Source organism: Pyxidicoccus fallax (genome assembly GCF_012933655.1).
Taxonomy (GTDB): Bacteria; Myxococcota; Myxococcia; order Myxococcales; family Myxococcaceae; genus Myxococcus; species Myxococcus fallax.
Window position 1 is genome coordinate 1 of the sequence record NZ_JABBJJ010000080.1, and the last position, 41,456, is coordinate 41,456.

Consider the following 41,456-nt stretch of genomic DNA (forward strand, 5'->3'; position numbering starts at 1 on the left):
CCCCGAGGGCACCCAGACGACCGGCGCCGCCTAGCCGCTCCGGCCGCCTGAAGAGGGCGCCTGACTGAAAAAAGCCGCCGTCCTGGCACTCCGCCGGGGCGGCGGTTTTCTTTTTCTCTCCGGGTTTTCGCGTTTTTTACCGTGGACGACTTGACGCTCATGGCGCGCTGCGTTAACTACTGGTCTCGTAGTCGACGCACCTGGTTACCGCCCGGCGTGAGCCGGGATAGGGGAGGACGGTAATGACGACCAAGAACGAGACGACCGAGACGAAGACGGCTGAGACGACCCCGGCGGCGACGGAGACCGCGAAGGTGGCGGCCCTGGCGCAGAACGTGGAGAGCTTCCTGAAGGCGCAGCTCGCGGTGGCGCAGAAGCGCATCGAGGAGCTGGAGACCGAGGCCCAGAAGGTCGTGAAGACGCTGGAGAGCCGCGGCCAGGAGGCGGCGAAGGAGGCCCAGGCGCTGTGGGGCAAGCTGCAGGCCGGTGAGCTGCTGGCGGACCCGCGCGTGCAGGAGCTGGGCAAGAAGGTGGAGTCCGCCCGGGCCGAGCTGGGCAAGCGCCTGGACGGTATCCAGACGAAGGTGGTGGAGGCCGTGGGCGTCGCCAGCCAGGCGCAGCTCAAGGACCTCAACAAGGAGCTGGCGAAGCTGTCGCGCAAGGTGGACGCGCTGCTGAAGCCCGTGCGCCGCGGCTCCAATGGCGCCGCCAAGTCGGCGAGCAGCCCCGCGTCCGCGCCGCGCGCCTGATTGCGGCGCCCGGTATATGACGGAGAGTGGCACCTCTCCTTTCCGCGGGTGGACCGACGGAAGGGGGAGGGCTCACCGTCGTTCCCTTCACGTCGGGGGTGTGCTTACTTGGAACGTCCCCCGACCTTTTCCGGGCCGCATGGCCCGGTGGACCCTCCCGGAGAGACTCCATGGACAACAAGCCCGAGGCCCCCCGAGAGAAGAACGCCGTCGCGGAGACCTTCGAGCGGCTCTGGAGCCAGGCCCTGCTCGCGGTGAACACGGCGGAGGAAGAGGCTTCCCGCGCCGTGCAGCGCGTGGCCCAGGTGGCCGGCTGGAGCCAGGAAGAGGTGAAGCGCCAGGCCCGTGAGTTCGCCGAGCGGCTGACGGGACACCGCAGGGATTTGGAGCACAACGTGGAGGAGCGGGTGCGCCTGGCGCTCACCCGGCTGAAGCTGCCCCGCCGTGAGGAGCTGGCGTCATTCGGCGCGCGGCTGGACCGGCTCGCCGAGCGCATCCAGGAACTGGAGCAGCGGAAGTGAAGGCCCCCGCCCAGACGGGCGGGAGGTCACTCGGCACGCGCTTCTTCGAACATCTCCACGCCCTGAGTTCCGGCTGCTCCCGGCTCCCGCTGCTGGCGGGGGTGGCGCTCGTCGTGTCCGCGCGGGTCGTCCCTCTGCTGGACCAGCGCCAGGTATTGCCGGTGGTGCCGGAGGCGGTGGCGGCGGAGCACTCGTCGCCCGAGGCGGCCCTCATCGACGCGGTGCTCGTACGGCGCTCCCCGGACCTGGGCCTCACCCTGCGCCGGCAGCTCGGGCAGGCCATCGCCGAGGAGGCCCGGCTCGCGGCGTATGACCCGCTGCTGATCCTGGCCATCATCGACGTGGAGTCCGACTTCGAGGAGGAGGCCATCTCCGAGAAGGGGGCTCGCGGGCTGATGCAGATCAAGCCCAGCACGCTGCACTTCCTGGCGGGGAAGGAGGGCCTGCGGCTGTCGCGCGAGGAGGTGACGGCGGACCCCGCACTCTGTGTGCGCCTGGGCATCCGCTACCTGCGCTCGCTGCAGAAGAGCTTCGGTGGCGATCTGGACCTGGCGCTGATGGCCTACAACGCCGGCCCCACCCGCATCCGCAACGCCATCAAGGCGGGGGAGCTGGAGCGCTTCAAGCGCTACCCCCGGGCCGTGCGCCGCGACTTCCGGCGCTTCCGCGAGGGCCACGGCCTGGGCGGTGACTGGGCCCTGGCGCAGCGCGAGGTGCCCCCGGAGCCCGTCCAGCCGGCCGCCCCCTGAGCGGGCGGCGGTTGAATCTCCGGGCGGCACGGCCGCTCCAACGAGGGCACGCGCGCCTTGTCCCGTCCCCCGGGGTGCGCTAAGCGTTTGCAAGTGCCCGGGACTGTTGGAGATTCCCAGGAGACCACCGCATGAACCGCTTGTTCAGGAGCACCGCTCTCGCCGCCGCGCTGGCCGTGGCTCCCACCGGGGCCCTCGCCGGGTCCGTCTACCTCAACGGTGTGAAGATCGACGGTGTCACCAACCAGAAGTTCGAGAAGGCCACCGTCCGCATCGACGAGGCCGGCAACGTCCACATCGACGCGCCCGGCTACGCGGCCCGCGTGACGACGGTGGCGCCGCCCGCGGCCCCCGCTCCGGCGGCGCAGGTGCCCTCGGCGGCCCAGGCCACGGCTCCCGCGACGCTCCCGGCCCCGGCGGCGCAGGCGGTGCCCGTGGCGGGCACGACGGCCCCCGCGAGCGCGACGGCTCCGGCGGTGGCCACGGCCCCGGCGGCGCCCGCGCGCATCACCCAGCGCTACTGGCTGGTGACGGAGCAGACGGTGCCGGGGATGACGGAGTACGACATCGACGTGTTCGTCAACTCCCAGTGGCTGCGCAAGCTGCGGAGCAACGAGGAGCAGGTCGTGGTGGACATCACCCGGCACCTCCAGCCCGGGGCGAACAGCATCACCCTCATCGCGAAGAAGGGCGTGGGGACGCGGCGCAGCAACTCGCCCGGGCACGTGTTCCGGGTCATCATTGGCGAGGGGAACGAGGGCGGCGGGAACGTGATGATCGACAATCCCCTCATCCGCTTCCACAAGACGGCGGCGGATACGCAGGACGCCACGCAGGAGTACACCCTCACCACGCGCTGACGGGTGGGGGCCGCAGGCCCAACGGGAGACCACCGTGTTCAACCTCGACGAGCGCTACCGCGGGCTGCCCGCCACCCGGGAGCAGATTCTCGCGCTGCACACCTCGCTCAACACGCCGCACGTGGCCATCCCCGGCAAGCAGGCCGGGCCGGCGCAGGCCTTCGTCGTGGGCATCCGCGGAGGGCAGGGCGCGGCCGTCTTCGTGTACCTCTATCTGGCGGAGGCCGCGGACTGCGCGGTGTACCTGTCCGGCCGCCGCAACACGACGGCGGACGAGTACCGCGAGGACGAGGGCGACGCGCTCGCCTTCGTGGAGTCGCTCGGGTTCATGATGGATGACGCCAACTGGCGCGCCGCGGCTCCGGCCCAGCAGGACGAGTGGCTGAAGACGCTGCCGGTGTTCTTCAAGGACCCGAAGCTCGTGCCCGCCGTGGTGGCGCGCGCCGAGGAGAAGAAGAACGTCACCACCACCCTGGGCCGCTTCCTGGCCGCATTCTGAAGTCGTACCTCGCACCCCCCACTCGCAGAGACTCCACCACCCCCATGTCCCGCCTCGCCCTCGCGTCCGCTTCGCTCGCGCTGCTGCTGGTGTCCGCCGGTTGTGCCCACACCCCCACGGAGAGGGAACGCCGGAGCGCGGAGATCCACTACGACCTGGCGCTCCAGGCGCAGCAGGCGGGAAACCTGCAGGACGCGCTTCGCGAGCTGAACGTCTCGCTGGAGAACGACCCGGACTACCCCGAGGCCCACAACGCGCTCGGCATCCTCCTGCACCTGTCGTTCCGCCGGCCGGAGGAGGCCATTGGCCACTACGAGCGCGCGCTGAAGGTGCGCCCCAACTTCTCCGAGGCGCGCACCAACCTGGCCAACGTGCACCTGGACCAGGGCCGTTACGAGGAGGCCATCAAGCTGTACGAGCAGGTCCTCAACGACATGCTCTACCCCACGCCGTACATCGCCCAGGGCAACATGGGCTGGGCCTACTACAAGAAGGGCGACACGGAGCGCGCGCTGGAGAGCATCAAGGCGGCCGTGACGACCAACCCCTCCTTCTGCCTGGGCTACAAGAACCTGGGAATCATCTACGACGAGACGGGGCGCACGGACGAGGCGTGCCGCCAGTTCACCCGCTACCGGGAGAACTGCACGGACGTGGCCGACGCGTACCTGCGCGAGGGCGTGTGTCAGGCGAAGCGGGGGCAGGTGGACGCGGCGAAGGAGGCCTTCACGCAGTGCGAGGCCAAAGCGAAGCCCGTTGAACATGCGCTGAAGGATGACTGCCGGAGGTTGCTGGAAAAGCTCTAGCCGGTTGGCTATCTGGGGCCCGTGGACCACGTCGAATTCGGCAAGTACCTCAGCCAGCAGCGGGAGCTCCGCGGGCTCTCGCGCGACGATGTCGCGCGGGAGACGAAGATTCCCCCCACGCTCATCGCGGCGTTGGAGGCGGGGCAGGTGGAGCGGCTGCCCTCGCGCATCTTCGTGGTGAACTACATCAAGGCGTACGCGCAGGTCATCGGCATGTCCCCCGAGGAGGCGGTGCTCCGCTACGAGGAGGTGGACAAGGCGGTGCCGGCGCCCGCGCCCGCGCAGCTCGAGCGGGAGCGGCGCAAGCGGGCATACGTGGGCCTGTCGGCGCTGCTGGTGGTCGTGGCGCTGGGCGTGTACCTGTTCCTCGTGCTGAGCGGGAAGCTTCCCTCACCCTTCGTGCGTTAGTTCATCCTCATGGAGCGTTTCGACGACGACGCGCTCGTGCTGTCCACCCTGGACTACGGGGAGACGGACCGGCTCGTCACCCTGCTGACGCGTGAGCACGGAAAGCTGACGGCCTTCGCCGCCGGAGCCCGCAAGAGCAAGCGGCGCTTCGCGGGCGCGCTGGAGCCGTTCATGCGCCTGCGCGTCCACCTCGTGGAGACGCGCGGCAGCACGGTGCGGCTGGACTCGGCGGACATCGTCGCGGGCTACTACTCGGCGCGCGAGGACCTGTCCCTCATCGCCCGCGCGCTGTACGCGGTGGAGCTGTGCCGCGAGCTGACGAGAGACCACGAGCCGCAGCCGGAGCTGTTCGCCCTGCTGGAGGACTACCTCGTCCGGCTGGACGCGAAGGAGGCGGGCCCCACGTCGCTCCTGGCCTTCGAGCTGTCCGCGCTGGCGCACGCGGGGCTGATGCCGCGCTTCGATACGTGCGCCCTGTGTGGCGGCGAGCCGGGAGAGCGGCCCCGCTTCGACCAGGCCCATGGCGGCGCGGTGTGCGAGCCCTGCGGCGGCCGCGCGCGGGAGGCGGTGGCGGTGCCGGTGGCGCTGCTGACGGGCCTGCGCGCCATCCAGGAGGGCCAGCGCCTGCCGCTGCCGCCGGACCTGCGAGCACGGGCGCGGGGGCTGCTCAACGTCTTCATCTCGCACCACCTGGGCCGGCGTCTCAAGAGCGTGGACTTCATGGCCCAGGTGGGCCTGGACTGACGGGCCACACGCCCGGGCCGTGGGAGGCGCGATGCGCGAGGGGACGGTACCGCCGCTGGACGTGGTGTGCTTCGGCGAGACGCTGGTGGACTTCCTCCCGTCGGAGCCGGGCAGGGCCGTGCGGGACGTGCCCCTGTGGCGCCCGTGCACGGGGGGCTCGCCGGCCAATGTCGCGGTGGGGCTGGCCCGGCTGGGGCTGCGCCCGGCGATGCTGGGCGTGGTGGGCGCGGACGAGTTCGGCCACTTCCTGCGCGAGCGGCTGGCCGCCGAGGGCGTGGACGTGAGCCACCTGCGGCAGACGCGGGAGGCGCGCACCGGGCTGGTGTTCATCTCGGTGGACGCGCGCGGGGAGCGCAGCTTCACGTACTTCCGCACGCGCTCGGCGGAGTTCCTGCTGGGCGCGGCGGACGTGGACGCGGACTTCCTGCTGCGCGCGAAGGCGGTGCACTGCGGCTCCAACTCGCTGCACCTGCCGGAGTCGCGCGAGGCCACGGTGCGGATGCTGGAAGTGGCGCGCGGCGCGGACCGCATCGTCAGCTGCGACCCCAACCTGCGCCTGCACGCGTGGGAGGACCCGAGCGAGCTGAAGGGCCTCCTGGGGCGCATGCTGCCCCTGTGCACGGTGGTGAAGCTCTCCGAGGAGGAGCTGGGCTTCGCCACCGGGACGGACGTGCCGGAGGAGGCGCTGGCGCGGCTGGCGGCCCTGGGCGTGCCGTTGCCGGTGGTGACGCTGGGCGAGCGGGGCGCGGTGCTGCTGTGGAAGGGCGAGCGCGTCCACGTGCCGGCGCCGCGCGCGCGGGTGGTGGACACCACGGGCGCCGGGGATGGCTTCGTGGCGGCACTGCTGCACGGGCTGGTGCGGTGGTACGGCGGCGCGCGGGCGCTGTCGGGCGCCACGCGCGAGGAATTGACGACGCTGGCCACGTTCGCCTGCGAGGTGGGCTCGCGGGTGGTGGAGCGGTTCGGCGCGGTGGATGGACTGCCCCGCGCCGAGGACGTGGCGGCGGTGATGCCTATTCGGGCGTGACGCGCGCGACGACGCTGTCCGTCCAGGAGTAGCCCGTCACCGGGCCCGCGCCGAAGTCCACGGTGCCCGACAGGCGGCTCCAGAGGATGGCGTCCCTCGGGCCCGCGGCGGCGACGCGGTACGCGGCCTGGTTGTTGGCGTCGCCGAAGCTCCGGCTCCAGCGCGTCTGGCCGGCGCGGTCCAGCTTCGCCACGAAGATGTCGTCACCGCCCGCGCTCACCCGCGCGGCGTCGCCGAAGTCGACGGTGCCCTGGAAGCCGCCGGTGATGAGGGCGTTGCCCGCGGCGTCGAGGCTCACGTCGTAGCCCCAGTCCGCGCCCGGACCGCCGATGCGTCGGCTCCAGCGGTGATGACCGGCCCCATCCAGCGACATGACGAACACGTCCAGGTTCTGGCTGGTGAGCGGGCCACCGCCGAAGTCCACCGTATCGGTGAAGGCGCCCGTCGCCACGAGGTTGCCCGTGGCATCCGCGGCGAGGCGCCACGCCGACATCCTCTCATGGGGGCCGAAGCTCTTCGCCCAGAGCGGCTCGCCGCGGCGGTCCAGCTTCAGCACGTAGGCGTTGTAGCCGTCGTCGGTGACGAGCGGGGTGCCGTTCCAGCTCACCGCGCCCATGAAGCCGCCGCTCACGAAGACGTTGCCCCGGCCGTCCACGGCGAGCGAGCCGAGCGTGCTGGTGCCCACGTCGTATTCCGTGTGCCACTCCGTCCGGCCCCGCGAGTCCAGTCGTGCCACGAACTGGTCCGACGAGCCCTCCGCCGCGACCGGGCCGCCGCCGAAGTCGATGACGTCGTTGAAGTAGCCCGTCACGAAGACGTCGCCACGCGGGCCCACCGCGAGGGCGCCAATCTGCTGCTGACCGCCGTCACCGAAGCAGCGGCTCCACACGTGCTCGCCGGCGGAGCTGAGCTTCGCCACGAAGGCGCGTGGATTGCCCGGCTGGCCGGGGCAGGGAAGGGCGCCACCGCCGAAGTCGAGCCCGCCCCAGAAGTCACCCGTGATGACGAGGTTGCCCGCGGCGTCCACCTCGATGGCGGAGGGCTGCTGGTAGAAGTCCCCGAAGCGCTTGCTCCACAAGAGCTGTCCGCGCGGGTCGAAGCGCGCGACGACGATGTCGCCGCTGGAGATGCCCACGAGGGCGGCGTGGCCGTCCGGCTGCACGGCGAGACCGGTGATGCCGTCGATGCCTCCGAATGGCGTGCTCCACGCTCGGGAGCCCGCGAGCTCGGAGGTCTGCTGCGAGGGAGTCTCCCGCGTCGCGTCGGCTTCAGGCGCTTCAGCAGCGGCACCACCGCAGCCAGTCATCGCGGCCGCGAGGAGGACCGCGGAACCCAGGAAACGAGAGGTCATTGTCATGGCCGGGAAGCTAGGAAAGCGCGAACGTCGCCTGCAAGGACTCGGCAGGGAGGCGTCATTGGGCGGCGACACCCCACCCAAGCTCCATGCGTGCCCCGCGTTCCGGGGGCGTGGAGTCACCGCGCGAGGCCTGGGTGCGTCGCCTCATGGCAGCCTCGGCGAACCGTCGCGTGGGGCGTGCCAGGGCGTGCGGGTCCGCTCCTGGTGGGACGTTCCGCGCCACTCGCTCATGTGTACTGGCGGACGGTATCGAGCTTCTTGCACAGCGCCTCGACTTCCTCCTTCGTCGCGCCGAGCCGCTTCATCATCATCCGCTCCGTCGCGAACTCGGGGGCGGGCGTGTCCCGGGGGAAGTACTTCGCGAGCACCTTCTCCGTTCCACCTCCGCTGCCCGCCGCGTTGTGCGACAGGACCGCGACGCGCTCGTAGGCCTCGCGATAGCGCTGGCGCACCGACTCGGGCGTGTCGGGGCTCGACAGGGCTTCGCGCAGGGCCTCCACCTCCACGGTGAGCCGGAGGAGGACGTGGATGATGGGCGCGACGGAGTCGTCCCTCATCAGCTTCTGGAGCAGCGCCATGGTGAGGGACTCGGAGGTCATCGCGTCTTCGTCATGGAAGGGGGCCATGGGCTGATTCTAGGGGAGCCGGGCAGGCAGGCGGGGCTCGTGCCGGGCCACGCGGAGTGGAAGAATCCGGGGGCTCATGGCCGCCCAGCCCGCCCACAGCCCCGCGCCCGAGGAGGAGGCCCCGACGCCGGCCTCCCTGTCGCTGCCGAGCATCCCCGGCGACACGCCCGAGGACGCGGACACGTCCTGGCTGCGCGAGGTGTACCAGGGCGACCGGCTGCCCCAGCTCACCGCGCGCGCCGTGTTGCTGGGCGGCGGCATCGGCGCCACCACCTGCGCCACCAACCTCTACGCGGGCCTGAAGCTGGCCGTCGTCTTCCCCGTCGCCATCACCGCCGCGCTGCTCGCGCACTCGGCGCACGGGGCCCTGCGCCGCCTCGCCCCGGGTGTCTCGGGGGCGCCGCTGTCGCCGCTGGAGACGTGCTCCGCGCAGGCGGTGGCGTCCTCGGCCGGCTATGCCACCGGCGGCGCGCTCATCTCCGTGCAGGGCGCGTGGCTGCTCACCACGGGCAGCCATCCGCCGGGCTGGGCGCTGTTCGCGTGGACCCTGCTCCTGTCCGCGCTGGGCGTCTTCTTCGCCGTGCCCCTCAAGCGGCGGCTCATCGACCACGAGCAGCTCCCCTTCGCCACCGGCACCGCCGCCGCCGCCACCATCCGCGCCCTGCACACGCCCGGCTCCGGGCCCCGGCTCGGGCCGCGCCTGCTCGGTGTCGGAGGTGTGGTGGCGGGGCTCGTCACCTTCGTTCGCGAGGGGCTCGGCCGCCTTCCGTACGTGATTCCATTCCCCGGCGCGCTCGCGGGCGTTCCCCTGGAGCGCCTGGGCTTCGGGCTGGAGACGACGCTCCTGACGGTGGGCGGGGGCGCGCTGCTCGGCCTGCGCCTCACCGCCTCGTGGCTGCTGGGCGCGGTGCTCGTGCATGGTGTCCTCGCGCCGCGCGTGCTCTCCGCGGGCCTCGTGCCGTCCGACGGGGACTTCCTCGCGTGGAGCCTCTGGCCCGGGACCGCCGCGCTGACCACCGCGTCGCTGCTGCACTTCGCGCTGGAGGGCCGCGTGCTGGGCCGCGCGCTGCGAGGGCTCCGCGCGGGTGGCGCAAGGACGCCACACCCCGTGGACGCGCTGCAGGTGCCGGGACGCTGGGTGCTGCTGGGCGTGGCCGTGCTGGGGCCCGCGATTCTCGCGGTGGCGCATGTCGGCTTCGGCGTGCCCGTGGCCCACGCGGCGCTCGCGGTGGCGCTTTCCTTCGTCCTCTGCCTCATCGCCTGCCGCGTCACCGGCGAGACGGATGCCACGCCCGTGGGGCCGCTCCAGCAGGTGACGCAGCTCACCTTCGGCGCGCTGCTGCCGCGCAACCTCGAGGCGAACCTCGCGACGGCCGGCATCACCGTCAACTCGGCTTCGTCCGCCGCGGACCTGCTCAGCGACCTCAAGACGGGCCACCTGCTGGGAGCGCACCCGCGACGGCTGTTCCTCGCGCAGCTGCTCGGCACCGTCGTCGGGGCCGTCGCCGTCGTCCCGCTCTTCTTCCTGCTCGTGCCGGACCGCTCGGTGCTGGGCAGCGAGCGCTTCCCCGCGCCCGCCGCCGCGATGACCGCGGGCATGGCGCAGGTGCTGTCCAACGGCCTCGGAAGCCTGCCGCCCTCCACCCGCGCCGCGGTGCTGTGGGCCGCGCTGCTCGCGGCCGTCCTCGCCCTGGCTGAGCGCCTGCTCCCCGAGCGCTGGCGCCGCTGGGTGCCTTCACCGCTGGGCATGGGCCTGGCCTGTCTCGTCCCGGCCTCCACCGCGCTGGGCTTCTTCCTGGGCGCGCTGGCCGCGGCGGTGACGCGGCGCGTGCGCCCGTTGACCGACGGCGGCGTGGTGACGCTGGCGGCGGGCCTCATCGCCGGGGAGGGGCTCGTGGGCGTCGCCATCGTGCTGACCCAGGCGCTCTGGTAACGTCCCCCATCTCCCATGCGCTGTCCGGTCTGCCACCGCCGCCTCGCCACCGGCGCGGCGTGTCCCGTGCATCGCCAGCGGCCCCCGACGGGCCCTTCCGTCGAGCCATGGGCGCCTCCGGACGTCCCTGGCTTGAGCCGCGCGGCCCTGCTGGGCACGGGGGGCTTCTCCCATGTCTTCACCGCGTACCGCGAGGAGGACGGGCGCGAGGTGGCCCTCAAGGTGGGCCTGGGCCCGCACCATGAGCGCTTCGCCCGCGAGGCCGCCGCGCTGCGCCGCGTGAAGCCTCCCACCGTGCCCGAGTTGCTGCGGCACGGCACCGTCCGGGGCCGCCCCTTCCTGGTGCTGGAGCGCCTGCATGGACAGACGCTCGCCGCGTGGATGGCGGCGCTCCCAGGCACCGGCGCCGCTTCCGTGCCGCGCGTGCGCGAGCTGCTCGCCGGCCTGTGCTCGGCCCTGGAGCGCGTCCACGCCGCGGGGCTGGCGCACCGCGACCTCAAGCCGGAGAACATCTTCTTGCGCGAGGGCGGCGCGCTCAGCCTCCTCGACTTCGGGCTCGCGCGCTTCCTCGACGAGCCCGGTGACAGCGCGAGCACGGACGAGGAGGCCCCGGGCTTCACCCCCCTGGGCCAGCGGCTGGGCACCACGCTCTACATGGCGCCCGAGCAGTGCCTCGATGCTCGTGGCGCCGACGCCGCCGCGGACGTGTATGCGCTCGGCATCCTGCTCTTCGAATTGCTCACCGGCGCGCCGCCCTTCACCGGAGGTCCGGAGGAGATACGCCACGCCCACGTGAGCCTGCGCCCGCCGCGCGTCTCCGAGCGCGCGGCCGTGCCTGTCGCGCTCGACGAGGTGCTGCGCCGGTGTCTGGCCAAGTCACCCGTGGACCGCTTCGCGCGGGCCGCCGACGTCCGCTTCGCCTTCGAGGCCGCGTGCCGCGAGGAGGTGACGGGTTCGCCATCCCTGCTGGCCGCCGGACTGACTCCGACCCCGACACCCTCGTCGCTGGGGGCGGGGAGGCGGCCCGTGGCGCTGCTCGGCGTCCGCGCGGACCTGGGCGTGGACGCGCTGCTCGCGGCCGTGGAGCCCCAGGGAGGAACGCTCGCGCGCGTGGGGGCGCGGGGCTACGTCATCGCCTTCTCCGAGTCCCTCTCCGCCGAGGCGAACCTGCGCGCGGGCGCGCTCGTCGCGCGGCGGCTGACGGAGGAGGGAAGGGCCGCCACCGTCCTCCACCTCGCCGAGCTGTACGTGTACCCGGGCACCACCCTCACGCGCGTGGCCGGTGCCGCGCTGGAGGCCGTCGGGGACTGGTGGCCCGGAGACCTCGCGGCGGGAGAGGCCCGCGTCACGCCCGCCGCGGCCAGGCGTCTGGGCGCGGGCTCCACGCGGTCCGAGGAGGGAGACTCGCGCCTGCGGCTCCATGATGGCGGCGCGTCCTCCTCCTCCGAGGCTCCGCCCGTGCTGGGACGCGAGGAGGTGCTGGCCGCGCTGGAGGCGGAGGCGGCCCGGAGCCTCGACGAGGGCGTGCCCGGACTCTGCGTCCTGACGGGCGACGTGGGGCTCGGCAAGTCGCGACTGCTGGAGCTGCTGGGCACGCGGCTGGAGTCGCGGGGACGCGCCCGCGTGGTGCGCCTGCGCGCGCCGCCTCCGGACTCCGTCGCCCGGGAGTCGCTGCACGACACCATGAAGGCCGCCTTCGCGGAGCCGGACGCCGCGCCCCTGGCGCGCGTGCCTCCGCGCAGACCCGTGCCGCTGGCGGACTCGCGCCATGCCGCCGCGAGAGACCTCGCCGACTCCCTCCGCCAGCGCGCCCGGGAGGCCCCGCGGGTGCTGCTGGTGGACGATGGCCACCTCGCGGACCCCACCAGCCTCGACGCGCTGGAGGTGGCCACGCTCGCCGGTGCGCGCGCGCCGCTCTGGGTCTGCATCGCCGCGCGTCCCGCGCTCCTCGGCCTGCGTCCCCACCTGGGAGAGCGCAGCGCGCTCGTCACCCGTCACGCGCTGCCTCCGCTGTCGCCCGAGGCCAGCCGCGCCCTCCTGCTGCGCCTGCTCCGGCCCGCGGAGCACATCCCCGAGCCGGTGCTCGCGCGCCTGGAGCGGCTCGCCCAGGGCGTGCCCCTGTCGCTCGTGGAGCTGGCCGGCGCGTTGCGGGCCGCGGGGGCGCTGCGCACGTCTCCCGGCGGGGGTTGGTACATCGCCCCGGACGCGCTGCTGGACGTCTCCGTCACCCCGCTGTTCGAGCGCCTCGCCGCGCGCGCCCTCGCGGGGCTGCCCGAGGCGCACCGGGAGCTCGCGCGGCTGTGCGCGGTGCTCGGCACCGAGGTGGAGGTCTCCCGCGTGGACGCGGTGCTGCGGCACCTCGACGCGCAGCTTCCTCCCGAGCGCGAGGCCCCGCTGGACGCGAGCGCGGGGCTTCAGCGGCTGGACGCGGGCGCGGGGCTCCAGCGGCTCGCCCGCTCGGGGCTCCTGCGCCCGGCGGGCCCGAGGCGCTTCGCCTTCCGGCATCCGCTGCTGCGCGAGGCACTGGAGGCGCTGCTGCCCCCGCCCGCGCGCCGGGCCCTGCACGCCGCCGCGCTGCTGGCCACGCCCGGGGACGGACTGGCCGAGCGCCTTCGCCGCGCGCACCACGCCGCCGCCTGTGGCGCCCACGACGAGGCCTCCGTCACCTTCCTCGCCCTGGCCGAGGAGGCCCGCCGCTCCCACCTCTCCGTGGAGGCGGAGCAGCACTACACGCGCGCCCTCGCGCTGCTGCCGGAGAGCGACGGTGAGCGCCGGGCCCTCGCGCTGGCCGGACGTGGCCGGGTGCGCCACCGCCTCCAGCGCTTCCGCGAGGGGCTGGCGGACCTGTCCGCCGCGCGCGCCCTGGCCGAGGCCCGGGGGGACGTGGCCATGCAGGTGGACCTGTTGCTGGAGGAGGCCACCGCGCGAGACTGGATGGAGGATGTGGACGGCTCCACGGCGTGCACGCGCGAGGCGCTGGAGCGCATCGAGCAGCTCGACGACCCGCGCCTGTCCCTGCGCTGCACCCTGGCCCGCGGCCGGCTGCACGTGCGCCAGGGCGAGTGGGGCGCGGCGGCGCGCGTGCTCACCTCCGCGGTGGAGGGCGCGGAGATTGCCCGGGACCACGAGACGGGGGTGGTGTCCGGCGCGCTGCTGGGCTCGGCGCTGACGTTCCTGGACCGGACGGAGGAAGCCGCCGCGCGCTTCGAGGAGGCGCTCGTGCGCTGCGAGGAGGCCGGCGACGTGCTGCACCTGGCCGCCACCCTCATCAACCGCGTGTTGCTGTGGCTGCGCCAGGGCGACGTGAGACGGATGGAGGACGACCTGCGCCGCGCCATGGCCCTGGGCCGCGAGCTGGGCCACGCGCAGGTGGAGCGCTGGTCCACCTTCAACCTCGCCGAGGTGCTCTACATGCAGGGCCGCCTGGAGGAAGCGCTGCCGCTGGCCCGCCGCGTCCACGAGCTGGGCGTCCGCTTCTTCCGCGAGCACCCCGTGCCCACGGACGCGCTGCTGCTGGCCCGCATCGGCGCGGAGCTGGGCGACCTGGCCGAGGCCTCCCGGCAGCTCCGCTGGATTGAGACGCACTGTCCTCCGGAGTCCCTGCCACCCACCGCCGTCATGCGGCGGCTCGTCGAGCTGCAGGTGCGCGAGGCCCAGGCGGACGGCGTGGCCGCGGACTCCGCGGCCTGGCACGCACTGGCGGAGGAGGCCGACACGTACGCGTCCGCCGACGAGAAGGCCGAGCTGTTCCTCCAGGCCGCCCGGAGCGCGCTCCGGGCCGGACGCGGCGAGGAGGCTCGGGCGTGGCTGGAGCGGGCCGAGCGCGCCGTGGAGGGGGCCCCGCTGTGGCGCCCGCGCATGGAGTCCCTGAGGGCCGCCCTGTGCGCCGTGTAGCGCGAAATGTCACAGGCCGCCGGGGTTGTGACGTCCCACGCTACAAACCCGGACCTGGGACGGAAGGCAGCGCTCTCCGTGAGCTACGGTTTTCCAGTAGCTGGCTCGGCACGTGCTTGCCCCGGGGGCATCCCCACAACTCCCGTTTCCACCGGAAGGAAAGCTCCATGGCCATCCGTTCGTGTCGTCCGCTGCCAGTTTCCCTGTCCCTGCTGGTGCTGGCCCTCTCGGGCTGTGGCACCGCCCTTCACGGAGAGGACGCCCCGGCGCTGGGCTCGCGGGAGTCGGAGATTCGCATCGCGAACTCGCTCACCACGGACGCGCTGGTCCTCAACGCCATCTCCGCCAACCCGGAGTCCAACGGCCTGCTGGCGACGTGGCCGCTGCAGGCCCTCTTCGACCCGGCGACGGGGCATGCCAACACCCGCCGGCGGCTGCATGACCCGGACGCGCAGCGCTTCATGAGCTACCTGGTGGGGTGCGCGCTGTCGGACACCCAGAGCCTCACCTGGTACGACCCGCGACCGCCCACCCCGGGCGTGCGGCAGTGGGTGGGACAGGCCGGACTGTGCCCGGAGTGGAAGAACTCGGCGCCCTCGCCGGGCTGCCTGCAGCGGGTGTCCGCGTGTCTCCTCGCGCGCAACAACGCCCTGGGCCACCGGGTGGAGCTGTCCATGCGCGGCGAGCACCCGCACAGCGTGACGGGGACCAACGTCTTCACGCTGGAGACGAAGACGCGCCCCGCCGACCACGACCCCGTCACCGCGCTGAAGTTCGACAGCTTCGAGACGTGCGGCCTGGGGGAGTCCGGCCCGCAGCGTGACTGCGGCTGGAAGCCGGACGGCATCGGCATCTGCGACGCGAGCGGCACGGCGCTGGTGGGCGCGGGCGCTCCGACGTCCTGCTCCGGCCCCGCGCCCGTGCTGGGCTCCAGCGGCGGGCAGGTGGTGCTCCGCGTCTGCGACGGCGTCCTCGGTTGTGACCATGCCAGCACCCGCAACCTGGGCGAGGCGACGGGGAGCTGCTCGGGGAGCGCCCCGGTGCCGGTGGTGTCCTTCAGCTGCACCCCGGGGCAGTACTTCAGCGTGATGACGGCGCCCTGGAGCAGCACGACGGCCCATCCGTCCGCCACCGTGGCGTCGTCGCCGGCCTCCGTCGTCCGCTACGCCCTGTCCGAGCGGCAGGTGTACGGCGTGCGCGAGGGCGCCTTCTACGGCAACCTGTTCGCCCCCATGAGCGGCACCGGGTACAACCCGGCGCTGGCCCAGGGCGTCAACGTCGACGTGGTGCAGGTGGACGGGCGGGGTGGCTACGAGGTGGAGGGGGACGACGTGCAGGTGCGCGGCTCCATCTACCGGAACATGTACTCCTGCTTCGACCCGGCGTGGTCGACCGGCGGGGCCTACGCCTCCAGCCGGCTGTGCGCGATGCCGAACACCAACCCCAGCCTGGGCGTCAACTGCGCCGCGACGGTGACGGGCGCGTGCTTCAACTCGCTCGCCCCGCCGTCGCCGGGCAGGTGCGCCGTCCTGGACGGGCCGCTCACCCCGGCGGACGGGGACTACGAGCAGTGCAAGGACCCCATGGGCGTCACCTGGATGTTCCCGGTGACAACCTTCCTCCACACCGCGTGCGACACGATGCCGAATGCGGACGGGAGCAAGCCCCCGTGCGCGCAGCGGTAATCGCGCGCGAAGCGAGAGCACATGGCGCCGGGTGGAGAAGAGTCCCTCTACGGTGAGGAGCTGGGAGCGGGGGCCCTGGTGGGCCGCTGGGTGGTGGAGCGCGTCCACTACCGGGGCCCCATGTCCACCCTCTACCGCGCGAAGGACCTCCACACCGGCGCGCCCGCGGCGCTGAAGGTGATGCACGCGCAGGTGGCCGCCACCCCCACCGCGCTGCGCCGCTTCCGCCGCGAGGCGGCCACGCTCCAGCGGCTGAGCCACCCGAACATCGTCGCGGTGCTCGGCCATGGGGAGCTGCCGGATGGCCGGCCCTTCATCTCCATGGAGTGGCTGGAGGGCAGGGACCTCGCCGCGGAGCTGGGCGCGCGGGGGCCCTTCACCGCGGACGAGGCGCTGGAGGTGGTGGAGCAGGTGGGCGCCGCGCTCCGGGTCGCTCACGGCGCGGGCGTGGTGCACCGGGACTTGAAGGCGCAGAACGTGGTGCGCCTGTCGGGGCCGGGCGAGGCGCTGCTCGTGAAGCTGGTGGACTTCGGCGTGGCCAAGGGGCTGACGCCGGAGGCGCCGGGGGCCTCCACGCTCACGCACACGGGCGTGGCGCTGGGCACGCCGCTGTCCATGGCGCCCGAGCAGATTCGCGGCGAGCCGCCCGACGCGCGCACGGACCTGTACGCGCTGGGCGTGCTCCTGTTCCAGCTCGTCACCGGGCAGCCACCATTCCTGGGTGCCACGCGGCACGAGGTGGAGGAGCAGCACCTGCACGCGCCCCCACCGCGCCCCGGCGAGCGCGCCCCCGTGCCCGCCGCGCTGGACGCCGTGGTGCTCCGCTGCCTGGGCAAGCGGCGCGAGGACCGCTACCCGGACGTGGACGCGCTGCTGGAGGAGCTGCGCGCCGCGGTGCGAGGCGGCCGCGCGCCGGCCCGGGCGGGACACGCGGTGGCGCTGTACGCGGAAGCCCGACTCACGGGCTCGCCGACCGCCGAGGCGATGCGGCGGATGGACGCGCTGCTGGAGCGCGCGGCGGTGGTGGCGCGCGAGGCGGGGCTGGAGGTGCGGGTGGAGGGCAGTGGCTGCCTTCTGGCCCTGGCCGCGCTGCCAGAGGACGTGGGCCACGAGCGGGCCCTGCGCGCGCGCGTGCTGACGGCCGCGCTGAAGCTGGTGGAGGGGGCCTCGGCCTCCCGGGACGTGCCCTCGGTGGCGCTGGCCATCACCGTCCACGTGGACCGGCTGCCGGCGGCAGAGGAGGCGGGCTCGCTGCTGCGCCTGCTGGAGTGGGTGTCCGAGTCTCCCGGCGGCGGGCTGGTGGCCACCGGCGCCGCGCTGAAGGAGCTGGACGCGGCCTTCCTCACGGAGCCGGGCGCGGGGCTGGGACTCTCCCGAGTCACCGGCCTCCGCTGACCCGCGCGCTCACGTCACGGCTTGATGCCGTGGCGGCGCAGCAGCCGGTACAGGTGGACGCGGTCCATGCCGGCGGTGACGGCGGCCTGGGCCACCTTGCCCTGGTGCTTCTCCAGCAGGGCGCGCAGGTAGCGCCGCTCGAAGTCGTCCACCACGCGGCGGCGCTGGTCGGCGTAGGGCTGGGACGGGTCCACCTCCGGCGGGGCGCCGGACAGCACCTCCTCCTCGGCGAGCTCCACGGCCTCCTCGAAGACGAGGCAGCGCTCCAGGTAGTTGCGCAGCTCGCGCACGTTGCCCGGCCAGGCCGCGTGCCGCAGCCGCGCGAGGAAGTCCGGCGTGCGCAGCGCGGCGGTCCGCTCGCGGTCCGCGCCCAGCGAGTCGAGGATGCCCTCCACCAGCATCGGCAAATCCTCCGGACGCTGGCGCAGCGGGGGCAGGGGAATGCGCAGCACCGCCAGCCGGAAGAACAGGTCCGAGCGGAAGCGGCCCGCGTTGACCTCCGCGCGCACGTCGCGGTGCGTGGCGGCGATGAGGCGCACGTCCACCGGCTGGTGCGTGTTGCTGCCCACGCGGCGAATCTCGCGGTTCTCCAGCACGCGCAACAGCTTGGGCTGCAGCTCCGCGGGCAGCTCGCCAATCTCGTCGAGGAAGACGGTGCCGCCCGTCGCCTCCTCGAAGGCGCCCACGCGGCGCTGGAGCGCGCCGGTGAAGGCGCCCTTCTCGTGGCCGAACAGCTCGCTCTCCAGGAGGTGCGCGGGGATGGCGCCGCAGTCCACGACGAGGAAGGGGGCGTCGCGCCGGCGGCTGGCCTGGTGGATGGCGAGCGCCGCCTGGCTCTTGCCGGTGCCCGTCTCGCCCTCCAGCAGCACCGTCACGTCACGCGAGGCCGCGCGCTCCATCATCGCGAAGCAGCCGCGCATGGCCACCGACGCGCCCACCAGCGTGCCGAAGCGCGTGTTCTCCGACAGGGGCAGCCGGTTGTTCTCCGCGCTGAAGTCGAAGCGCAGCACCACGCGCCCCAGCCGCAGGAGGCTGCCACTGCGCAGCACGCCCTCCAGCACCTGCACGCCGTCCACGATGACGCCGTTGAGGCTGTCCAGGTCCTTCACCTGCGGCCCCTTGGGGCCGATGCGCACCTCGCAGTGGAAGCGCGACACCGTGGAGTCGTCCACCGTGAAGTCATTGAGCGGGTGCGAGCCCACCGAGCACGTGTCCGCGGTGGACTCCCACTGCGTCCCCACCGCGGGGCCTTCCACCACGGTGAGCCGGAAGCGGCGCACCGTGGAGGCGTCATAGGGCTTGCGGCCATGCTCGTACGGCAGCGTCACGTGGAGTGCTTCTTCGTCCCCACCGGCCTCGGAGTCGCTCGTCCAGGGAGTCTCGCCCTTGTTGGCGTCGGGGGAGACGGGGGCCGCACGGGGCCGATCCAGTCCAGGCATGAAATTCAAGATATCACGGTCCCGTCCTCGGGGACCGTACCCCTGCCCGCGGGAACTGCTCGCGGAGCCCCCGGCACGGCCGCGTCGTACCGGCCGGGGCTCCGCGTACCCCCCTCGGGTAACTCGATGGTTCCTGTGCAACCCGTGACGGCAGAGCAGTGCAGCAGGCGTGCCGCGAGCGTCTCAGAGGGGAGGGCGCACCGAGCGTGACGGACAGCGCCACAACCCGGCCCGGGGTTGTGACGCCGGAGGTTACAGCCACGGGTTCGGAGCGACCGCGCGGGTGTCACCGGCAAGTGACTCGCTCGCGGGGGTTCGGGCGGTTCTGCTTCACTCCGCCTCCCCCCCTGACGCCCACCCCGATGAGGAAGACCGATGCGTTCCCAGTTCCTGAAGGCGTGTCTCGTGTCGATGCTGGCCCTGGCCACCGCTTGCGGCGGCGTTCCCGACGGTGACACATCGCCGGAGTCGCCCGTGGGCGAGAGCACCCGGGCGGTGCTCTACCCGCCGCCCGCGCCTGCCAGCGGCAACATCCTGGACAGCACCACGTACATGGGCCGGGTGAATGTGCCCGGCGCCATCCAGACGCAGTTCACCACCACGCCCCAGTACTTCTCCTTCAGCTTCCACGTGACGGGAGCCTCGACGGTGAAGCTGGAGGTGACGCACCTGGGCAGCAGCATGTACCTGGACACGGGGCTGTTCCTGTACGGCCCGCGCCGAGCGGACGGCAGCTTCGGCAACACGCTGCTCGCGGTGGATGACGACTCCGGCTACGGCCAGCTGAGCCGCATCAGCTCCGTGTCACTGCCCGCGCAGGGCGAGTACCTCGCCGTGGTGACGAGCGGCAGCGGCGCCGGCAAGAACTTCCGGCTCCAGGTGGACTGCCTGGGCGGCGCGTGCGTGACGCCGCAGCCGGCCCCGTCCGGGTACACGCTGCAGCTCGCCCAGCAGCCGCTGCCGCCGCACCTTGAGCAGACGATGACGAACGTCTACTGGGGCTGCGAGGGCGCCTGCAACGGTTGGCTGAGGGCCTACAGCTTCCCGTGGCCGTACACGGGCAACCCCACGCTGGCCATGGCCACGCGCGCCGTCCAGGCGATGCCGTTCTTCAGCCAGCGCGGCTACTACGCCACCGGCACCTTCCCGTTCGCCAACCTGGAGCCCCAGCTGCTGCCCATCTTCTCCACGTACAACGTGCCGCAGCAGGTGCTCTCCACCTACGGCAACGGCGTGGAGTCCGTGGTGGTGGCGTCCTACGCGAGCCCGCTGCAGGGCTCGGACTTCAACCTCTTCGTCATCCTGTTCCCGGAGTCACGCAAGGTGGTGACCATCGAGCAGGAGCACTTCTGGTGAGCCACGCCTGAGGCGTGGTGGGTGGACGGCGGCGGGCCCCCGGAACACGACGTCCGGCGGGCCCGTTCTCGTTTCCCACGCCATCACGGCACGGGTTCAGGGCCGCCTCTGTCCGGCCACCCAGGAGATGCTGGTGTGGAGCGCCCTGGAGCCGGCATCATGTGGACCGTGACGGTGGACCCTCGGAGGGGGCAGGAGACCATGTCGGAGCAGTCTTCGGACCGGATGGGCCTCCCTGCCTACAAGGGCTACGAGTATCAAATCCTCACCACGGTCTGGCTCGCGCTGGAGCTCATGCTCGCGCGTTCCGGTCCCTGCGCGGAGATTGAGGTCGAGCCGGCCTCCGAGGAGGACATCCGGGCCCGACTCGACGTCAGCCATGAGCAGGCGCTGTCCACGTTACGGCTGCCCGCGCGGGAAGAGCTTCAAATACAGATCAAGTACCGCTCACGCCCGTTGGGCAGTACCGCCTTCAAGGAGATTGTGAGCCCCTCCAGTGCGAGGCGCCCCCAGAAAGGGCCCACCCCGCGCCTCCGCCCCGTTGAATACCTGAGCAGGTCCGACGAGACGACCTACATCCTCGTCACCAGCGCGCAGGTGGAAGCAAAGCTGGCTGGCCATCGCATCCAGGACCTCGATGAGCGGCCATCCTCGACCACGGGCCTGCCCTTCCCGAGTCGCTTGCCGAAGGAGGAGCAGGCCCGTATCGCCCGGCGGCTGTGCATCCTCGACCAGCAAACCCGGGAGACCGTTCGGGGCCGTATCGAGAAGCATCTTCGTGAGCGCGCCCACATCCCTTCGACCCGGCTCACGGCCTGCACCAACGAGATGAAGAGTCGGGTTCGGGAACGGCTGCTCGGGAACGTGGGGCGGCACTGGCCGCGAGAGGAGTTGCTCGACGTCCTTCGTCAGTTCGGCGGTCTTCCAGAGCACCCGCATGAGAACTTCGTCCCGCCGAGCAACTTCGAACGTCTGGCGGACCAGCTCGAGCAGCGGTTCGCGCTCGTACTGTATGGCCCTCCTGGCGTAGGCAAGTCGACCGTCGCGGACATCCTCGCCTACAGACACAAGGTGGGTGCGGAGCCGTTCGAAGTCCTCCAGGAAAACCTCTCTCCGGGCAAGATCCGGCAAGCACTGCGCAGCCCGGGGCGAACCCTCTTCTACCTGGAGGACCCGTGGGGCTCCGGAACCCCTGCACCAGACGTGCATCGCTGGCGCACCGAGATGGCTTACCTGTTGACGGAGGCGGGCCCGGACAAGAGGTTCCTCATCACCTCCCGGACGGGGAACCTCAGGGGAGGGGGAGGAGACGCGAAGCTCTCCGATACGATTAGTGAGGTCGCCGAGGAGCTGCTTCCCGCGCACTACAGCCCGGAGGACCGCCTGCGAATCCTGGAGCAGGAGCTTCGGGGGACTCCCCAGGCCCAGGATTTCGTCGTCGCACACGAGGAGCAAATCGTCTCGAAGCTCGATGTCCCATTCTCCCTCCGACATTTCGGGCGCCGCCTCCGGAAGAAGCCCTCCCTCTCGCTGGAGGAACTCGAGGAGGCATTGAAGCGCTCGCTGATGGAAGTCATTGGCAACACGGTGGCAGGCGAGGTCCGTGAAGGCTCGATCGCCAGCGTCGTGCCGGGAGCCCTGGCGGGTTTCCTGTTGTTCCTTCGCAACCCCATCGACGCGGAGGAGGTGAAGGCATTCGCGGGCGTCCTCCGGGATTCGGGGCGGACCGGCATCGAGCTCGAAGCCATGTTCCATCGCCTTCACCTGGAGGGGTGGCTCGAACTCCGGGCGGAGGGGTACTGGGCCCACCCTCAGGTCATGGATGGGTTGCTCTCCCTGTTCGAGACTGCACCCGAGACCGTCACGGACGCCCTCGTCGAGTGGCTCTGCGCGCTCATCGCCGCGTCCATGCTGAGTGGCACCATTCGGCTCGTCTTCGCGCTCGAGCAGCGCAAGCGGCCTCTGCCCCCGGACGTGGCCCATGCACTGGACACCTTCCTGGGGGAGTACGTCACCCAGGAATCCGATGAGGGCTTCTCGGAAGCGCTCGAGCGGTTCAGCCTCTTCTCGCGAGGCGTCACGCCGGAAGCCCTGGTGGCCAGACGGTTGGTGGGACTCGTGGAAGGCTTCACCCGCTTCAATGACATCTGGATGCCCGCGGAGTGGACTCCCGCGGAGCGGCAGGCTGTCCAGACCAGTCCTGGAGCTCGCGCGTTGGCAGGCAGGTTCGTAAGGTTTGGCTGGTTGGCCTCTCGAAGGAAATATGGATGGGAGCGGTTTTCGAGCTGGAGCCGTGACCTGGGGTGGGACTTCACGGAAGACCTGCGCTTCGCCGCGCGCAATGCCTTGGCTGAGGCGGGAGCACGAGACCTTCCGGAGCCCACGTCCTCGGGGCTGAACGACGCATTCGACATCAACCTGCGCCAGATTCTGGAGGGAGCCCTGGAAGCACCCGACGCTCCCGCGGAGGAACTGCTGCTGCTCGCGCTGGATGCACTCGGCCGGACACGACAGTTGCTCGATTCCGAGACGAGGTCCCTGCGGGTGACAGCGGGATTCCAGACCCAGGAGATGTTCAGGGAGCGGCCCCTGAAGGCCAGATGCCTGGCTTACGAGCACGCGCTGGCAACAGTGGTCGATATCCGCAGATGTCGCGAGGGCCACGCCTGGGCGGTCGATCACCCGCGCCGCGCGGAAATCGTGCCGGCCTTCTTTCAATCAATATTCGCGGCAATCCTCCCCACCACGACGTTTCTGGGCAGAAGATGGTCTGTCGACCGTCAGAGTGCGAGCCTCGATGAGCTTGCCGCGCTACACGAGGCGGCGAGCCCGGATGACAGACGCTGGCTCTGGAACCTCATGGCCGTGATACGGGCGTCCGAACTCCTGCCGAAGCTGTTGGACGACCTTCGGGCATGTCCCCTGGAGCACCTGACCAGTGGCATCCACGCGCTCCACTCGCTGGCAGGGGAGGAGTTCCCGGGTGTTCTTGCCCGGCTGATGGAGTCGATCGAGTTCGCGCGCCGCGTGGCACTCGCCGAGGCACGACGAGGGAAGGACTCCTCGCGCCCGCTGGAAGGGCTTACTCCGAGCGAGCTGGAGGTCGTGACGCTCTGCACGGCTGCCATCGGGAAGGCGCCACCCGAGAGCGCGGTTCGCAAGCTCTCATCCGAACAGCAAACTTGGCTCCGGCAACTCGCCTCCCAGAATCCTGGGGTGCTCGGGCTGGGGGCCTTGCTGGTACTGGCCGTCTCCGGCTCTCCGCTGGAGGAGGTCTTCAGCACATCGAAGGTCCTCTCCCAGGATGTGTTGCTGCCGCTGGCCCTGCACCTGCTGCTCGGGAGGGATGTGCCCGGCGCCCACGATCTGGTCTCGGCGCACCTGGCACACGAGAGCGCGAAAGTACGGGCCGCCGCGCTCGCCCTGTTGGCTCCGCGAGCGACTTCCATGGAGCGGGAGCGGATTATCGGGATGGCTGGCGACCCCAGCGTCCTCGTTCAGCGGGAGTGCGCGCTGCAGATTGGAGCGATGGCATGGGGCGATGGAACTGATGCGCTCTTCAAACTCCTCGCCGCGCCAGCGGTGACCCATGGCTGGGACCATCCTCACGCATCACCCGTGGCACGCGCCGCCGCGAAGGCATTGGTGGGGCTCCCATCGCTGACCGAGCCAGACTTCGAACGCTGCCTCGGGTTCATTGAACAGGGCGTCCAGGCGACGCTCGACAGCTATGCTCGGTGCGACCTGCTCCCGCTCCTCGCACGCAACCCGAGCACGAAGGCCCTGCGCGTCCTTGAGGCGTGCATGAAGAGCCGGGAGGCTATTCAAGTCCGTAACGGAGCCTTGTCGTTCCCCCTGCGATATGCCGGTGCCTGGTTCCTCCTCCAGCACCTGCGGAGATACCCAGAGGCACGGGCAGAGGTGCGAGTGGAAGACCTGGGCTGGGCCGCCCGCCACACCGATGCTTCGCTTGCTGTTCCAGCGCTGATCGTCCTGGGGCTGCTGACCTCACGCGCGTGGCAGTGCATGCGGCAGGTGCTGACCGACGACACGATGACCTCTCGGCGCGCACTCCTGCTGTCGGTGGGCTTCGTCCTCTCGGGCGAGGACAGGCCCGTGATGGAGCAGGCGTTCGCGCGCGCCGTTGATGCGGCGGATGCACCGGGGCTTCAGCTCCTCGAACAGGTCAGGGTCGGGCTTGGAGATGGACGGACCCCGGACCTGGCACTCTGTCGCGAACCCGAAGCCATGACGTGGATGGCAGGCCTCCAAGCCGAGGAGCGCGTTCCCCGCGCTCTGCGCTGGTGCTTCTTCGAGCTCTTCGGGCGTCGTGCGGAAGACCCTTTGTGCCTGGAGGGCATGACTCCCGGGCAGGTGCTGACGGAAGACCAGAGCCTCACCTGGCTGGCGCAGAAGGAGTGGCGCGGCGTCGACCACGATTGAGCGGGCCCGTTCCGTCGAGGTCACGGTGAGGTGCACCACCCGCTCCATGACCTCGACAACGCGCGCCACGAGCCACGGGACTACAGGACGACGAGCAGGCCCAGCGAGGCGGTGGGGTACACGGGCTTGAGTCGCAGGTCACCGGCCTGCACCTGGAGGTCGCGCGTGTCCGTGAAGGTGAAGCCCGGGCCGACGCGCGCGGACAGGCCCACGCGCCCGGCGCCCGGCCGCCACATGACGCCCGCGGTCGGCTCCAGGAACGCCGCCGTCGTGGCGGCCTCGGACGGGCCGTTGCCGGAGCGGCTCACGAACTCCTCGAAGCCCGCCGTCAGGCCCACGAAGGGCTTCAGCGTGCCGTTGGCGAACGAGCCCAGCGTGTAGCGCGCGTCCGCGCCCACCGCGTAGTTCAGCTTGATTTCGGTGGCGCCGATGCCGTCGAAGCGCGTCTTCGCGCCCAGCGAGTTGCCCCACTGGCCCGCGCGCCCCATCAGGCCGAAGGAGAACGGGCCCTCCATGGACGGGGCGATGTCCAGGCGGATGCCGTACATGGACGCGTCCAGCGCGGGCGGCGACAGCTCCAGGAGGACCGCGCTCTGACGCTCCCTCTCATGCCCGGGGATCGGCCCGACGGCCTCGTCGGCCAGGGCGGGGGCCGCCATCAGGGGAACCGCCAGCAGGACGGCCTTCGACACATTCACGGCATTCAGGGACGGGACGCGCATTGCTTTCCTCCAGGTCTTTTTAGTCGGTCGACTAAATTAGCTACACGACTAACTAAGGCCGGTGACGCGCGATGTCAAGCAGCCCGCCTGGAGGCTCGGCCACTTGCGGGCCTACATCGCCTGACCTATGGACACTGAATGGCTCGTCCTCGCGGTGGCTCGAAGAAGGAGTCCGTCACTTCCCCGGAACCGGACGCCCGGGCGCGGCTCATCACCGCCGGCTACCGGGTGCTGGCCGAGCGCGGCTACGACGCGACGACGGTGAAGGAGGTGGCGCGCGAGGCCGGGGTGAACCAGGGCCTGGTGCACTACTACTTCGGCAGCAAGGACGCGCTGCTGCTGGCCGTCGCCGAGGAGGCGCGGCAGCAGTACATGACGGAGCTGCGGCGGCTGCGCGAGGAGACGCCCCCCGAGCGCCTGGCGGCGGAGAGCTTCGCGTGGGGCGAGCGGCTCTTGAAGGACATGCCGGAGCAGTTCCGCGTGCGCTACGAGCTGTTCGCCATGGGGCTGCGCAACAAGGAGCTGAAGTCCGCGGTGGCGGAGTCCCTGCGCTGCGTGCAGGAGGAGGTGTCCCTCACCGTGGCGCGCGTGCGCCAGGGCCAGGAGGACGCCCGGCCCGAGCCGCTGGACGTGCACTACGCCGCCATCATGAAGGCGTGCGTGGACGGGCTGTCCCTGCATCACCTGCTGGACGCGTCCTTCGACCCGGCGCCGGTGTATGCGCTCTTGAGCCGAATCATCCTGGCGAGCCTGGAGCTGCCGGAAGCGAAGAAGCCCCCGGCGCGCAAGCCACGAGGGCAGGCACGGCGGGGGAAGGTGCCCGCGCCGCGCCGGGGCGGGGCGCGGCGGCGGCGGTGATTGTCAGCGTGGCGCGTGTTCAGGCCGCGGCGGCGGAGCGAGCGCGCTTGAGAGCGCGGGCCGCGGCGTCGAGGAACTCGTTGCTGGCCTCGGACAGGTCCACCGCGCGGGCGTCGACCCAGCCCTGCAGGGAGTTGTAGCCCATCACCGCGGGGATGGCGACGAGCAGGCCGATGGCCGTGGTGATGAGCGCCTCGGCGATGCCGTTGGAGATGGTGCCGATTCCGCCCGCGCCCGCATTGGCCATGTCCTGGAACGCGGTGACGATGCCCATGGTGGTGCCGAGCAGGCCGACGAAGGGCGCGGTGGAGCCCACGGTGGCGAGGACGCCGAGGCCGCGCTTGAGGCTCTGGACCTCGCGCTGCGCCTGCCGCTCCAGGCTGCGGGCCACGGACTCCATGGCTTCGTCACGGCTGTCCTCGGAGGAGACGTGGTAGGCGGCCAGTCCCGCGCGGATGGTCCTGCCGAGGTAGCCCACGTCCGGTGCGGGCTTGCTCTGTGAGGCGGCGTCGAAGTCTCCATTGGAGAGCAGGGTGCGCATCTGCGCGGCGAACCTGCGCGAGTGACGGCGGGAGGACCGGAAGACGAGGACACGCTCGGCGAGAATGATGAGCGAGACGACGGACATCACGACCATTGCGATGACAATGAATTGCGCGAAGGGGCCCATGTGGCCCCACAAGCCCGCGAAAGTGAATTGCATGTCTGGATTGGACGCGCCTCCTCGCGCGTTGGGCCATGGGGTGGCCCAATGGCAAACGACGGTGGGTGCAGCCGAGAAACAAGGTACGTAGCCGTCCAGACGAAAGGGTGGGCTCTCGTCCATGAGATTGTCATTGTTGTGTCACGGCGCCAGACTGCGCGGATGACCGATTCCCAGCCCGCGCTCGTCTCCGTGTCCGCGCTTCACGCCATGCTCGGCGAGCCGCGCCTCGTGCTCCTGGAGGTGAAGATGAAGCCCGTTGGAGCGGGGGCGACCGCCGCGCCCGAGAGCCCTCCCGAGCGGATTCCGGGCGCTCGCGTCTTCGACCTCGAAGGCGCGTTCAGCGACCATGCGCAGTCGCTTCCACACATGATGCCGGGCCCCGAGCAGTTCGAGCGCGAGGCGCGCAAGCTCGGCATCCATCGAGACAGCCTCGTGGTCGTCTATGACCGGGTGGGGCTGTATTCCAGCCCGCGCGCCTGGTGGATGTTCAAGGCCATGGGACACGAGCGGGTGGCCGTGCTCGATGGCGGCCTGCCGGCGTGGCTCGAAGCCGGCCATCCGACGTCACGGGACGCGGAGCCCGTCGAGCGCCCGGGAGATTTCGTCGCGGTGCCGACCGGGAGTGCCTTCTGCGACGCTGCCGCTGTCGAGCGGACGCTGACGGATGCGAGCCGTGCGGTCATCGATGCCCGCTCGCGAGGACGCTTCGAGGGACGCGAGCCGGAGCCCCGGGCGGGCCTGCGACAGGGGCACATGCCGAACGCGGTGAATGTGCCCTTCACGGAGGTACAGGTGAAGGGGCGCCTCAAGAGCGCGGAAGAACTCCGAGCGCTGTTCGAGGAGACCGTCGGCTCACGCCGCAAGTTCGTGTTCAGCTGCGGCTCGGGCGTCACGGCTTGCGTGGATGCGCTCGCCGCGACGGTCGCGGGCTACACCGATATCCAGGTGTACGACGGCTCGTGGAGCGAATGGGGGCTGCCGTCGGACCGGCCCGTGATTCAAACCTCGTAGCGCCGTGCCCCCAGCCGCGGCCCGGGGCCGTGACGGAGCCCCCTGGTGCCCGGGAACTCCGTCATTCAATCGTGGAGTTCGTGACCACGATGCGCGTGTCGTCGTGGTTGGAGATCTGCGGATGCGTCGGGTACCACGACCCGCCAGCGTTGTTCCGGATGACCGAGCGGTCGATGCGGATGTCGCCCGAGTGGTCGTTGCTGACGAAGAAGATGGCGCTGCCGTGGGCGTTGACCTCGTTGTGCTCGATGCGGGTGCCGCAGAGGGACAGGGTCATCGTGTTGCCGTCGTTGTAGATGGCGCCGCCACTGCCTCCACCCGGAGTGCCCGGCCGGGCGGGATTGGCCCCGTTACCGACGGCCCGGTTGTGGGAGAAGAGGCTGTTGATGATGGTCCACGACACGCCGATGCTGCTGATGCCGCCACCGTTGGAGCAGGCGCCGCCGTAGCCGGCCTTGCCGCCGAAGGTGCTGTTCACCACGTAGACGGGGCGGTTCTCGTATTGGCTGAACACCCGGAGCGCGCCGCCGCCCACGTCGGGCCCGACATCGGCGCAGGCGTTGTTGAAGAAGCGCGAGTTGATGACCTTCACGCGCCCACCGCGCACCCAGACCGCGCCGCCGCCGTCGAACTCCGTCTCCGCTTTGGAATTGGCGTCGATGAACGTCAGGTTCTGGAGCGTCAGCCGGGGATGGTCCTGGTTCTGGCAGTGCGAGGTCGTCCACACCTGATTCGAGTCACAGGTGTTCATGTAGAGGATGCGGTGCTTGCCACCGCCGCTGAGCGTCACCAGCCCCTTGCCGTCGATGACGATGTCCGGCCCCGTGTTGTTGAAGACCTTGGCGGTGCGGTCGAGCGTGATGGTGACCGGCTCCTTCCCACAGTCGAACGTGATGACGCCGCCCTTGGCCACGGCCTGCACGAAGGCGTCACTGGTGCAGCTCGCCGGGGTGCCATTACCGACGACGGTGGTGGGCTTGGAGACATCGGCGAGTCCCGCCTCGGCGGGGATGGAGCACGTGGCCTCCGCGTTCTGATTCCCGGCGGGCGGGCCATCCGTGGGATTCGTCAGCGGGTTTGGCACTTCCACGCCCGGCCCTTCATCGTCGGAGCAGCCCACCACGCCCGCGAGCGCGAGCCCCAAGGTCAGGGGGAGGAGCGTGAGCGCGGGCCGACGACGAAGTCTCTTGGGGTGCATGAAGCCTCCGGAAGAAAGGCAGTGTAGAGCCGCGCTCGCGTTCGCACGAGCCGTCGAGCTGGCGACGGGGCTGGCATCCATCCAGCCGGAACCCGGCGCACGAGACCTGGCCGGAGGCCTCGCTCCGCGCGATGGGATTCGACACGGAAGCAGGAAATCCAGGAAAACGGTCGTTCACTGAGCGTGCGTCAGGTAATGTGGATTCGCCGTCCCGCCCGACAGGAGCGTCACCATGACTTCGCTCGTGACTGAAGAGACTGATGGCCATGTCCGCAAGATTGGCCTGAACCGGCCGGAGAAGCGCAACGCGATGAACGTGGCGCTCATCGAGCAGCTCTCCGCGGCCTTCGCGCGGGTCGAGGCGGACGATGCCATCCGCGCGACGGTGCTCTTCGCCCACGGTCCGGTGTTCACCGCGGGCCTTGACCTCATGGATGTGTTCCCGCGCATGGGGGAGGCGGCTGACCTCTTCCGCTCGGCGGGTGTGGACCCGTGGGGGACACATGGTCCCTCGCGCACCAAGCCGCTGGTCGTCGCGGTGCACGGCAAGTGCCTCACGCTCGGTATCGAGCTGATGCTCGCGGGTGACGTCACCCTCGCGTCCGAGGACGCCACGTTCGAGCAGATCGAAGTCGATCGCGGCATCTTCCCGTTCGGTGGAGGGACTGCTCGCTGGGTGCAGACGATGGGGTGGGGGAATGCGATGCAGTACCTCCTCACGGGCGATGCGCTCGACGCGCGCGAGGCGCATCGCCTGGGACTCGTGCAACGTGTCGTGGCCCGAGAGGCGCTCCTGGAGACGGCGATGGCGGTCGCCGCACGCATCGCGTCGAAACCGCCCCTCGCCATCAAGGCCATCCTGGAGAGCGCGCGTACCGCCGTGCTCGAGGGAGAGCGTGCCGCCGCGGAGAAGTTGCTCCCCTCCATCATGCGGCTCGCCACCACGGAAGATACCCACGAGGCCCTCATGGCCGTCATGGAGCGGAGGCCCGCGACCTTCCACGGCCGCTGACCTTCAGCCAGGAGACCCACTGAGAGCCCACCTGTCCATGCCACCCCGCCAGCCACCGTCTCGTTCCAGGTCGGCGCACCTGAGACTCGCGGGGTGGCTGCTGCTCGGCGCCTGCGCGTGCAGCCGTCCCGCCCAGCCAGAGGTCCACCCGTCCATCCAGGCCACGCCGGCTCCGGCGGCGGATGCCTCACCGGCACCGGCCGTGGCGGCCTCCCCGTCCGGTGCGGGCGAAGCCACGGCCCCCTCCGCTCCGGACGCGGGGCCAGCGCTCTCCATCGCGAAGCTGCTGCGCCTGAAGCCGGTGTCTGGCACGCACGTCATCGAAGGCTTCGTCACCCGGGTCGTGCCGTGTCCTCCCTGCCCCAAAGGCGCCATGTGCAAGCCCTGCATGGGGGACCATGTCATCGTCTCGGACACGCTGCGTGCCCCGGAGAACCATGACCAGCTCGGCGCCGGGGACGTCATCGTCTTCGTTCCTCGGCCCGCGCTGATGCGCCGGATGTCGGAGGGGCAGCGATACGGGCTCACGGTCCGCATCCGGCCCATGAAGACCACGGCGCAGCCCATCAACGATGTCGAACTCACCGACCTGCGCCTGCTGAGCCCGTGATTTCTCGAGTCCAGGCACGGCTTCGGTACCCGGGAGCGCTCCGAGCCCGCGCGGCAGGGGAGGGGGCGTACCGCGCCGTGCCGGCTCAGAGCACCGTGGCCTGACCCGGCGTGAGGAACCGCACGCGCTTGTCACCGGAGAAGGCGGCGCGCACCTCGGGCACCTCGGCGAGGGGCTCGAAGGTGCCAAAGTGCATGGGGATGATGATGGAGGGTTTGAAGTACTTCTTGATGGCGAGCGCCGCCGCCTTCGGGCCCAGCCCCCAGCGTCCGCCGCCGGTGGTGAGGAGCACGATGTCGGGGTGGTACAGCTCCTGGATGAGCGCCATGTCCCCGAAAAGCCACGTGTCGCCCGTGTGGTACAGCGAGCGCCCGTCCGCGAACGTCACCACGTAGCCGAGCGGCCGGCCCCCCGGGTCCGTGGAGTGCATGGCCGGCACCGCGTGCACGGTGACGTCGCCGAGCTTGAACGAGCCGCCCACGTTGACGCTGTGCTGCTGCGCCTCGGGAATCTTCATGGCGCGAAGGTGCTCGCCGGTGCTGACGACGAGCGCTCCGCTGACCCGGGCCAGCTCGGGCACGTCCGGCGCGTGGTCTCCATGGGCGTGGGTGACGAGGATGGCCGCCGGCTTCCCGCCCTCCTGTCCGAAGCGCGCCAGCTCCTTCCAGTCCGCCGGAGTCTTCGGGTTCTCCTTCAGCCACGGGTCGATGAGGAGCCGGGTACCACCGGGGGAGACCACCTCGAAGGCCGCATGGCCGAGCCACGTCACGCGAGGGCCACTGGAGGTCCGTGAAGCCGCGCCCGCGGGCTCAGCGGCGGGAGCGTTGGTGGGAGCCGCCAGGAGGCACGCGGCCAGGAGAAGGGGGGGTGAAACCAGGAAGGCCACGCATCGTCACTCCTCGTCAGGGAAGAAGGCCGCGCGAGCACCGCGCGGCGAAGTCCTGCACGGGAGGGATAGCGGGAGAGGGGAGGCGGGCGATTGGGCGTTATTGACACGGGAGGCGCTGCGGGTGGGGTGGCCCGGGCTGGAGGTGGCGCAAGACGCGGGCATGACGCTGGACCTCGTGCGCATCGAGCGGACCGCCGTGGCCCAGGTGGAACGTCCGCACGCCCGCGCTCACGAGCCGCTCGAGCTCGGCGGCCACCGTGGTGGGCGACTCCTCGAAAGGAGGCCGGATGGCGTGCCGTGTCCGGACAATGCCCCCCAGGAGCACGCCCGACGCGACCAGGTCTCCCACGAGCGCTTCGTTCGAGGCGAGCTGCACCGACAGGGAGCCCGCCGTGTGTCCCGCGGAGTGGATGACACGGCCCTGCACTCCGAAGGGGGTGAGGTCGAGCGTTTCGTCATCCGACAACAGGATGTCCGGGTCGACAGGCCGGTAGCGCTCATGGATGGCGCGGTTCTTCACGAAGGCGCGGCCGAACCATCCGGTCGGGCAGAAGGTCATGGGCGCCTCTCCGAGCAGGTGCGCACGCTCGGCGGCGTGGGCGACGATGGGCGCGCCGGAGCGCTCCCGGAGCGCGGCGGCGGCTCCCGCATGGTCCACGTGCGCATGGGTAACGATGATCAGCTTGAGGTCCTTCAAGGTCCACCCGCGTGCTTCCAGGGCCTTGCCCACCTTGTGCTCCGAGCCAGGAAGGCCCGCATCGACGAGGATGCACCCGGAGGAGCCTTCGAGAAGGTGGGTGTTCACCATGCCCAGGGGTAGGATGGGGACTCGGATGATTCGCGGGGTCTGCATGTCTCGTCTCTCTCCCATTGGCTGCGAAGCGGCTGCCCCCAGTCTGTCGGGCCGACGCGGCGAACACCTGTTCCGTTCCGACGTGACGGATGGTCTGTGATGGAACTCGTCACGGTTGCCGCGCCTCCCGGGGCGCTCGTGGAGCGCTCCGTCCGGTTCGAGGAGAGTGAGCTCTTCTGGCTCGACGCCCGCCCGTTCGCGGTGCGCTGCGAGCCCGAGGAGGAGCAGGGCTCGCTGAAGCTCGTGGTCGCGGTGGAGGGGAGCGCGGTGGTCCGGCAGGAGGACCGTCACGCGGTGCTCGAAGCGGGCATGTTCACGTGGCTCGATTCGGACGCGCCGTTCGAGCTGTCGATGACCCAGGGCCGCCGGCTGCTGCTCCGGATGCCTGCCGAGCGCGTGCGCCGACGCCACCCGCAGGTGGACCTGCGCACGGCGGTGTCTCGCGGAAGAGAGCATTCCGGGGAGCGCATCGTCGCGCAGCTGCTCCATGGCTTCGCTCGGGAGGGACTCGCGCTTTCAGCCCAGGCTTGCTCCACCGCCGTGAACACCGTGCTGGAGGCCGTGGGCCTGTGCCCGAGCGCCCCCGCCGTGGATGTGGCGCGGATGCGTATCGAGCGGGCCCTCACGAGCATCGAGCAGCGGCTCGGAGACGCCGCGTTACAGCCCGAGGACATCGCGCACGCACAGGGCGTCAGTCGACGCTATCTCGACGGTCTCCTGAGGAGAACGAGCGGGCGGACCCTGGCGGACGTCATCCGCCTGCGCCGCCTCGAACGTGCCGCCGAGGACCTGCTGTCCCGTCCCGATGACCTCACCGCGGACATCGCGACGCGCTGGGGCTTCCAGAACGCGAGTCACTTCACCCGGCTGTTCCGGCTCCGTCATGGTGTCACGCCCACGGCCTACCGCCGCCTGGGACAGCCGCGAGGGTAGAGCCGAAGCGGGGGCGGGTTGAGGGCCGCGGCGTGGCCGAGGCGGTCTGATGCACCGCCCCGGCCCCGCTCGCGAGACTACGGCTCCACGAGACGGAAGTTCTGGCCGTCGTTGTTGTTCCAGGTCCGCTGGCCGTTGGCGTCCTCGACGTAGACGGCGAAGTCGATGGTGGTGGGGGTGCGCCACGGCCCGGGGACCGTGACGAGCGTGGTGCTCATCCACACCTCGTCCATCGAGCCGTACGCGTTCGGCTGGTTGTGGCTCCACTGCAGCGTGCCCCAGTGCGAGGTGGCCCACCGGTCATAGCTGTAGACGAAGCCCACCTTGTGGCCCGGCGCCACCGGCCACACGCCCAGCTTCAGGTAGATGCCCGAATAGATGTAGCTGGACCCGGCGCTGTCCGACACCGAGCCCTCCATGAACCACACCGTCTCCGCCGAGGCCACCACCGGCAGCGTCAGGAACAGCGCGAGGGACATGCCCAGCAAGCTCTTCTTCACGAGTTGTCTCCCAGGTTGATGAAAAGGGGGGCGCCACCCTCGGCCACCCGATTCCAGGCGTCAAAGGGATTCCCCTTCACCGGCAGTCCCGGGGCGGAAACACGCTCTATTCGGAGCCGCGAGGTGTGTTCGCCAGTGTGGGGTCAGAACTTCCCGGTCCTGAGCGGAGCGTCCTTGGATGCGCCCCAGTTGTCATCCAGTTGCATGACCGACTCAGCACCGGCGGTGGGCAGGATGGTGAAGACATAGTAGACCTCATTGGCCAGACACACGTCGTAGACGACCGTGTGCGGCCCCGCCCGGAATGGGAACTCGACCTTGAACTCCTCCGAAGCGGAAGAGACGGTGACGTTGTCGGGCTCGATGATGTTGAAGGCGAGCCGGGCGGAGCGCTGGACAGCGGGGTCGGGGGTATAGGTCTCCGACACCCTCACGATGACATTGGCTCCGAAGCTCCCTTCGACCAGGGGGTCGGCATTGATGAGGCCGTCGTGCAGCAGGAAACCCTGTTCGGCGTTTCCCGGTCCCCATTGATGCTCTGAGTCCACATAGGGCTTGGAGCGGAGCCGGAGCTGGCTGTGTGAAATCAGCAGGTCGAACTTTTGTTCCATGGCGTCGTTCTGGTTACGGGAGGAAGTGTCGGAGTGCGCGCCGGAACTCCGCGGAGTGGAACCGCGCCTCCTGATGTGTGGCCAGTTGACGGAGCAGGGCGTGCACGTGCTGGATGAAGGGCTGGTTCGGGTCGGACTCGACGTCCGCGAGCGACCAGCGGCGGAAGCCGTAGCGGCCCCCTCGGAGGTAGAGCTCGTCCGCATGGAGGCGGTTGATGTCGCGGAGGAAGAACCACACCTCCCCGCAGTGCGGAGCCCATTGGCGCAGGGGCCCGAGCACACCTTCGTCATAGCGGCCGTCGAAGCGGTCCGCGTGCTGGGATACCTCGATGCGGAAGGGAGGCTCGGGCTCGCGTGTCTCCCAGATGCGAAGGTGGCCGACCGCGTCGTACAGCGTGTAGAGCGGGTCGGTGTCGAGTTCGAACGGGTCCGGGCAGTACGTGCCAAGCGGGAGGGTGGCGCTGCATTCAGTCGGCTCGGGTGAGAGCTCGAGGATGTTCCAGAGTTGCATGCGCTCGGACAGCTCCGCTGGCAGCACCGGCATCTCGGGGCGCGGCGGGGCCACGAAGGGCTGGAAGAGCGGGTCGAGGGTGAGGACGTTCCACAGCTCCGGCCAGGCGCGGGTGGCGACCTCCAGCGCATCTTCCACGGTGTCTCGCACCGGAGCGCCCCCGAGCACCGCGAGCACCGCCGTCCATAGCGCCACCGAGGGCTCGTAGGGGAAGTAGCGCGGGCCCACGTCCGCGTCCGGCATCGGCGCCTGCTTCCGGTCCGCCTCGAAGAGCCAGTTGGACTCCGCCCACCGCGCGGCACGGGCTGCGTCCAGTGGGGCAGGGCGGGCATCGAACCTCGCGGCGACGAGCCAGTCGAAGGCGTCCGATGGCGGCAGCACCACCGGCTCCCAGTCGCGCAGCTTCGACAGCCAGGACACCTCGAAGGCGAGCAGCGGGTCCTCGCTCCGGTTCCAGGCCTCCACGAGCGTGCGGCGCGCCTCCGTGTCCCTGCCGAGGTGACAGAGGCACACGGCCCGACGTACCGCCAGCTCTCGCTCCGGAAGCCCGGGCGCCGCGCTGTCGAGGAGGGCGAGCCCTCGCTCGTGCCGGCGGAACGAGAGCAGTACGTCGAGGAGCTCGAGGTCCCTCTCTTCCCGGAGTGCCGTCAGCTCCACCACGGGCTGCATCCAGGAGCGATGGAAGCGCAGGACCTTCGGCTGCAGCTGCCACACCGCGCGCCTGCGCACCGTGCGAGACCAGGAACGCGTCCGAGGGAACTCCATGTCGCCGAGACTATCACGCAGCTTCCACACTCTGTTCCTCGGAGCCCCATGGTTGGTGCACCGTGGGGCTCCACTGACGCGCAGGTGGCGGACAGCCTCCTCGAACTACTGCGCCGCGCTGCAGACCAGCAACGAGGCGTCGACTTCCAGCGTCACGTTCTCGCTCACCGAGGAGGTCGTGTCGGGGTCCTCGTCGGCGATACCGATGCAGATGCCCCAGTCCGCACACGTCGTCACCAGGATGCCCTGGGTGCAGCGCGTGCTACAGCGGCTGTAATCGCAGATCTCCGCACACTGCGGTGGCAGGAAAGCTGATGCGGTCGTGGGAGCCAGGGAGAGGACGGCGGTGGCGGCCAGCAGGGAACTCAAAAGCTTTCTCATGATTCCTCCAGGGGGCTGCCATGCCATGGTGATTGGCCTTCATTCGCAAGTAAATGCGGGTTTCCGCGTACGTCTATGAATTGCTGCCGTCCAAATGCGAGCCGCGTCGGTGGCTGTGTTTGATAATGGATTGGCGGCACGCCGCGGGTCATGGGTGAGCGATGGGCGCGTCGAGGCTCCTGGAAATCTCCGGGACCAGCTCCTCGGGGCTCACGGTGGCGGCGCTCTCCAATCCATTCCTGTCGGCACCGATGCTCTGCTCGAAGCGGAAGAGGTTCGTCGGGTCGTACTTGCGCTTGATGAGGCGCAGCACCGGGTAGTACTCGGCCCAGTAACGCCACTGCCAGTGGGTGATGTAGGGCTTCGGGTAGTTCTGATACGCCTCCTGGTTCGTCCACGGCTCTCCAATCTCCAGCCACTGCTCCAGGAACGCGAAGGCCCGCGGCTTCTCCTCCTCGCTGTCCCAGTACGTGTTCAGGTACGTGTGGAAATCCGCGCGACGATGGATGTATGCGTTCTCCCCGCGTCGCCGCTCGTTGATGGCGGCTCCGGCGGGCTCGATGACCATCTGCGTGGCAATCTTCAGCTTCGTCGGCGCGCTCCGGATGTGGTCCACGAACAGGCGCCACCCCGTCTCTCCGAGTGGCTTGTCATAGAACCGCGACTGCTTCTCCTGCCGGGGTGACAGCGCCAGCGCGTCCACCGTCGGCTCCGGGAAGTCCGGCTCCTGCGCGTAGCCCATGAGCTTGTTGTTCATCGAGTAGAAGGACCCCATGTCCTCCCACAGCACCTGGCACCCCGGTGTGGCCACGAGGTCCGCGAGCAGCTCGCGCCACAGTCCGCGCTCCCCGCGGTACATCGCGCGCACGATGAGGAACGGCCCGTCCCAGCTCGCGCCATGCTGGAGCAGCGCCAGGTACCCGAGCCGCCGGTCATGGTTCGAGCCCATGTACCGCCGCTGCAACACATCCAGCGCCCGCGCCCCCTGCGCCGCCTCCGCCTCCGTCCCGAGCCGCCACTGCAACACCACCGCCCCCACGTCCCCCAGCGGATGCAACTGATACGTCGCCCGCGTGAGAATTCCGAACTGGTTCCCCGTCCCTCCGCGCACGGCCCAGAACAGGTCCGGATTGCGCTTCCGGTTGGCCAGCACCACGCGGCCATCGGCCAGCACCATCTCCACCTCGGTGACGTTGTCGCAGCTCATCCCGAACATCCGTGAGCCGAAGCCATACCCACCGCCCTGCATCATCCCGGCGATGGGCACATCCGGGCAGCTCACCCCCGGGGCGAACAGGCCATACACGCGGGTCGTCCGGTAGAAGTCCCGCATCTGCACCGCCGGGCCCACGTGCGCCAACCTCCGCTCCGGCTGGACGAAGATGTTGTTCAGCCCGCGCAGGTCCAGCATCAACCCGCCCTCCACGGTGGAGTATCCCGCCGTGCTGTGTCCTCCCGTGCGGGGCACCCATCGGAACGACGGATTCGTCCGCCGCTGCTCGCGGATGAACCGCATGAAGCACCGCACGTCCTCCACGGACGTACAGACGCCGATGGCGGCGGGACGCACGTTCTCGAAGTTCGCGTAGGCCACCGCGCGCAGCCGGTCGTAGTCCGCGTCCCACGGGAGCACGAGCCGCCCGCACGTCTCCCACATCAGCTCGGTGGCCTGCTGGCGTGTCAGCTGGAGCCGCTCGAAGTCGGCATCGGGCCGCTGGGCCCACTCGGCGAGACGTCTCCGGACTTCGCGCTGCCCGGCGTCCTGGTTGAGTTCCACGAAGGAGCTCCCCGTTCACGGGCCAGGGCCAATCCTGGCCTCATGCAACAGCGTAACGACGGGGCCTGACGCCGCGGTCTCACGGACTCACGGCCCGGGCGTACTGTCCCGGCGTGAGCCCGACGATGCGCTTGAAGTGCCGGTTGAGCTGGCTCTGGTCGTACACGCCCACCTCGACCGCGGCCTCCCCGGCGGGCACTCCGCGCGCCAGCAGCTCCTTCGCCCGCGCCACCCGCAGGTGGGTGACGTACTCGTGAGGTGGGAGGCCGTACTCGTCGCGGAACACACGCAGCAGGTGGAAGCGATTCAGCCCCACCTCGCGCGCCAGCGCCTCCAGGCCCACGTTCTCCGTGAAGCGCTCGTGCAACATGTCCCGCGCCCGCCGTGCCGCCGGCCGGTGCGGAGGACAGCTCGCGACGGTCGCGCGCTCGGCGTACTCCGTGAGCAGGGCCTCCAGGGTCCCCGCCAGCAGGGACTCGCACTCGAGCCGGTCCGTGGACTGGCGGGCGAGCGCCGCGTGCAGCGCCAGCGCCGAGGCCTCGACGCGTCCCGTGCCCCGGCTCAGCACGGCGCTCAGGTGGGGCGAGCCGGGGAGGCCGAGCTGCCTCGCGGCCTCGTCCACCAACTGGGGCGCGAAGGAGACGGACTGCGCCGTCACGGGCGCGCGGATGAGGACATCGCGGTGGACCTCGCCCGGCTCCTTGAGCTTGAGGCTCCGCCCGGGACCGTGCGTCCACACGCGCCGGCGGTACCAGAAGTCGAAGGCTCCCTCGTAGAGGACGGACACTCCGTACTGGACGCAGTGTCCGGACCACAGCCGCGTGTCCTTCTCAACACGCGACACCTGCAAGTCGGGCAGATGGGGCGGGCTCCAGAGGGAGATGGTGGGGACAGCCGCGCGCTTCATCCCGGGCAGGGTAGCGGATTGCCGCCCGGGCACGAACGGCGCTGGGGGCAGGGCCGCCATCCGGTTACGTCACGGCGCCGAACCGCACGGTTGCTCTCCCGTCTCCCTGGCTGATGTGCGATGACACCGTTTCGACACCGGATTCCGGCGCGGGAAAGCGCCAGGGCCGGCGTATGCTGTCCGGTCTGACCGGAAGGGGAGGCGGCACATGCCAGGAACATCAGGCCAGGGGCAGGGCGGGGGGCGCATCAACACGCCGCCGGAGGGGGCCTTGCGCGCGGTGCGTTCACTGGTGGAATCGCAACAGACGGAGCAGGCGACCCAGCTCTACGAGGACCTCGGGGACGCCCAGCGCGAGCGCCTACGCCGCGAGGCGGCCCAGCGCCCCGTCCGGGAGCGCCGCGGGCTCGTGGAGGTCCTCCGCCGGGCCCGCGACTTCCTGGGCGCCGCGAAGCTGATGGAGGGCGACGGCGAGGACGCCACCGTGGCGGACCTCTACGTCCAGAGCGGCCAATACCTGGAGGCGGCCGAGGCCTACCTGCGCGCCGGAGAGGCGGAGCGCGCCGCCGCCGCTTTCGAGCGGGCCGGCGCCCTGGAGCGCGCCCTGGAGGTGTACCGGCGCCTGGGGGCCCGCGAGTCGATTGCGCAGTGCCTCGTGCGGCTGGGCCGTCCCTTCGAGGCCGCGAGTCTCTACCGCGACCTGGGCCAGGCCCACGCGGAGGTGGAGGCGCTGGGCGGCGTGAAGCCGGAGGACCCGCGCTTCGTCGAGGCCGTGCTGCGCATGTGCACGCTGCTGGACGTGGAGGGCTTCACCCACCGGGCGCTCGCGGTGCTGGCGGACGCGGTGAGCAGCTCGGAGGAGGCGAGGGCGGACGCGACGCTGGTGAAGGAGAAGGCGCGGCTCTTGCGCCGCATGGGCATGGAGGCCGAGGCCGAGGCCGTGCTGCTCCGGCGCGCCGCCGCCACCTCGACACCGGTGGCCAGCGGGTACCGCTTCCTCAAGGCCATCCCCATCTTCAGCGAGCTGTCCCTGGAGGACATGAAGGACCTCTACCGGCTCGCGCGGCAGGTCGTCGTCGAGCCGGGCGACGTCCTGCTGGAGAAGGGCGCGCCCGGCACGGGCCTCTTCGTCCTGATGGAGGGCACGGTGGACGTCTTCAGCGGCCCCGAGCAGGACGCGCGGCACCTCAACACGCTGGGGCCCGGCCAGTACCTCGGGGAAATCTCCCTGGTGCAGGACGCGCCCGTCTCCGCGCACGTCCGGGCCCGCACGCCCGTGCGCGCGCTGCGCATCCGCCGCGCCGACTTCGAGCATTTCCTCGACACGCACGAGGCCGCCGCGCTGCGCATCTACCGTCTCTTCACCCAGAACCTGGCCGCGAGGGTTCGGGCCCTGAGCAGTTGAGTGACGACCGACACCGTTTCTCGTCACTCCCGGACCCCCGCCGCGCTGCTGGCGCTCGCGTATCTCGGCTTCGTCAGCCTCGGTCTTCCGGATGCGCTGATCGGCGTCGCGTGGCCGTCCCTCCGGGACACCTTCGGCCTGTCCCAGGCGCTGCTCGGCGTGCCCGTGGCCTTCGCGGCGGTGGCCTACTTCCTCTCCGGGCTGTTCGCGGGCCGGCTCATGCAGGCCTTCGGCATCGGCCTGCTCCTGGCGGCGAGCACGGCGCTCGCCGCCGTGGGCGTGCTGGGTTACTCCGTCGCGCCGGTCTTCGCGTTCATCCTGCTCGTCGCGCCGGTGGTGGCGTTCGGCTCCGGGGCCATCGACTCCGCGCTCAATACCCACGCGGCCCGCCACTTCAGCCCGAAGCACATGTCCTGGCTTCACGCCGCCTACGCGGCGGGCGCCATGGCGGGCCCGGCCATCATGACGGTGGTGCTCGGGGTCGGGGCCTCGTGGCGGGTGGGCTACGCGGTGGTCGGCGCCGTGCTCGCCGTCCTCGCCGTGGCCTTCTTCGCGGCGAGGCGGCTCTGGGACGCGCAGCCGTCGTCCCCAGTCGTGGTGGACGCGCCCCTTGGCGCCGGTCCCGTGTCCCTGGACGCGCCACCGCTCAGCGGCTTCTCCGTCCTGCGCGATAGCAGGGTCTGGCTGCAGATCGCCATCTTCTTCTTCTACACGGGCATCGAGGCCGCCGCCGGCCAGTGGAGCTACACGCTGCTCACCGAGGCCCGGGGGCTCGACGAGCCGGTCGCCGGGACGTGGGTGACGGCGTATTGGGGCGGGCTCCTCGCGGGCCGGCTCCTGCTGGGCTTCATCGTCGAGCGGGTGGGGCAGGTCCGGATGCTGCGCTACGCGACGGTGGGCGTGCTCATCTCCGCGGCCCTCTTCGCCATCCCCGGACAGGCCGCCGGGGCCGCGGCGCTGCCGCTGCTCTCGTTCTCGCTCGCCTCCATCTTCCCGGGGCTCATGGCCGAGACGCCCCGGCGCGTCGGTGAGCGGGCCGCGCCGCACGCGGTGGGCTTCCAGGTGAGCGCCGCGACGCTGGGCGTCGCCGTGTTCCCCAACGTGGCCGGCCTGCTCGGCCAGCGCTTCGGTCTGGAGGCCATCGGGCCGACGCTTGCCGGCGGTGCCCTGGTGCTCCTCCTGTTGCACGAGCGGCTCGTCGCCGTCGCGGACCGGAAGGCCTGACTCAGGGGCGCTCCGTGTCTCCGTCTCCGTCCTTCTGGGGCGGCACGTTCAGCGACACCGCCTGACGTTGTGGGGGCACGAAGGGCTCGGGG

The 41,456-nt window shown here is 70.9% G+C and carries 36 protein-coding genes; 22 read left to right on the plus strand and 14 right to left on the minus strand.

What is annotated here, in order from left to right; genetic code table 11:
* Positions 1 to 242 precede the first annotated feature (242 nt).
* The 9 genes from HG543_RS18505 to HG543_RS18545 all read left to right on the plus strand — a co-directional run bounded on the left by HG543_RS18505 (position 243) and on the right by HG543_RS18545 (position 6,363).
* Positions 243 to 749, plus strand: a complete 507-nt coding sequence (locus HG543_RS18505; RefSeq protein WP_169346123.1) for a hypothetical protein — start codon at positions 243 to 245, stop codon at positions 747 to 749.
* Between the two features lie 170 nt (positions 750 to 919).
* Positions 920 to 1,270: a phasin family protein gene (locus HG543_RS18510; protein ID WP_169346124.1), complete on the plus strand. Its 351-nt coding sequence runs from the start codon at positions 920 to 922 to the stop codon at positions 1,268 to 1,270.
* A complete protein-coding gene (locus HG543_RS18515; protein WP_169346125.1) occupies positions 1,267 to 2,019 on the plus strand; it encodes a transglycosylase SLT domain-containing protein in 753 nt (250 codons plus the stop codon). The genes HG543_RS18510 and HG543_RS18515 overlap by 4 nt, the downstream gene beginning before the upstream one ends.
* Positions 2,020 to 2,150: 131 nt before the next feature.
* Positions 2,151 to 2,879 (plus strand): hypothetical protein, encoded by a 729-nt coding sequence (locus HG543_RS18520; protein ID WP_169346126.1) that lies wholly within the window; start codon positions 2,151 to 2,153, stop codon positions 2,877 to 2,879.
* Between the two features lie 34 nt (positions 2,880 to 2,913).
* Positions 2,914 to 3,378 (plus strand): social motility and stimulation tgl protein, encoded by a 465-nt coding sequence (locus tag HG543_RS18525; RefSeq protein ID WP_169346127.1) that lies wholly within the window; start codon positions 2,914 to 2,916, stop codon positions 3,376 to 3,378.
* A 44-nt stretch (positions 3,379 to 3,422) separates the two neighbouring features.
* A complete protein-coding gene (gene tgl, locus HG543_RS18530) occupies positions 3,423 to 4,184 on the plus strand; it encodes a social motility TPR repeat lipoprotein Tgl (protein ID WP_169346128.1) in 762 nt (253 codons plus the stop codon).
* Between the two features lie 21 nt (positions 4,185 to 4,205).
* Positions 4,206 to 4,592, plus strand: coding sequence for a helix-turn-helix domain-containing protein (locus HG543_RS18535; protein ID WP_169346129.1), 387 nt, complete (start codon positions 4,206 to 4,208; stop codon positions 4,590 to 4,592).
* Between the two features lie 9 nt (positions 4,593 to 4,601).
* On the plus strand, positions 4,602 to 5,336 hold the full coding sequence (gene recO, locus HG543_RS18540; RefSeq protein ID WP_169346130.1) for a DNA repair protein RecO: 735 nt from the start codon (positions 4,602 to 4,604) through the stop codon (positions 5,334 to 5,336).
* Positions 5,337 to 5,367: 31 nt separating this feature from the next.
* Positions 5,368 to 6,363 carry a carbohydrate kinase family protein gene (locus HG543_RS18545; protein ID WP_169346131.1) on the plus strand — a complete coding sequence of 332 codons (996 nt, stop codon included), beginning with the start codon at positions 5,368 to 5,370 and terminating at the stop codon, positions 6,361 to 6,363.
* Here HG543_RS18545 and HG543_RS18550 read toward each other — a convergent pair.
* Together HG543_RS18550 and HG543_RS18555 are read right to left on the minus strand one after the other, a co-directional pair.
* Positions 6,350 to 7,714 carry an SBBP repeat-containing protein gene (locus tag HG543_RS18550; protein WP_169346132.1) on the minus strand — a complete coding sequence of 455 codons (1,365 nt, stop codon included), beginning with the start codon at positions 7,712 to 7,714 and terminating at the stop codon, positions 6,350 to 6,352. The two genes, HG543_RS18545 and HG543_RS18550, sit on opposite strands and share 14 nt — an antisense overlap.
* A gap of 233 nt (positions 7,715 to 7,947) precedes the next feature.
* Complete coding sequence (locus HG543_RS18555; RefSeq protein ID WP_169346133.1) at positions 7,948 to 8,346, minus strand: hypothetical protein; 399 nt, start codon at positions 8,344 to 8,346, stop codon at positions 7,948 to 7,950.
* 76 nt (positions 8,347 to 8,422) lie between these two features.
* On the opposite strand from HG543_RS18555, the gene HG543_RS18560 reads away from it, so the two are divergent.
* The 4 genes from HG543_RS18560 to HG543_RS18575 all read left to right on the plus strand — a co-directional run bounded on the left by HG543_RS18560 (position 8,423) and on the right by HG543_RS18575 (position 17,253).
* Complete coding sequence (locus tag HG543_RS18560) at positions 8,423 to 10,279, plus strand: OPT/YSL family transporter (RefSeq protein ID WP_169346134.1); 1,857 nt, start codon at positions 8,423 to 8,425, stop codon at positions 10,277 to 10,279.
* Positions 10,280 to 10,294: 15 nt separating this feature from the next.
* A complete protein-coding gene (locus HG543_RS18565) occupies positions 10,295 to 14,173 on the plus strand; it encodes a serine/threonine-protein kinase (protein ID WP_169346135.1) in 3,879 nt (1,292 codons plus the stop codon).
* Positions 14,174 to 14,340: 167 nt separating this feature from the next.
* The gene (locus HG543_RS18570; RefSeq protein ID WP_169346136.1) at positions 14,341 to 15,858 is read left to right on the plus strand and encodes a hypothetical protein; all 1,518 of its coding nucleotides are present in this window, start codon (positions 14,341 to 14,343) and stop codon (positions 15,856 to 15,858) included.
* A 21-nt stretch (positions 15,859 to 15,879) separates the two neighbouring features.
* Entirely contained in the window at positions 15,880 to 17,253 is a 1,374-nt protein-coding gene (locus HG543_RS18575; protein ID WP_169346137.1) for a serine/threonine-protein kinase, read from the plus strand.
* A gap of 14 nt (positions 17,254 to 17,267) precedes the next feature.
* On the opposite strand, the gene HG543_RS18580 is transcribed toward HG543_RS18575, so the two are convergent.
* Positions 17,268 to 18,692 carry a sigma 54-interacting transcriptional regulator gene (locus HG543_RS18580; protein ID WP_169346138.1) on the minus strand — a complete coding sequence of 475 codons (1,425 nt, stop codon included), beginning with the start codon at positions 18,690 to 18,692 and terminating at the stop codon, positions 17,268 to 17,270.
* A gap of 375 nt (positions 18,693 to 19,067) precedes the next feature.
* Here HG543_RS18580 and HG543_RS18585 point away from each other — a divergent pair, with 375 nt between their 5' ends.
* Both HG543_RS18585 and HG543_RS18590 read left to right on the plus strand, forming a co-directional pair.
* Positions 19,068 to 20,048 carry a hypothetical protein gene (locus HG543_RS18585; RefSeq protein WP_169346139.1) on the plus strand — a complete coding sequence of 327 codons (981 nt, stop codon included), beginning with the start codon at positions 19,068 to 19,070 and terminating at the stop codon, positions 20,046 to 20,048.
* A gap of 201 nt (positions 20,049 to 20,249) precedes the next feature.
* Positions 20,250 to 24,491, plus strand: a complete 4,242-nt coding sequence (locus tag HG543_RS18590) for an nSTAND3 domain-containing NTPase (protein ID WP_169346140.1) — start codon at positions 20,250 to 20,252, stop codon at positions 24,489 to 24,491.
* 80 nt (positions 24,492 to 24,571) lie between these two features.
* On the opposite strand, the gene HG543_RS18595 is transcribed toward HG543_RS18590, so the two are convergent.
* On the minus strand, positions 24,572 to 25,213 hold the full coding sequence (locus HG543_RS18595) for a hypothetical protein (RefSeq protein ID WP_169346141.1): 642 nt from the start codon (positions 25,211 to 25,213) through the stop codon (positions 24,572 to 24,574).
* A 138-nt stretch (positions 25,214 to 25,351) separates the two neighbouring features.
* Between HG543_RS18595 and HG543_RS18600 the strand changes: the two genes are divergently transcribed.
* Positions 25,352 to 26,071, plus strand: coding sequence for a TetR/AcrR family transcriptional regulator (locus tag HG543_RS18600; RefSeq protein ID WP_169346142.1), 720 nt, complete (start codon positions 25,352 to 25,354; stop codon positions 26,069 to 26,071).
* 19 nt (positions 26,072 to 26,090) lie between these two features.
* Here the strand turns inward: HG543_RS18600 and HG543_RS18605 are convergent, their stop codons facing one another.
* Entirely contained in the window at positions 26,091 to 26,774 is a 684-nt protein-coding gene (locus HG543_RS18605) for a MotA/TolQ/ExbB proton channel family protein (RefSeq protein ID WP_169346143.1), read from the minus strand.
* Positions 26,775 to 26,936: 162 nt separating this feature from the next.
* Between HG543_RS18605 and HG543_RS18610 the strand changes: the two genes are divergently transcribed.
* The gene (locus HG543_RS18610; RefSeq protein WP_169346144.1) at positions 26,937 to 27,788 is read left to right on the plus strand and encodes a sulfurtransferase; all 852 of its coding nucleotides are present in this window, start codon (positions 26,937 to 26,939) and stop codon (positions 27,786 to 27,788) included.
* Between the two features lie 61 nt (positions 27,789 to 27,849).
* Here the strand turns inward: HG543_RS18610 and HG543_RS18615 are convergent, their stop codons facing one another.
* Complete coding sequence (locus tag HG543_RS18615) at positions 27,850 to 28,986, minus strand: hypothetical protein (protein WP_169346145.1); 1,137 nt, start codon at positions 28,984 to 28,986, stop codon at positions 27,850 to 27,852.
* A 232-nt stretch (positions 28,987 to 29,218) separates the two neighbouring features.
* Here HG543_RS18615 and HG543_RS18620 point away from each other — a divergent pair, with 232 nt between their 5' ends.
* Together HG543_RS18620 and HG543_RS18625 are read left to right on the plus strand one after the other, a co-directional pair.
* Positions 29,219 to 29,998: a crotonase/enoyl-CoA hydratase family protein gene (locus HG543_RS18620; protein ID WP_169346146.1), complete on the plus strand. Its 780-nt coding sequence runs from the start codon at positions 29,219 to 29,221 to the stop codon at positions 29,996 to 29,998.
* A 37-nt stretch (positions 29,999 to 30,035) separates the two neighbouring features.
* Positions 30,036 to 30,608, plus strand: coding sequence for a hypothetical protein (locus tag HG543_RS18625; protein WP_169346147.1), 573 nt, complete (start codon positions 30,036 to 30,038; stop codon positions 30,606 to 30,608).
* A gap of 85 nt (positions 30,609 to 30,693) precedes the next feature.
* Here the strand turns inward: HG543_RS18625 and HG543_RS18630 are convergent, their stop codons facing one another.
* Both HG543_RS18630 and HG543_RS18635 read right to left on the minus strand, forming a co-directional pair.
* Positions 30,694 to 31,494: a metal-dependent hydrolase gene (locus tag HG543_RS18630; protein WP_169346148.1), complete on the minus strand. Its 801-nt coding sequence runs from the start codon at positions 31,492 to 31,494 to the stop codon at positions 30,694 to 30,696.
* 100 nt (positions 31,495 to 31,594) lie between these two features.
* Entirely contained in the window at positions 31,595 to 32,350 is a 756-nt protein-coding gene (locus HG543_RS18635) for an MBL fold metallo-hydrolase (protein ID WP_169346149.1), read from the minus strand.
* 99 nt (positions 32,351 to 32,449) lie between these two features.
* Between HG543_RS18635 and HG543_RS18640 the strand changes: the two genes are divergently transcribed.
* Positions 32,450 to 33,283 carry a helix-turn-helix domain-containing protein gene (locus HG543_RS18640; protein ID WP_169346150.1) on the plus strand — a complete coding sequence of 278 codons (834 nt, stop codon included), beginning with the start codon at positions 32,450 to 32,452 and terminating at the stop codon, positions 33,281 to 33,283.
* 77 nt (positions 33,284 to 33,360) lie between these two features.
* On the opposite strand, the gene HG543_RS18645 is transcribed toward HG543_RS18640, so the two are convergent.
* The 6 genes from HG543_RS18645 to HG543_RS18670 all read right to left on the minus strand — a co-directional run bounded on the left by HG543_RS18645 (position 33,361) and on the right by HG543_RS18670 (position 38,735).
* On the minus strand, positions 33,361 to 33,783 hold the full coding sequence (locus tag HG543_RS18645) for a carbohydrate-binding protein (protein ID WP_169346151.1): 423 nt from the start codon (positions 33,781 to 33,783) through the stop codon (positions 33,361 to 33,363).
* A 143-nt stretch (positions 33,784 to 33,926) separates the two neighbouring features.
* The gene (gene comJ / locus HG543_RS18650; protein ID WP_169346152.1) at positions 33,927 to 34,394 is read right to left on the minus strand and encodes a competence protein ComJ; all 468 of its coding nucleotides are present in this window, start codon (positions 34,392 to 34,394) and stop codon (positions 33,927 to 33,929) included.
* Between the two features lie 13 nt (positions 34,395 to 34,407).
* Positions 34,408 to 35,670, minus strand: a complete 1,263-nt coding sequence (locus tag HG543_RS18655; RefSeq protein WP_169346153.1) for a hypothetical protein — start codon at positions 35,668 to 35,670, stop codon at positions 34,408 to 34,410.
* Positions 35,671 to 35,775: 105 nt separating this feature from the next.
* On the minus strand, positions 35,776 to 36,051 hold the full coding sequence (locus tag HG543_RS18660) for a hypothetical protein (RefSeq protein WP_169346154.1): 276 nt from the start codon (positions 36,049 to 36,051) through the stop codon (positions 35,776 to 35,778).
* A gap of 148 nt (positions 36,052 to 36,199) precedes the next feature.
* Positions 36,200 to 37,828, minus strand: coding sequence for an FAD-binding protein (locus HG543_RS18665; protein ID WP_169346155.1), 1,629 nt, complete (start codon positions 37,826 to 37,828; stop codon positions 36,200 to 36,202).
* 79 nt (positions 37,829 to 37,907) lie between these two features.
* Entirely contained in the window at positions 37,908 to 38,735 is an 828-nt protein-coding gene (locus HG543_RS18670; protein ID WP_169346156.1) for a helix-turn-helix domain-containing protein, read from the minus strand.
* Positions 38,736 to 38,943: 208 nt separating this feature from the next.
* Here HG543_RS18670 and HG543_RS18675 point away from each other — a divergent pair, with 208 nt between their 5' ends.
* Both HG543_RS18675 and HG543_RS18680 read left to right on the plus strand, forming a co-directional pair.
* Complete coding sequence (locus HG543_RS18675) at positions 38,944 to 40,140, plus strand: cyclic nucleotide-binding domain-containing protein (RefSeq protein ID WP_169346157.1); 1,197 nt, start codon at positions 38,944 to 38,946, stop codon at positions 40,138 to 40,140.
* Positions 40,141 to 41,364, plus strand: coding sequence for an MFS transporter (locus HG543_RS18680; protein WP_169346158.1), 1,224 nt, complete (start codon positions 40,141 to 40,143; stop codon positions 41,362 to 41,364).
* The last annotated feature ends 92 nt before the right edge of the window (positions 41,365 to 41,456 follow it).

What these genes read in the sequence shown, in the direction of transcription:
- HG543_RS18570 (WP_169346136.1), top strand. Translation starts at nt 14,341, where the DNA reads ATGGCCATCCGTTCGTGTCGTCCGCTGCCAGTTTCCCTGTCCCTGCTG.
- HG543_RS18510 (WP_169346124.1), top strand. Translation starts at nt 920, where the DNA reads ATGGACAACAAGCCCGAGGCCCCCCGAGAGAAGAACGCCGTCGCGGAG.
- HG543_RS18505 (WP_169346123.1), top strand. Translation starts at nt 243, where the DNA reads ATGACGACCAAGAACGAGACGACCGAGACGAAGACGGCTGAGACGACC.
- HG543_RS18640 (WP_169346150.1), top strand. Translation starts at nt 32,450, where the DNA reads ATGGAACTCGTCACGGTTGCCGCGCCTCCCGGGGCGCTCGTGGAGCGC.
- HG543_RS18520 (WP_169346126.1), top strand. Translation starts at nt 2,151, where the DNA reads ATGAACCGCTTGTTCAGGAGCACCGCTCTCGCCGCCGCGCTGGCCGTG.
- HG543_RS18575 (WP_169346137.1), top strand. Translation starts at nt 15,880, where the DNA reads ATGGCGCCGGGTGGAGAAGAGTCCCTCTACGGTGAGGAGCTGGGAGCG.
- HG543_RS18585 (WP_169346139.1), top strand. Translation starts at nt 19,068, where the DNA reads ATGCGTTCCCAGTTCCTGAAGGCGTGTCTCGTGTCGATGCTGGCCCTG.
- HG543_RS18625 (WP_169346147.1), top strand. Translation starts at nt 30,036, where the DNA reads ATGCCACCCCGCCAGCCACCGTCTCGTTCCAGGTCGGCGCACCTGAGA.
- HG543_RS18600 (WP_169346142.1), top strand. Translation starts at nt 25,352, where the DNA reads ATGGCTCGTCCTCGCGGTGGCTCGAAGAAGGAGTCCGTCACTTCCCCG.
- HG543_RS18560 (WP_169346134.1), top strand. Translation starts at nt 8,423, where the DNA reads ATGGCCGCCCAGCCCGCCCACAGCCCCGCGCCCGAGGAGGAGGCCCCG.
- HG543_RS18605 (WP_169346143.1), bottom strand. Translation starts at nt 26,774, where the DNA reads ATGCAATTCACTTTCGCGGGCTTGTGGGGCCACATGGGCCCCTTCGCG.
- tgl (WP_169346128.1), top strand. Translation starts at nt 3,423, where the DNA reads ATGTCCCGCCTCGCCCTCGCGTCCGCTTCGCTCGCGCTGCTGCTGGTG.
- HG543_RS18555 (WP_169346133.1), bottom strand. Translation starts at nt 8,346, where the DNA reads ATGGCCCCCTTCCATGACGAAGACGCGATGACCTCCGAGTCCCTCACC.
- HG543_RS18595 (WP_169346141.1), bottom strand. Translation starts at nt 25,213, where the DNA reads ATGCGCGTCCCGTCCCTGAATGCCGTGAATGTGTCGAAGGCCGTCCTG.
- HG543_RS18590 (WP_169346140.1), top strand. Translation starts at nt 20,250, where the DNA reads ATGTCGGAGCAGTCTTCGGACCGGATGGGCCTCCCTGCCTACAAGGGC.
- HG543_RS18550 (WP_169346132.1), bottom strand. Translation starts at nt 7,714, where the DNA reads ATGACCTCTCGTTTCCTGGGTTCCGCGGTCCTCCTCGCGGCCGCGATG.
- HG543_RS18670 (WP_169346156.1), bottom strand. Translation starts at nt 38,735, where the DNA reads ATGAAGCGCGCGGCTGTCCCCACCATCTCCCTCTGGAGCCCGCCCCAT.
- comJ (WP_169346152.1), bottom strand. Translation starts at nt 34,394, where the DNA reads ATGGAACAAAAGTTCGACCTGCTGATTTCACACAGCCAGCTCCGGCTC.
- HG543_RS18660 (WP_169346154.1), bottom strand. Translation starts at nt 36,051, where the DNA reads ATGAGAAAGCTTTTGAGTTCCCTGCTGGCCGCCACCGCCGTCCTCTCC.
- HG543_RS18675 (WP_169346157.1), top strand. Translation starts at nt 38,944, where the DNA reads ATGCCAGGAACATCAGGCCAGGGGCAGGGCGGGGGGCGCATCAACACG.
- recO (WP_169346130.1), top strand. Translation starts at nt 4,602, where the DNA reads ATGGAGCGTTTCGACGACGACGCGCTCGTGCTGTCCACCCTGGACTAC.
- HG543_RS18620 (WP_169346146.1), top strand. Translation starts at nt 29,219, where the DNA reads ATGACTTCGCTCGTGACTGAAGAGACTGATGGCCATGTCCGCAAGATT.
- HG543_RS18615 (WP_169346145.1), bottom strand. Translation starts at nt 28,986, where the DNA reads ATGCACCCCAAGAGACTTCGTCGTCGGCCCGCGCTCACGCTCCTCCCC.
- HG543_RS18565 (WP_169346135.1), top strand. Translation starts at nt 10,295, where the DNA reads ATGCGCTGTCCGGTCTGCCACCGCCGCCTCGCCACCGGCGCGGCGTGT.
- HG543_RS18580 (WP_169346138.1), bottom strand. Translation starts at nt 18,692, where the DNA reads ATGCCTGGACTGGATCGGCCCCGTGCGGCCCCCGTCTCCCCCGACGCC.
- HG543_RS18545 (WP_169346131.1), top strand. Translation starts at nt 5,368, where the DNA reads ATGCGCGAGGGGACGGTACCGCCGCTGGACGTGGTGTGCTTCGGCGAG.
- HG543_RS18610 (WP_169346144.1), top strand. Translation starts at nt 26,937, where the DNA reads ATGACCGATTCCCAGCCCGCGCTCGTCTCCGTGTCCGCGCTTCACGCC.
- HG543_RS18655 (WP_169346153.1), bottom strand. Translation starts at nt 35,670, where the DNA reads ATGGAGTTCCCTCGGACGCGTTCCTGGTCTCGCACGGTGCGCAGGCGC.
- HG543_RS18635 (WP_169346149.1), bottom strand. Translation starts at nt 32,350, where the DNA reads ATGCAGACCCCGCGAATCATCCGAGTCCCCATCCTACCCCTGGGCATG.